This window comes from Klebsiella sp. RCJ4 (genome assembly GCF_009025755.1).
In the GTDB taxonomy this organism is placed as follows: Bacteria; Pseudomonadota; Gammaproteobacteria; order Enterobacterales; family Enterobacteriaceae; genus Klebsiella; species Klebsiella michiganensis.
In genome coordinates, this window is record NZ_WCIN01000046.1 from 57672 (window position 1) to 114592 (window position 56921).

The following is a 56921-nucleotide window of genomic DNA, read 5'->3' on the forward strand; positions in this document are numbered from 1 at the left end:
GTACTAAGGCTTTTACCGCCAACGATCCGCAAGCGAAAAAACGTGCCCACAGCGCGCTGTTTAAACTCTACCAGGCGTGGCTGGCGGAGCCGCTATCGGCGGCGGCAAAAAACCAGTTTCATCCATTACTCTGCGGGATCAGAAGCTACATCGAATCAGAATGGCTCCGGGTGGAAAAAAAACGTTTCAGTTTCCCGATACCCGCGCTTGACGCCGGGAATATCGTTGAGGAACTCCGTCATTTATGTCAGAAACATCCGGCTTCGCACCATCCCCTCTTTGATTTTCTCTCCTCTTCCGCCTCTGCTACGCAAATAGACTATTTCTTCAAAAGCGATAGCGCGCTCAATCTGCTGTTTTTCGATCTGGTCGCGATGGGGCTGGTCGGCTCTCTGCCAGAAACGCGTGCAGAGATTGCCCAGAACCTTTGGGATGAAATAGGCCAGGGCAGCCAGGAGTTTACGCACGTTAATCTGTATAAGGATTTGCTGAAGCGCAGAGATATTGCGCTGCCTGAAAACCATTTCGCCCATCTGTATGACTGGCAGGGGCTCGCCGGGTATAACGCGTTCATGCTGGGCGGCGTTAACCGTCAGCATTACTACAAATCGCTCGGCGTGATGGCGATGACGGAACTGCTGGACCCGCCGCAGTACCAGAAGCTCGTGACCGGGTGCCGTCGCATTGGCCTTACGGATCGCGACGTGCATTATTACGCGGAACATATCGAGGTTGATATCGGTCACGCCGATGGGTGGCTGAATAACGTTATCGTTCCGATCGGCAATAAAAACCCGGCTGCGCTGGAGGAGGTCTACGTTGGCGCAGCGCTGCGTCTTCAGACCTGCTGCGATTACTACGATTGTCTGCTGGAGGCGTTACGTACCGTTGTTGAACGCGAGTCAGAGGGTGCCGCCCTCTGAATAAATAAGCGCTTTTGCCGCGCTCCAGGCCGTTATTCCGGGAGGGATCTCCCGGCATTCCGAGGACTCCGCCTGCTGAGCGGCAATGGCGCCGTCAATCAGCATGAGCATCATCATCGCCACCCGTTCCGCAGGTTCCGGTTTTAACAGCAGGGTAAGAATGTCGCGGAAAAACTGGTAGAGGCGCGATTTAAACCGTGAGCATGTCGCCCGGATAGCGGAAGACGAGGTTCCATATTCAAACAGGGCGCGGGTGAACATGCAGCCGTGGAAATCCTCACAGGTGAACCAGTTATTGTAATATTCGAAGACGGCAAACAGCTTCTCGCGGCCTGAAGGTTTATCGGCGGTAATCTCCTGCAGCGCCTGCATAAACTCACTCTCTTTCTGCTGTAAAATATCAAGAATGAGCGCCTCTTTATCCGCATAGTAGCGGTAGAAGGTCATTTTGGAGATGCCCGCATTCTCCGATATCCGGTCAATACTCGGCGACTGATACCCCTCTTTGTTAAACAGAGACATTGACTGGCGGATAATTTCCGCTTGTTTTGGCTTCATACTGTTTCCCGTGGAATGAAGTAATACAGAGGGTTTCTGGTAGCGAGCAGTCATTCATTTGATATGGCGGGCGGCACGCTGCAACGACGTATGCGCAATGTCATCCCGATGGCCGATATCCCAGCCCCTGCGGTGAGCGGCATCAGTGAACGCGTTGACCCATAAAAATTGTTGTCGATTCTTACATCCGGCTGCAAAAAAAGCAAAAATCCCTCAGGCGATCTTTGCGCTGCGCGAATCAGGGCTGCGCTGGGCCGCCACGTTATGCCCTTAGCCCTCCACGCTGCGCGCGGGGAGGATAAAGAGAGGCCCGGGAGAAGTCAGCATCCCCCCCGAACAGGGGGTGATGTTTTTGTGATGCACATCATAAAATAACGCCTGGTTATTGTGATGTTATTTGCAGTCAATGGATTTGCATTTGAATCAACCCGCGCTATCTCTGCGGGTTTTTTTCGTCCGGCGATGGTCGGCGGGCGGCGACTCCGCCTGCTGTAAATAGTCCTGATACCAGCCGCTGATACGTCGGGTCACCGGATTTTCGTTGAGGTCGAAGCGCCTGCCGTCGAGCCTGTTTACCGGGGTAATACCTGCCAGCGTTCCGGTGACAAAAGCTTCGTCCGCAGTGAAGGCTTCGGCAAGGGTAAAGGATCTTTCCTGCACGCCGAGGCCCTGCTGGCGCGCCAGTGACAAGATCGTGTGGCGGGTAATACCGTTAAAGCAGTACAGGCCGTTTGAGGTCCACAGCTCGCCCTGGCGTACGATAAAAAAGTTGGTGGAATTGCAGCTGGCGACAAACCCATGAGGGTCCAGCATCAGCGCTTCATCTGCGCCGGCGTCCAGCGCCTGCAATAGCGCCTGGATCAAATTCAGGCGGCTGTGGGAATTAAGACGCAAATCGAAAACATCCGGCGCGCTGGTACGATAGGTCGAGGTGAGCAGGGCAAGGCCGCGCCGTTTGGCCTGTTCATCCACAACCTTATATTCCGCCACGCAGACGATAGTGGCGCCGCCGAGGATAAAGCGCGGGTCCTGATTTGGCGTGCGCTTTTTGCCGCGGGTGATCATGAGCCGCAGATGGGCGCCGTCCGTCATACCGTTGATCTTCAGCGTGCTGTACATAATATCGGTTAGCTCCTCACGACTATGGCCGATATTGAGCTGGATAGCGGCCGCCCCGGCAAACAGGCGATCGAGATGCGCCTGAAGGGCGATCAGCTTGCCGTTCACCAGCCGCAGCCCCTCCCAGACCCCGTCGCCGCAGACGTAGCCGGAATCGAAAACGGAAACCGTGGCGCGATCGCGGTGAACGAATTCGCCGTTGACGTACACCTGCACATTGTCGTTGCGCGTATCCTGCAGGTACGCCTGACTGCTTTGAGCGGAGAGAGCTAAACTCATCATGTTTCCTTGCGGTTAAAATGCCCGTTCAGCGAAACGGGAAAGGAAGGCCTGGGTGCGCGGTTGGCGCGGATGGCGCAGCACCTCTTCCGGGGTGCCCATTTCATGAATCACGCCGTTTTCGATAAAAATCACCCGATCGGCGAAATGCCAGGCAAAGCCCAGCTCATGAGTGACCAGCAGCAGCGTCCGCCCCTCATCTGCCAGTTCACGGATGGTATGCAGCACTTCCCCCACGAGTTCAGGGTCGAGGGACGAGGTGGGCTCATCGAACAATATTATCTCTGGCGCCATTGCCAGGGCGCGAGCAATAGCGACGCGCTGCTGTTGACCGCCGGACAGGCTGCCGGGCCAGGCCTGGTGCTTATGGCCGAGCCCCACTTTTTCCAACTGCGCGTGGGCAATGCGCATCGCCTCTTCGCGACGCATCTTTTTCACCGATATCAGGGCTTCGCTGACATTTTGCAGCACCGTGAGATGCGGGAAGAGATTAAATTGCTGAAACACCATCCCCACGCGCTGGCGAACATCGCTCAGCTGTTTTTCGCTATAGCGCCGCTGACCGCGGCTGTCGATTTTACCGAGGGTAACGCCGTCCAGTTCTACGGTGCCAGCGCTGGGTATTTCCATAAAGTTCAGACAGCGCAGCAGGGTGCTCTTACCCGAGCCGCTGCCGCCAATGATGGCGATTTTCTCACCGGCATAGATATCTAAATCGATGCCCTGTAACACGCTTTGCGCACCAAAGCGTTTGTGCAGGGCGCGTATCCGCATGACGACTTTTTTCTCTGACATGGCCTTTCTCATCATATTAAGGATGTGGACGGTAGCGGCGCTCCAGACGTGCCGCCAGGTAACTTCCGGGCCAGATCAGCACAAAATAGAGCAGGGCGACGACGGTGAAAATCTCCACCGGGCGATACCAGGTACTGCTTAGCAGCCTGCCCTGATACATCAGTTCGTTAACCGTGAGAATCGAGGCCAGGGAGGTCACCTTCGCCAGTTCAATCATGCGGTTTGTCAGGGCTGGCAACATACGGCGAAATACCTGCGGCAGGATAATACGCCGCAGCATCACGCCCGGCGGCATGCCTAAGGCTTTTGCCCCTTCCCACTGCCCGCGTTCGATGGACTGTAGCCCGGCGCGAAAAATCTCGGTGCTGTAGGCGGCGGTGTACAGGGTTAACGCCAGCGCGGCGGCGCCAAAAGTGGAAAACTGAATGCCCACCAGCACCGGAAAGGCATAGTAGAACCAGATGAGCTGGATAAGCACCGGCGTATTGCGGAACACCTCGACAAAGGCGCTGGTAAGAGGATAAAAATAGCGCGGCCCGCGGGCACGGACGACGCCAACGGCAAGCCCGATCAGCGTGCCGACAATTCCCGCCAGCAGCCATAGCTCCAGCGTAACGCCCAGTCCCTTTAGCAGTACCGGCAAGTTTTGCCAGACAAGGGAAAAGTCCCACTGATAATGCATGGTTGTTCTCTCGTTAACGTGAGTCGGAGACGGCAAGGCGTCGTTCAAGCAGCTGGCTGCCCTGGCTGATAATCAGCAGCAGAGTGAAGTACATCACCGCAATAAGCGAATACACTTCCAGGGGCCGGTAAGTCTGACTGTTGATTTGCATCGCCTGATACAGCAGCTCGCTGTACGCCAGAGACGAAGCAAGGGCGGTGGATTTGAGCAGTTCGAAAGAACGCTCAAGGAAAGGAGGAATCATTCTGCGCAGCGCCTGAGGGAAAATGACCCGGCGGAGCGCGGTGGCGCGCGACATGCCCAACGCCTTCGCGCCTTCCCATTGTCCGGCGCCGATCGACTGGATGCCGCCGCGGTAAACTTCGGCATAAAACGCGGCCGACTGGGCGGAGAGCGCCAGTACCGCGGCAGCAAACGGCGAGAGCGTCAGCGGGCTGACGACTGGCAGAGCGTAGTAGATCCAGAAGAAGTGGACGATAGCGGGAGTATTACGATAAAAGCCGATCAGTATCAGCGCCGGAAGACGGAAGAGCATTAGCGGCGAGGCCTTCATCAACGCCAGCGCAATGCCGGCCAGCATGCCGAATAAAATACTGGTGACGCCGATCTGAATGGTACCCCACAGCCCCTCCAGCAACAGCATGCGATATGGCCAGATGGCGGCAAAATCCCATTGATACGACATAGTTCTGGAACCCCTGAAAAACGCAAAACGATGGTGATGGTTTTAGAACGACATCATCTTAGCAGTAGCGAAATGTGATAATTAAATAATAAAAACCATTGCTATTATCTCTTTTGGTTATAAATATTTACGCGAGAAAGCAATGCCAGACTCTGATTCCTTAACCGCTACGCTGGCGCGTTTTGCCGGCGAACTCACCCCGGCTGCGATACCGGCGTCGGCGAAAGCCAGGATCGCTCTGCATTTTATCGATAGCCTGGGCTGCGGCGTTGCCGGCTGCGAAGACAGCGTGCTGCGGAAAAGCGCGCGGGTTATTCGTAGCCAGTACGCGACAGGCAAAAGCGCGGTGCTCGACGGTGGAACTCCGCTCTCCGCCAGCGGCGCCGCGTTCCTCAACGCCGCTGCGATAAACGCGCTGGATTATGACGATGGTTTTGAAGTCGCCGGGCGGGGGATGGGGCATCCCGGCGCCACGCTGGTGGCCGGGGCGCTGGCCGCGGTGGGCCAGGGCGGGCCGGTCAGCGGCGGGGCGTTGCTGACCTCTCTGGTGGCGGCCTGGGAAATCAATAGCCGCGTGATTATCTCTCAGCAGCCGAGTCCTGAACGGTTTCAACAAGTGTACGGCGTGTGCCAGCACGAATCGCTGGGGGCGGCGGTGGCGTATGGTTTACTGCGCGGCTGCGATGCCGCGGGGCTGGAAAATAGCCTGGGACTGGCCGCCTCGTTAACCCCTTTGCCCACGTTGCATAAATACAACTGGCAGGCGCGTCCACTGGTTTCGTTTAAGGATTACAACGCGCCGGCGGCAGAGGCCGGCGTACGCGCGGTGGAGCTACACCTCGCGGGGATAGTGGGGCCGCGCGAGATACTCGATGGTGAACAGGGGTTCTGGCGGATGTCAGGCTCCGACCGCTTTCAGCCAGAACGGCTGACGGAGCATCTGGCGACGCACTGGCAGCTCAGGCACGCCAGTTTCAAAGACTATCCGGTATGCCGCTGGATGCATACCGCGCTGGCGTCGTTTGAGCGTCTGCTGGACCGTATTCCGTCGCCAGAGTCGATTGAGCGGATTCGCGTTTACGGTAGTTTTACCCTGGCCCGTTTTTTCGCCGACGCGCGTCCCGTCAGCAATACCGATGCGCAGTTCAGTCTGCCGCTGGCGATAGCCTGCCTGGCGTTTAAAATCGCGCGTCATCAGTGGAGCAGCGATCGGACGCGCGGCGCGGCGCCACTCCTTGCCTTCGCTGACCGGGTTGAAATCATCGCCGATGAGACCTTTGAACAGCTGATGCTGCAGCATCGCCGTCCCGCCGCGCGCGTGGACATTGTGGTAAAGGGAAGGACGATCGCCGGAGAGCGTATCGACTTCCCGCCGGGGTGTGCAGAAAATCCGCTGCCGGAACAGCGGATCGTTGATAAATGTGTGGCCAACCTGTCATCACGCCTCAGCGCGCCGCGGGCAGCGCGGCTGATTGACGCTCTGCTGGATATGGAACGCTGCGCGGACATTGGCGCGGCAATCTCGCCGCTTCTGTCCGCGCCAGGAGAGTAGTCGCTTATTTCCACTCTTCTTTAATCACCGAGGGCACTTTGCTGATATCCACACCGCGTAGCTTAAGGGCGTCTTCATAAAACTGTTTGCTCTGTCCCGACTGGTAAATTTTGGCAAACTCTTCATTCAGAAAGTTGCGGAAGCGGGGATCGCTCTCTTTGCGCAGCGCGCCGCCGGTGCTGATGGCAATAATCGGTTTTGGCAGAATCAGGTTGCCTTTGTGCACTTTTGCCTGCTGCAGAGCCAGCGCCGGGTGAACGTACGAGAGGGCGTCGACGCGTCCGGCGTAGAAGGCTGCGACGCCTTCATCCATATTGGTAAAGCGCACCAGCTGCACTTTGGGTAATTTTTTGGTCAGTATCAGGTCCGGGCTGCTGCCGAGCGTGACGCCAATCTTAATATCCGGGCGATTGAGATCTTCCCAGCTCTCGGCCTTCACGCCGTCGCGGATCAGGACCCCTTGCGCATACCAGAGGAAAGGCTGGTCGGAAAAGTCGGCGGCTTTGCGGCGTTCATCGGTGGGGTCCAGCACCAGCATGGTATCAATCTGCCCAGCCTGCAGCGCGGCGACCGCATTTCCCCAGGTGGTCTCCACCGGCACCAGTTTTACGCCTAAATCTTTTGCCAGTACTTTACCCACGTTATAGCCAATGCCGTTCCACTGACCGGTGGCTGGATCTTTGAAATACCACGGTTCCCCCTGCGCGACGCCGACGCGCAGTTCGCCCGATTGCTTAATATGATCCCAGGTGGACTCTTCGGCATGGCTGAAAAAAGGCGCGGCGGCGATCGCCAGCGACAACAGCAATTTATGAATTTTTGTTGGCATATTTTTACCCTGATGAGAAAGTCATTTCTGAAAAACAACGTATTACGCGAACACGATAACGGAGTTTGTTATCAGTGCATTATTATTTTTTGGTTTAACTCATGCCCGAATGTTATTTGCTGATACCTAACCGGTTTCGCTTAAATTACGGCGCGTTGCACATATTATTCATAACTTAATGCGCTATTGTTCTAAGGTGCTTTATTTCCGTCGCCGAATATAAAAATTCCGATCTGGTGGGAGCCATAGTTTGCCGGGACGTTAAAAATATCACTTCTGACAGCCAGGCTTATAAAAGAGCGACAATAATTGCCAGACGAGCGCGTCCCCGGCCTGAAAATGATATCGCCGCGTCCCTCACGCAGCGTCAGGCGCTAGAGTGCCGAAGATAAAAGCGGCTCTACCGGGTAAATTTCCCTATCCACGGGCTGCTTGTATCCTGTGACCAGAGTTGTAATAGCATCTCCCTGAACTTTTCCGCTGCAGGGCTCAGCGCCGTTTCTCTGCGCAGCACGAGACCGAGCGTGCGGCGAATAACCGGCTCAACGAGCGGACGGCTGACAAGAATGTGATGCTCATCGGTCGGCATGGCCAGACTGGGAACCACCGCCACGCCAAGCCCTGCCTCTACCATACCCAGCGACGTCGACAGATGCCTGACTTCATAGAACCAGTTGGGCTTCCAGTCCATATTCTCCAGCGCTTGATCGATCAGCGAGCGGTTACCGCTTGAACGTCTAACGCCAATAAGCCTGAAGTTGGCCAGGTCTTCCCACAAGATCAGCGATTTCTGCGCCAGTTCGTGGTCTCGTCGGCAGGCTAATACGAAAGGTTCATTGACCAGCGGCGAGAAATCGATATTGGGATGTGTGATGTTTATCATGTTTATGCCGAAATCTGCGTCACCGTTTAAGACGGCTTCAAGACAATCGCTGGCGCTATGCTCGAGGATGCGGATACGGATATTGGGGTAGTGATTGTTATAGTCCCTGATGACCGAAGGGAGGAAATAGAACGCCGCGGTGGGGAGGCAGGACAGGGTGACAACGCCGCTTTGATGGGTGGCCATTTCTTTAATACTCAGGATCGAGCTTTCATAAAAATCTATTAAATTCTTTGCCTTAGGTAAAAACTCTCTGCCTACAGCCGTGAGTTTAATGTTTCTGGTTGTCCGTTCAAATAGCGTAGCTCCCAGCTGCTCTTCAAGTTTTTTAATCCGGCGGGTTAACGCCGGTTGGGATGTGTGAAGAAAATGTGATGCTCTTGTGAAACATCCAATTTCTGCAATTTTAACAAACGCTTGTATACCTTGAAGATCGTGCAGCATGAGATTTCACTCCAGACTTTATCGCGATGCAAACACACTAACCTAACCGCTATTTATACGCAAAGCGTATTAATCGATGGTTTTATTGGCATTAGAATTATGTATTCGTCTGTGGAATCCTGACATTGCTCTTATCAATGCGTGAAACGAGAAACATAATGTTAAAGATTCCTTGTGTACTGATGCGTGGCGGTACTTCGAAAGGCCCGGTGCTTCTGGCCAGTGATTTACCGACAAAAATTGAAGAACGCGATGCTGTGCTGCTGGGCTTAATGGGCGCGGGTCACGAACTTGAAATTGATGGTATTGGCGGCGGCAGCCCCCAAACCAGTAAAGTCGCGATTGTTAGCCCCTCGGACAGTCCGGATGCTGACGTCGACTATTTATTTGTTCAGGTGATGGTCAACGAGCGCCGCGTCGATACCACGCCTAACTGCGGTAATATGCTCTGTGCCGTAGGGCCCTTCGCGATTGAAAAAGGCCTGGTTAAGGCGCAAAGTCCGGTGACGACAGTGCGAATCCGCAACCTGAATACCGGTACGCTGGTTGATGCGGAAGTACAAACGCCGAATTTTTATGTCAACTATGAAGGCGATACGCACATTGATGGCGTTCCCGGCTGCGCTGCGCCGATTGGCCTGACTTTCCTTAACTCCGCCGGATGCAAGACGGGAAAGCTGCTACCAACCGGTAACGTCGTTGATGTGATTGATAGTGTGGAAGTCACCTGTATTGATATGGCGATGCCGATGGTGCTGATTAGGGCAGAGCGGATGGGCAAAACGGGAGACGAATCACCGGCCGACCTCGATGCCGATCGCGCGTTTATGAATAAGCTGGAAACGATCCGGCGCAAGGCAGGTGCGAAAATGGGGCTGGGCGATGTCGCCGATAAAGTGATCCCTAAACCGGTTCTGCTGAGCGCGCCCGGCGCAGGCGGGACCATCAGAGTTCGTTATTTTATGCCTCATACTTGCCATAAATCACTGGCTATTACGGGCTCTATCGGCATATCCACGGCCACGATAATTGAAGGATCGGTGGCCCATCACATTGTGGCCGACCAGCCGAGGACGCCGTATACCAATATTATTAATATTGAACATCCGAGCGGAAAAATTTCCGTATCTTTACTCAAAGAGGGAGATGATATTGAGAAAACGCGTGCCGCAGTGATTAGAACCTCCCGTAAATTATTTGAAGGCACGGTTTGCGTCCCGGAATATGTTTTAGTGGAGGAATTATAAATATTTTATATCATTAATGCGGTGCAATACTGATGTCCTCTCGCGTGTAGTTGCTACATAACTCTGTACCTAAAAAAATAATGTCGAGGATTTTATGGCTATAACCCATACGAAAGATAATCAGCTTAATTCTGCTCCCGTCAAGGTCAGTAATTATATTCGGATCATCCTGGCCCTGGCGCTATCCGGCCTTGCAGAATTAGCCTCACTCTTTTTTATTCAACCTCTGTTACCCGTTCTCGCCGTCGAATATGATGTGCCGGTGAGTCAGGTGAGTATCATTCTCTCCGCAGAAACGGCGCTTCTGGCTATCGGATTATTATTCACCGGGACGCTGTCCGATCATTACGGCAGGAAAAAATTAATTATCGTTTCGCTGCTACTTGGCGGACTGCTGACGATGCTCTGTCCTCTGGTCGAATCATGGGCGATGCTGGTGGCCCTGCGTGCTGTTATTGGCCTGGCGCTCAGCGGTATCGCTGCTGCCGCAACCGCCTATATCAGCGAGGAGGTCGCGCCGGTGGTGGCGGGGGTGGTCACCGGATACTTCGTCTTTGGTAACTCGATGGGAGGGATGTCCGGGCGTATTGTGGCCAGCCAGCTGATCGACCATATCTCAATAAATACCATTTTCTATGGTTTTGCGATCAGCCTGATTTTGGTGGCTTTGTTGGTTTACTTTTTACTCCCGGCGTCTCAGAACTTTAAGCCAACGCAAAGCCTCAACGTTCTTCGCGTGGTGAAAGGCGCGGCATCTCACTTTAAAAATAAAAAGCTGGCGTTAGCCTTCGTGATTAGCTTCATCATCTTTGGGGTATTCACCTCTCTCTATAACTACCTGGCTTTCTTCCTGAAAGGCGAACCCTTTCATATTTCTCCGGCGAATGCGGGCCTGCTCTCCTTTAGCTTTGCCTTAAGCTTTTTTACCGCCCCTCAGGCGGGACGACTTTCCGCAAAATACGGCAGTATGAGAGTCCTGCGCGCGCTATTTGTAATGATGGCGCTGGGAATGCTGCTGACTTTAACGTCTAACGTCGTCACCTTTATTATCGGCGCGGTCATTTTTACCGGTTGTTTCTTTGGTTGTCACTCCATTGGCTTAAGCTGGGTAAGTAAAAATGCAACGCATGCACGTGGCCAGGCCGTCGCGCTGTATCTGTTCTTCTACTACATGGGCGGCTCAGTGATTGGTTTCGTGAACGGCTTTGTTTTCCACTCTATGGGCTGGCAGGGGATGACGGGATTCATTATTGCGCTACTGGCCGTGGGGGCGGTGGTTGCAACGTATTTGTCTTCCAGCGAAACAAAAGTCATGGTTCCGGTTGAGTCTTAAACCCTTCGTGGCGAAGTGAATGACTCACGTCATCTCCAGTGGCGTGAGTAAAGAAATTCAATGTTAGTAAGGTGTCATCATGAAATTAGCAAGCTATGTTCATCATGGTCGTAAGAGTTATGGAATATTGACGGATACAGGCATTATTGACCTGGGTGGCAAGATTGGTCATCAATATCGTACGTTGAAGGACTTACTGCAGTGGGGCGCTATTGAGATCGCCGGCCAATATGTTAATTATCCGGTCGATGTCATGATGGCTGATATTACTTTTTTACCGGTCATTGAAAATCCAGGGAAAATTTTCTGCGTCGGTATGAACTATGCGGAAAAAAGAAAAGAGTTTTCTGAAACCAGCGATGCGCCGACCCTCTTTATTCGTTTTCCTGACTCGCAAACCGGTCATGCAACACCGATATTAAAACCCGCGCTATCCAATGAATTTGATTATGAAGGTGAGCTGGCCGTTATTATTGGCAAACCGGGTATGAATATCGATACTGGCGCTGCCCTGAGCCATGTTGCAGGCTATAGCTGCTATATGGATGGATCGGTGCGCGACTGGCAGCATGCCTGGTTTACCGCCGGGAAAAACTGGCGGCAGACCGGCGCGTTTGGTCCCTGCCTGACAACCGTTGATGAAATACCCGATCCCCACCGCTTGTCTATTCAAACCTATTTGAACGGCATTATGGTTCAGAATGATTCGACGAGCAGTATGATCCATAAAGTTGCCGATCTGATTAGCTATATCAGTACTTTTACGGCGCTCAGCGCCGGCGATGTCATTATTACCGGCTCTCCTGGCGGCGTCGGTAAAAAAAGAACGCCCCCACTCTTTATGCACGAAGGCGATCGGGTCGAGGTGGTAATTGAAAATATTGGGCATCTCATGAATACGATTGTCGAATCAAAACCGCAGCACGAATTGCAGATGTCGACGTCTCCGCGGGCTCAGACAAGATTATTTGACGCTCATTAAGGTATGGGCAGGAGAAACAAGATGTACACCGACCAAACGCTAGAATTCGAGAAAGTGGAAACTAGCAACGGTACCTTCAGAGACGAAATTATTCTCTTTCTGAAGAACAATGGATTAGGCATCGACGGCGACATTGAGCAATTTGTTGTCGCGCGCTGCCAGCGGCAGCTGGTTGCCTGCGCCGGGCTTGCGGGGAATACGTTAAAATGCATTGCGGTTGCCAGAGAGTGGCGCGGGACGGCGTTAGGCCTGAAAATCATTCATGAAGCGGAGCTGCAGGCTGTTCAGAACGGCGAACATCAGCTTTTTCTCCTGACGTGTCCGGACAATGTGCGGTCGTTCCAGGGATGCGGATTTTATCCTTTGGTCACCCTCGATAACAGGGCGACGCTGATGGAGAATTCGCCGGTTGGCATCCATCGCTACTGCCGCCAACTGCGGGGCCAGCATTTGGTGACGGCCGGAAATATCGGCGGGATTGTGATGAATGCAAATCCCTTTACGTTAGGGCACCAGTATCTGATTGAGCAGGCTGCAAAAGCGTGCGACTGGCTGCATGTCTTTGTCGTTGAGGAAGATCTGTCCACGTTTTCCTTTCGGCAACGGTTTGCCATGGTTCAGGAGGGGTCACGGCATCTGCCTAATATTACGGTCCATCCTGGCTCAAAATATATTATTTCTCGAGGAACATTCCCCGGTTACTTTCTCAAAGAAAAACAAATTATTAACGAGGTGTATGCCGCAATCGATTTGCTTATGTTCCGCCGTTACATTGCACCGGCTTTAAATATTAATCAGCGTTTTGTTGGTACTGAACCCTTCTGTAAGGTGACCGCGCAATATAATGACGCAATGCATCACTGGCTGGAGGATGAGATGACAATACCTGCCGCCAGTATCAAGGTGAATGAGATTCAGCGGATGACCGATATGAATAATCTTCCCATCTCCGCCTCTGCGGTCAGGAAATTGTTAAGTCACGAAGATATGCACACCGTTAAAAGTATGGTGCCTGCAACTACGATGCCCTATTTATATAAATGGTTATCAGCGAATCAATCTAAGCAGCCCGATTTAGATATGGTTGATGCTTAATAAATCATTGTTCAGGATATTTATATGAAAATATTACATGCGGCAATCGCCGGGACGCTGGAATCCAGCGACCTGGTTGTCAAAGTCAGCCCCTACGATGATGGGCTCGATATTACTATCAACAGCGAAGTGTACAAACAATTTGGTGAACAGATTACGGCAGTGGTTAATGAAACACTTTCCGCATTAAACGTTACGCAGGGGCAAATTATTGTTGAGGATAAGGGCGCGCTGGACTGCGTTATCCGCGCCAGAATGCAGGCGGCGATTTTACGGGGAACGGCCAGCAACGAAATTGCGTGGGAAAAATTATGATGAAAAAATTACGCCGTAGCATGCTTTTTTTACCGGGTTCAAGCGCCGCTATGCTTTCAACAGCCTTTATTTATAAACCCGATTCAATCATGTTTGACCTGGAAGATGCGGTCTCGTTGAAAGAGAAAGACAGCGCGCGGCTGCTGGTGTTCCATGCGCTACAGCATCCTATGTATAAAGATATTGAAACCGTTGTCAGGATTAATCCGCTGAATACGCCATTTGGCTTAAAAGACCTGGAAGCGGCGGTGCGCGCCGGCGTCGATGTTATCCGTTTACCCAAAACCGATACGCCGGAAGATATTTACCAGCTTGAGCGTGAAATTGTGCGTATTGAAGAGAGCTGCGGCCGCCCGGTGGGCTCTACGCAGCTGATGGCGGCGATTGAATCGGCGGTGGGGGTCATTAATGCCGTCGCTATCGCCAGGTCCTCTCAACGCCTGATGGGGATTGCGCTGGCGGCGTTTGATTACGTCATGGATATGCAAACGGAACGCGGCGACGGTACCGAGCTGTTTTACGCGCGCTGCGCGGTATTACATGCGGCCCGCGGGGCAGGTATTGATGCGTTTGACGTGGTCTATGCCGATATTAATGACGAGGCCGGCTTTTTGAAAGAAGTGGATTTGATTAAACGTATGGGCTTTAACGGTAAGTCGCTTATTAATCCGCGGCAGATAGAGATCTTACATAATGCCTATGCCCCCACTCAGGAAGAAGTTGATTACGCGGAGCGTGTTATTGCCGCGGCCGAAGAAGGGGAGCGTAGCGGACTTGGGGTGATTTCACTGAACGGCAAAATGATTGACGCGCCGATCATCAACCATGCCCGGGTGGTTATTGAACGTAAAAATGCCTCCGGCATCCGGCAATAATCTCCATTCAGTCACCAGCAACAGGATTTAACTATGAATCAATTAACCGAAGCCCTTCATAATATATCCGGCGCCCAGCATCAGTATGAGATATTTTCCGGCGCAAATACCCATACGCCCTATCTTGCTGATACCCGGCAAAAATATCAGCGCAAACTTTTTGACACGCTGGATGAAGTTTTATCGCGCTGCGATTTACGCGATGGGATGACCGTTTCATTTCATCACGCCTTCCGCGAGGGTGATCAAGTGATTAACTACGTTATGGCCAGGCTGGCGGAAAAAGGCCTGCGAGGGCTGACGCTGGCGTCAAGTTCCCTGATGACCTGCAACGCGCCGCTGATCGAGCATATTAAACACGGCGTTATTAGCAAAATCTATACCTCAGGGATGCGCGGTGAATTAGCGGATGCGATTTCACACGGCCTGATGGAGGAGCCGGTACAGATCCACTCGCACGGCGGCAGGGTCAATCTGATTGAAAAGGGTGAAATTAATATTGATGTCGCGTTCCTGGCGGTCTCCTGCTGCGACGAATATGGCAATGCCAGCGGCAGCGGCGGCAAATCCCGATGCGGCTCGCTTGGCTACGCGATGGTCGATGCAAAATATGCCCGCAAGGTGGTTTTGCTGACGGAAAGCATTGAGCCGTTTCCGTATATGCCGGCCAGCATTATTCAGGATCAGGTTGATTATATTGTCAAAATCGACAGCGTAGGCGACCCGGCGAAAATCAGCGTTGGCGCCGCGCGCGTGACCAGCAATCCGCGAGAGCTGATGATCGCGCGGTCTGCTGCGGACGTCATTGAGCATTCCGGTTATTTTCGCGATGGTTTTTCTCTGCAAACGGGATCGGGCGCGGCGTCCACCGCCTGTACGCGATTCCTGGAATCCCGCATGAGGAAACACAATATCGTCGCCAGCTTTGCCTTAGGCGGCATTACCGGCAGCATTGTCGATCTGCATGAAAAGGGGCTGATTACTAAGCTGCTGGATACACAAAGTTTTGATGGCGCGGCGGGGGAGTCGCTGGCGAAAAATCCGCACCACGTTGAAATCTCGACCAGCGTTTACGCCAACCCGGCGGCGAAAGCCGCCTGCTGCGACCGCGTGGATATCGTTATCTTAAGCGCGCTGGAAATTGATACGGATTTTAACGTCAACGTTCTGACCGGCTCCGACGGCGTGATGCGCGGGGCATCGGGCGGACATTGCGATGTCGCGGCGGCGGCAAATTTAACTATCGTGGTCGCGCCCCTGATCCGCAGCCGCATTCCCACCGTCGTCAGGCACGTCACCACCCGCGTAACGCCGGGAGAGAGCATTGACGTGCTCGTCACCGACCTCGGCATTGCCGTGAATCCTGCCCGTCCGGAAGTCAAAGAGAGGCTGACGGCGGCCGGTTTGCCGGTCGTTGACATCGAAGCGCTTTATCAGACATCGCTGGTAATTTCTGGCGAGCCGAAACCTATTGAGTTTACCTCGCGCATTGTCGGCGTCGTGCGTTATCGCGATGGCAGCGTCATTGATGTGGTAAGGCAGGTGAAAGAATGATCGGCGAAACAACAAACGCTTCCTGCGCCCCTCTCACCCTTGAGGAAGTCCTCAAAGCCAGAGAAGCGCGCGCGAGTGTACAACAGGCGTGGCTGCGCCGCTTCGAACAACCAATGGTATCCACCACGCTCGTCTGGCCCGGAGAGGTAAAAGATACGCCGCTTGCCCGGCAGGTTATGGCGGAGGCGACGGACGCGTTCAGCCAGCTGCTGCGGAAACATCGCTGGGGCGTTTCCAGACACGACGTTCGTTTTCAGCCCACCGGGCCCGAAGCGTTCTGGTCCGTAGCGGCGCCAGCCTGGATGATCAAGCACGTGACGGCGCATCTTGAAGATCATCATCCTCTCGGGCGTCTGTGGGATATCGATGTTTTTTGTCCCACATCCGGATTAATTAAGCGCAGCGCGATCCGACAGCCGATGCGCAAATGCTTCATTTGCAATGAGGCTGCCCACGTCTGTTCCCGTATGCGCCGCCATTCTCAGAATGAACTTGCGCAAGTGATTGAGGATTTAGCCTATGACTATTTTCGCGGTCAACGCTGAACGGGCTGAGCAACGGGAAAGCATCGCCTGGCTGGCTGCCGAGGCGATGTATCGGGAAGTGAGATTAACGCCAAAGCCCGGGCTGGTTGATGGCGAGAACAATGGCGCGCATCGTGATATGAACATCGCGCTGTTTATGGCCAGTATTCGCGCCGTCTCGCCCTGGTTTCCGCGCTTTTTTGCGCAGGGAAAGGCGACGGCGGATTTGCCTGCCCCGCAGACGCTATTGGCGATAAGGCCCACAGGACTGGCCTGCGAACAGGCGATGTTTAACGCCACGGGGGGAGTAAACACCCACAAAGGCGGCATTTTTTCCCTCGGCCTGCTGTGCGCCGCCGCTGGGCGCCTTGTTAAGCGCAACCAGATGCTTAGCCAGCGCAATCTGTGCGAGGAAACCCGCGCGATGTGCGCGGGCCTGGTTAGCCAGGAACTGAAAAGAAAGGGCCTCGCCAAAACCAAAGGCGAGCATATTTTTCAGCGCTTTGGGCTTAGCGGCGCGCGGGGTGAGGCTGAGAACGGCTTTTATACCGTCAGGCAGTTCGGGCTGCCGCAGTGGCAGAAAGCGCGGCGGGAGGGGTTATCTGAGCAGGATGCGCTGCTCAGGATGCTGCTGGCCCTGATGGCCTTCAACCCCGATACCAATGTGGTGTCCCGGGGCGGGCTGAGCGGCCTGCAGTATGTGCAGCGCTATGCGCAACGCGTTCTGAATATAGAACACCTGGCGGGTGAAAAGCTCAGAAAAGCGCTGAGACACATGGATAAGGCGTTGATTGACAGAAATATTAGCCCTGGCGGCAGCGCGGATCTCCTTGCCGTTGGCTGGGTACTTTCCCATTACCCGGCCTGACGGGCGGTACTGAACGTGGAGAGGAAGGCTTTATGACTACCCAACGTCTGGAACAGCTCAGCGAGAAGTTGACGATTATTCTGGTGCCGGGCCTGCGAGACAGCGATGAGCATCACTGGCAAAGCTGTTGGAGTCGTCGTTTTCCTTTTTGGAAGCGGATAAGCCAGCGGAACTGGCTGGAGCCGGATATCGATGCCTGGGTATCCGCTATCCGTCGGGAGCTGGCTACCTGTCAGCGGCCGGCCGTGCTGGTCGGCCACAGCTTTGGGGCGCTCGCCGCATGTCGCCTGATTCAGACGCAAAAGGTGAACATCGCGGGTATCGTCATGGTTGCGCCTGCGGAGCCATCGCTCTTCGAACTGGACGAGGCGGTACTTCCCGAGAGGCTGCGGGTGCCCAGCCTCCTGTTTGCCAGCCGAAACGATCCGTTAATGACCTTTAAGCGAGCGCAGTACTGGGCGCAATGCTGGGGAGGGCGGTTAATCGATCTGGGTGACGCCGGGCATATTAATGCTGAGTCCGGATTCGGGGAGTGGAATTATGGTCTGGAGCAGTTAGCAGAATTTTGTGAAGGCTTACCGCAATTTATTAAAAGTTAATTTTACCAACCGAATATCGCTATTACATAAACAACCTTCAGATAAATAACATCTGAAACGGAGAGCATATGTTAGAAGCTTATAATAAGCATGTGGACGAACGTGCTGAAAAAAATATTCCACCGAAGCCGTTAACCGCTGAGCAAACGCAAGAATTAATTACATTACTGACCAGCAAGATCTGCGATGATAAAAATGCCCTTGTACAGCTGTTAGCGCATCGCGTGCCGCCGGGCGTCGATCCGGCGGCGAAGATTAAAGCCGATTTTCTTTATCAGCAGATCAAAGAAGAAAACCCGGCGAGTATTATTGCGCCTCAGCAGGCTATTGAACTGCTGGGTACCATGCAGGGTGGTTATAATGTTCAACCGCTCATTCACTTACTGGACGATCCCCGCTGGGCCAGCAGCGCAGCGGAACAATTAAGCGCCACGCTGCTTATTTTTGAAAAATTTAAGGATGTGGAAGAAAAGGCGAAACAAGGAAATGCCTGGGCGCAAAAAGTGATTCAGTCATGGGCCGACGCCGAATGGTTTTTACGTCGTCCGGCGCTGCCGGAGAAGATCACGCTGAAAGTATTCAAAGTGACGGGGGAAACCAATACTGATGATTTGTCCCCTGCGCCCGAGGCATGGTCACGTCCGGATATTCCTCTGCATGCCTTGTCCATGTTGTGTCATCCGCGCGACGGCGTCAGCCCGGATGAACCGGGAAGCCGCGGGCCGATACGACAGCTAGAGCAGTTAAAGAAAGAGGGCTATCCGCTGGTCTACGTCGGCGATGTCGTCGGCACCGGCTCTTCGCGAAAATCGGCCACTAACTCTATTTTATGGCACCTTGGCAACGATATGCCATGGGTGCCGAATAAACGAAGCGGCGGCTTTGTTTTTGGCGGCAATATTGCGCCCATCTTTTTTAATACCCTGGAAGATTCCGGCGCGCTGCCCCTTGAAATGGATGTTTCCGCGCTATCCACGGGAATGCTGATTGATCTCTATCCGTATCGCGGGGAAATTTGCGAAGCCCACAGCCAGCGTCCTGTCACCTCATTTTCCCTGAAAACGGACGTTCTGCTGGATGAAGTGCGCGCCGGAGGGCGCATTCCGCTGATTATTGGCCGCAGCCTGACGGCCAGAGCGCGGCAATCACTGAACCTTGCGCCCTCCGACGTTTTCCGCCGGCCGAAAGCGCCGGCACCCTCCGCCGCTGGCTTTACGCTGGCGCAGAAAATAGTGGGGAGAGCCTGCGGCGTTGCCGGGATCCGACCAGGACAGTACTGCGAGCCGCGAGTCACCACCGTCGGTTCGCAGGATACCACCGGAGGAATGACGCGCGATGAGCTTACCGATCTGGCCTGCCTGAATTTTTCCGCTGATTTGGTTATGCAGTCTTTCTGCCATACCTCGGCCTATCCCAAGCCGGTTGATGTGAAGCTGCATGAAACGCTGCCCGAGTTTATCAGCCACCGAAACGGCGTGGCGCTGAAGCCGGGTGATGGCATTATCCACTCCTGGCTTAACCGTATGCTGATTCCTGATACCGTGGGGACCGGGGCGGATTCGCACACCCGTTTCCCGCTTGGCATCTCTTTTCCCGGGGGCTCCGGGCTGGTGGCCTTTGCTGCGGCAACGGGCATTATGCCGCTGGATATGCCGGAGTCCGTACTGGTCCGTTTTACGGGAGAGATGCAGCCGGGGATAACCCTGCGCGATCTGGTTCACGCTATTCCGCTCTATGCCCGCAAGCAGGGATTACTGACGGTGGAGAAAAAAAATAAGATCAATATTTTCTCCGGCCGTATCCTGGAAATCGAAGGGCTCGGGATGCTGAAAGCGGAGCAGGCCTTTGAACTGGCCGACGCCTCGGCCGAACGCTCCGCAGCGGCGTGCGTGCTGCGTCTGGAAGAGGAGAACGTGGCGGAATACCTGCGCTCCAATGCCACATTGCTACGCTGGATGATTAATCAGGGTTATGAAAATGCCGACACGCTGGCGCGGCGAATTGCGGAAATTGAGGCGTGGCTGGCGAATCCGTCGCTGCTGGTGGCCGATGAGAACGCCGAATATGCCGCGGTGATTGAGATCGATCTCACGGAAATTACCGAACCCATCGTCTGTGCGCCGAACGATCCGGATGACGCCCGGCTGCTGTCGGAAGTCGCGCGTACGCCGATAGATGAGGTCTTTATTGGCTCCTGCATGACGAATATTGGCCATTTCCGCGCCGCCGGTAAAATTATTGCCGACGCCCGCGAGATACCCGTACGGCTGTGGCTGGCTCCGCCGACGAAAATGGATGCGCGTCAGCTTGCCAGTGAAGGCTACTTTAATCAGTTTATAAAAACGGGCGCCAGAATCGAACCCGCCGGCTGTTCGCTGTGTATGGGGAACCAGGCGCGGGTACGTCAGGGCAGTTCCGTTGTTTCAACATCGACTCGTAACTTCCCGAATCGTCTGGGCACCGATGCGAACGTTTTTTTAGCATCGGCGGAGCTGAGCGCCGTGGCGGCGATGATAGGGAAAATGCCGACCGTTGAACAATATTTCTGGCACATGGATAAAATCAAAGCATCAAGGGACGATATTTATCGTTACCTGAACTTCGATCGGCTGCCAGAGTATCAGTCAACGAATGATGGAAAAAATATTATTAAAACATTCGCTGGCTAATTCTTTACTGCATTAAGCAATAACGGTGAATAGCTCACTTGTTCAGCGGAAGCTTCAGAAGAAAGAGGCTTCTGCTTTTAATGACACGGATTGTAGCCGAGGTGAAGCATGTTGAAGTCAAAGCTAATAAAAATAGCGGTGCTTATTTTTATTATTATATTAGCAATCATCATTCCACCCCCCGAGGGATTAACGAAAGAAGCCTGGATACTGGCCGGTATCTACCTGGCATCCATTATAGGTCTGGTGAGTAAGCCTTATCCTGAGCCGGTTATCATGCTGTCGGCGGTAGGCTTGTCGTGCTTAACGGTGGCACGATTTGATGACTCCCCCGTCAGGTCAATGGATGTACTGAGCGGTTTTTCCTCGGGAACGACATGGCTGGTATTTAGCGCGTTTACTTTGAGCGCCGCTTTTGTCACCACCGGATTAGGGAAACGTCTGGCGTACTGGTTTATTTTAAAGTTCGGTGGGACAACCCTGCGGCTGGGGTATGTCACGGCGCTGTTGGATTTAATGCTGTCACCGGCGACGCCCTCTAACACCGCACGCGCCGGCGGCGTCGTATTCCCGATTATCAATAGCATTGCCCTGGTGTTAGGTTCAACGCCAAAAGAGAGTCCGCGTCAGGCCGGACGTTATCTGATGGTGAATATCTATATGGTGACTAAAACCACCAGCTATATGTTTTTGACCGCGTTTGCCGGAAATGCCTTAGCGTTACAGTTAATTTCCGATATTTTTCATATCCGCATAAGCTGGGTAGGGTGGGCTCTGGCGGGGGTACCGCTTGGGCTATTGATGTTAGCCGTCATTCCTTATATCACCTACAAAATAGTGCGCCCGCAATTAAAAGAAATAGACAATGTAAAAATAGCCACTGCGGGCCTGAATGACCTGGGGCCCATCAGTTCGAAAGAGAAAGGGCTGATCGTGGTCTTTATCTCCGCACTCTCTGGCTGGATATTTTCTCATTATCTGGGGCTGAATGAATCCTCCGTTGCGGTGATTGCCATGGCTGGCGCTTTGCTCACGAATGTCATTTGCTGGAATGATGTGCTGCAAAATAAGGGCGGCTGGAATACGTTAATCTGGTACGGCGGCATTATTGGACTGAGTGCGACCTTAAGCAAAGAGGGATTTTTTAAATGGCTTGCCGCCTTTATGTCCGAGCATCTGGATTTCCTCGGCGCCGGTAACACGACCATTGTGATTATTGTTTTTTTAAGCATCGTCGTGCGCTATTTATTCGCCTCCGGCGGTGCATACGTCGCGGCTATGGTTCCCGTCTTCGCCACCGTCGGACTGGTTACCGGAACGGCGCCTGCGCTGCTGGCGCTCGCCATCCTGTTTTCTAACTCTTACGGGGGCTGTATCACGCACTATGGCGGTGCCGCCGGGCCGATTATCTTTGCCGCCGGTTATAACGATATTAAATCCTGGTGGTTAACCGGGACCATAATCGCTTTATTAACGTTTCTGCTGCATATGGTTGTCGGCATTCCGTGGTGGGGCTTTTTGATTCAGCACGGAATACTCTGAGGCCAGCCTTGTTTTTTATTACCTGACGGCTCGCGATATAACGAAAAAACCCCGACATGATGTCAGGGTTTTTTAACTGGCGTGAGTCCATCATCGGCAGCGAAGCTGAAATCTACCGCCAGCAAATAAAGCGCAGCTTAGATGGCGAAGACGTTACCGGCAGAAGGGCCTTTCTGGCCATCTTCAATGGTGAATTCGACTTTCTGGCCTTCGTTCAGGGTTTTAAAACCGCCGCCCTGGATAGCGGAAAAATGTACAAACACATCTTTGCTACCGTTGTCCGGGGTGATGAAACCAAAGCCTTTCGACTCATTAAACCATTTTACTAAACCAGTCATTTTATTAGACATTGATAATACCTCAACATATCTGAGCCTTACGGCGAAAAGGTTTCGCACAGAATCTAATTAATAACGATAAGGAGACTCAAAAGGAAGAATTATCAATGGATAACACTTAAGATGAGGACTGCTTTACTGAACCGCTTTATTATGTCTGTGTACTTAACCGACCAATCATTAGTCACATACTTCACCGCGGATAGCAAGACTTATTTCAATTGATATTGCCGGGGCGGAGAGTGATACGGGAAGAGAGGGAGTGATTCACCAGCGCCTTGTTGATGACGTAATGATAATAACTTTCAGTATTTCATTGGGTTAACTCGATTTTTGGTTACGGTAACGTGGATGAATCTGCAGAGAATGTTTTTTTATTTTTCCGAACAGGCTCACCCGGCGGTGAAGCCATATCACCGGTCGCAGCGCGATTAATTTAGGCCGTTTCTCATTATTAATCCCCATCGGGGTATCTGGACGGCTAAAATTTCATTTGCTTATTAATGGTATTCATGCCTTAATGAAATTATTAATCCGAAAAAACGCATGCACTTAAAAATTTTACCGGCCCGTTCTCATTACCAGGCGCTATCGCTGATACCCCCTTTCTTTTGAGTCCATACGTTTAATCCGACACGTTTTCTGTCAATTACCTGATGCGCAAGGAGTCAGTATGTCCTCAAGAATTAAAGGTCTGGTCAAGTGGTATAATGAGTCGAAGGGCTTTGGTTTCATTTCACCTCTCGATGGCGGTAAAGATATCTCGGTCCATTGCTCGGCGCTGCGTGGTGATAATTTTAATACCCTGTTTGAAGGCCAGAAAGTTGAATATGCCATACTCCATAGAGATGACAAAGGCCCTGCCGCCACCCATGTCATACTGTGCGATAAATAACGATTTATAGCGTTACGCCCGCGATAGCGAAAGCCGTGCTGGCGATATCACGACGACCTGTCCCAGGATTTTCCTCCCTTATTCCATGTCCTGTCCCTGAGCGCAACGACAGCCGCGTTGCGTACGGTTTTTCTTATCCGGCGATGCGGCAGAAATGCGTTCAACGGATTCTGGAAGCGCGTACAATTCATCGGCTTTCAGTCAGTATTTAAATCCGATGACAGGGGATAGTGATGGTCAGACGCTTTTTGGTGTGTTTCTTCATGCTGTGCGCATGCTCAGCCTATGCCGCTAACGGCGGGAATGGCGGCGACGGCGGGAATGGGAATAACTCGGATGGGGGCAATGGCTCTGATGGCAGCGCGACCGCGTCTGGACGCGATGGTTGCCCCGGCGGCACGCAGCCTGACTCGTCCGGAAAATTTTATCTTCCAGGCACAAAAGAGCCGTGCAATCCGGGCTGGCAGGATACCATGAAAAGCGCGCGCCATTAGCCTTAACAGCCGCTGTTTAGCGGCTGACGACAAGACCGCCGAACGAGTGAGGCAAGCGAGTCTAAAGCGCGGCGACATCCTTTCCCTTAACGCAGCGTAAAACTCGTCTTGTCGTTCCAGCTGCGCTCGTACCAACCTCGTGCTATTTAATATGGCGCGGGGTGTTTTCCCCTTTCCGACGTTGTTTAATGCACCGCGTAATCATGACGAAAAAGACGGGGACAAAGAAGATAGCCAGCACCGTTGCGCTTATCATACCCCCGAAGACGCCCGTTCCCAGGGCATGCTGGGTCGTGTCGCTCGCCCCGCTGGCCAGCATCAGCGGTACGACGCCTAATGTAAATGCCAGCGAGGTCATGAGTATTGGGCGTAAGCGCTGCGTTGAGGCGAGTAATGTTGCATCCACCACGTTCATTCCCTGGCTCATCAGTTGTCTGGCAAATTCCACAATCAGAATCGCATTTTTAGCGGAAAGGCCAATCAGGGTTATCAGGCCCACTTTAAAAAAGACATCGTTGGTCATATTCGCCACCGTCACGGCCACAACCGCGCCGAGCAGGCCGAGAGGAACCACAAGCATTACCGCGAAGGGAATCGACCAGCTTTCATAGAGTGCGGCCAGCACCATGAATACGACCAGCACCGAGAGTATTATCAGCCCCGGCAGCTGTGACGCGGACTGCTTTTCCTGTAACGAACTCCCCGCCCATTCTCCGGCGAAACCCGCCGGCAACTGGTCCGCCAGCTTCTCCATCGCCATTATTGCGCTACCCGTGGACTCGCCCGCGGCGGCGCTTCCGCTAATGCGGATGGCCGGATATCCCTGATAGCGATTGAGCTGCTGCGGGGCAACGTTCCAGGAGAGCGTCACAAACGCCGCCAAAGGAAGCATCCGCCCCGAGCGGTTCTTCACCGACAGGGTCAATAACTGCTCCGGTTGCATACGGTAGGGCGCATCCGCCTGAACGATCACCTGTTGAACCCGGCCATTATTGGTATAGTCATTGACGTAACTGGAGCCCGTTGCGACGGTAATCGTTTGGTTAATCTCATCAAACGATACGCCCATCGCTTCCGCTTTTTCCCTGTCGACGTTAAGCATCAGGCTACTCCCTTCAGGGAGCCCATCGATATAGACATCGTTCAACAGGTGACTCTGGTTCGCACGCTTTACCAGCTCATCCGCTGCCTTTTTCAGGGCCGGATAGCCCTTGCCGCCACGGTCCTGCAAATACCAGGTAAACCCGGATGAGGTCCCCATGTCGGAGATAGCCGGAGGGAGCAGGCTCATCGTGACGGCATCGGGAACGCTTTCCATACTGCTTTGAATATACTCTGCTTCACCCTGGGCGGTCGCGCCCTCGCGATTTTTCCAGTCCTTCAAGGTGGTGAAAGCCATGGCAGAGTTTTGCCCTGAGCCTGAAAACCCAAATCCCAGGATCATGATGTTGCTTTCAACGGCCTGCCGCGCGGCAATTTCATCTTCAAATCGTTGTACCACCTTAAGCGTACGCTGCATCGTGGCGTCGGAAGGGAGCTGGATCGACGACATAAAGTAACCCTGATCTTCATCCGGTAAAAATGACGAAGGTAATGAGGATAGACCGGCATACAGCGCGAGACAGAGCGCGGTATACAGCAGCATCATGCGTCCGGTCCGTTTCAGAACAAACCCGAGCCCGGAGGCGTAAAATGAGGCGAGGCGGTGAAAACGGGCGTTAAACCACGCGGAAAAACAGCCGCCTTTGCTCCGGTCAGGCTGATGCGGCCGAAGTAACGTAGCGCAAAGGGCAGGGGTGAGCGTCAGCGCCAGGAATGCCGATAATAAAATGGATACTGCCATAGAAATGCAGAATTGCCGGTAAATAATCCCTACCGACCCGTCGGCAAAACCCATGGGAATAAATACCGCGGTCAGCACCAGCGTAATACCCATAATGGCCGGGGTGATTTCACTCATCGCTTCCCGCGTGGCCTGCTTCGGGGAGAGCCCCTTTTCTTCCATGAGGCGCTCAACGTTCTCCACAACAACAATAGCGTCATCAACAATGATGCCGATTGCCAGCACCATGCCGAACATGGTCAGGATATTGATGGAATAGCCGCTAAACAGCATCACCGTTAAGGTGCCCAGCAGCGCCACCGGGGCTACGATTGCGGGGATAAACGTGCAGCGGATTTTGTGCAGAAACAGCAGCATAACGAGAAACACCAGCACCATTGCTTCGGCAAAGGTTTCCACCACCTTCAAAATAGAAAGCTTCACAAAGGGGGCGGTATCAAACGGAACCGTGAACGCCATTGCTTCAGGAAGCACGCCTGAAAGCTCCGCCAGCCGCGCGCGGACCCCCGATGCCGTGCCGATCGCATTTGCGCCGGGAGAGAGCTGAATAGCGGCAGCCGTGGCGGGAACGCCGTTTTCTCGTATGCCAAAAGCATAGCTTTGTAACCCGGACTCCACGCGCGCAATATCAGCCAACTTTAGCCGTGCGCCAGTCACCTCAGATTTTAAGGTAATGTTGCGAAACGCCTCAACCGATGAGAGCTGACCTTTAACGGTTATCGGATAAGTAACGGCCTGCTGCGGCGTCGTTGGTTCATCTCCCGTTCTGCCGGGAGAAACAATCACGTTTTGTTGGCCGACAGCGCTCACCACGTCCGTGACGGAAAGCCCGTAACCGTGGAGCTTTATAGGATCCAGCCAGATACGCAGCGCTTTTTCCCCGCCGAAGAGCTGGACTTTGCCAACGCCAGGGACGCGGCGCAGCTCATCGATCACATTGCGAGCAAAATAGTCGCTTAAATCAGCCTCCTGATACTCTCCCGTCGGGGATTTTAACCCCACCATCATCAGAAAGCCGGAATTGGCCGCCTCAACCGTTATGCCATTTTGCCTTACCGCCTGTGGTAAACGCGGCTCGACGATTTTAATCTGGTTTTGCAGATCCATCTGCGCGAGCTTAACGTCCGTTCCCGGTCTGAAGGTTACCGTAATGGAAGCCATGCCGGTGGTATCGCTGGTGGATTCAAAATAAAGCAAATTATCCACGCCAGAAATCTCGCGCTCGATAAGTGAAACAACAGACGTATTCATCACATCCGGGCTGGCCCCCGGATAGCTGAGCGAAATAATAATGCCCGGCGGTGCGACGGCAGGATATTGCGCAACCGGCAGGCGCGGAATGGACAATATTCCCGTCAGCACGATAAACAGCGCGACCACCCAGGCGAAAATAGGACGTTCAATAAAAAAGTGCGGCATCAGATAGACATCCAGTCAACAAACAAAAAGGTCAGTAAATTCAGGATGACCGCTCGGTTTCCCGGGGCCTATCCTCCGGTAAACTCGTGCGATAGCGTCATCCAGGCGGCAACGTTCGAGCAATTGTCTCCTGCGCGAATGGCATATATCGCCATCCGGCCAGAACGAGGCCGAGGAGGAAGAGGCTAAGTCTAAATGCGCGATGTTGACCGCCAATGGCCGATTTATGGAGGGAGTGTGTATGCATATTCCCGGTTAATCTTATGAACGCGGCTGCCGCACTCGGCTAAAGAGGGCTATCTTTCTCATGGCCTAAAATCAAATTATCCGCATCAATAAATACGCCGGAGAACCGCAGAAAACGATCAGCAAAAAGCACTCATAATAAAAGATAATATCATATATGTCGGGTATGATATTCAAAAGTATATTAAATACAACAATGCTATAAATAAATATTAATACCAGCCAGAAGACGATAATCGCTAATTCTCTTAACGCGCCAGGTTTCTTTTGGAATATAAACGCCAGGACTGAGAAGGTGATGCTGGCATGGACCAATGGCGATGACAGCGTCGTGGAAGCTACCTTTTCATCAATGGCATGTACCAGGTATAACCATAAATAAAGTAACGCCCATGCTGTCAGGGAAAATATAAAGGCAGCGAGAACTTTTTCACGACGAATATTACTTAAGCTTTCCATAATGTTTTCTCTGACAGGGGCCCACATCAGTTGCCTGGCGAGCTGAATTCTCAGGCGTGCGTGTCACACTCACGCTTTCACTTTTCTTCCTCGATGAAGGATTGTCGCAGCGGTATGTTGATTGTTTATTTCGTGATTGTGTAGCCAGTATGGAGACGCGTTCCGCGTGCTTTATATCGGCAGGAAAAAATGCGGCGTGTGCACTTTTTAACTCCTGGCTTGTCACATTGCTTTTAACAGGGAAAATATCCACTCGCGGCTGGTGCCTGAGATTAGGTTGTAGAATGTTTAAACAAGTACGGCATAAAATCTTTTTAAGATAAAATAAAATCTATTATCGGTAATGTGGAAACTAAAATGAACAAAAGCAATCTGATAATTATCGCCGAGGATGACGATGAAATTGCCGCTATTCTGACAGGCTATTTACATCGGGCGGGAATGAAAACCTGTCGGGCGGAGGACGGCGAGCAGGCGATAAATCTTACCCGTCTGCATAAACCGGACCTCGTGTTACTGGATATCCATCTACCCGTTTATGATGGCTGGAACGTGCTGACGACCTTACGCAAAGAGACTAACGTGCCGGTTATCATGGTGACCGCGCTTGATCAGGACGTCGATAAACTGATGGGACTGAGGCTCGGCGCAGATGACTACGTGATAAAACCGTTTAATCCCTCCGAGGTGATCGCCAGAGTGGAAGCGGTACTCCGCAGAACCCGGCCGAATGCCGAAGTCGCCAATTCAAGGCCATTAAGATTGCCGTTTCTGACCATTTATCCCGATGAATTTTATGTGGAAATTACCGTCGAGAATAAGATTGTCACCCCGGTGTTGACCACCACCGAATTTAAGCTTTTGACCTACCTGGCGCGCAGTCCGCGAAAGGTGTGCTCACGCGAAGAGTTACTCGATGCCTGCCTGCCCGAGGGGGATTCACTTGATCGAACTGTTGATAGCCATATGAGTAAACTGCGGAAAAAGCTTGAACACGCGGGGCTCAAAGGCATCCCGGAGAGCATCAGAGGAGTGGGCTATCGGTTAGGTGAGAAAAAATGAACAAAGAAACGATTCTGAGCCGTCAGATATTGACCTATATGCTGTCGTTAACCTTCATTATTATCGCTATCGCCGTGGTGGGCTCTTATCTATTTTATAGCTTCTTGATTGACTACCTGCCGGGAGGCGCCGTCTCCGGGAGCGAAGATGATATGACCTTGCTGGACTGGCTGTGGATCATGATAGCTTCAGTCACCAGTCTGGTGGTATCGCTGTTTTTTACCGTGAAACTCTCTGCCAGAATATTGACGCCGCTAAATGCCGTTGCCCAGAGCCTGAAACAAATTTCGCAGGGCAATCTTGGCGCAAGAGCGTCCGGAACCAGCTCTCAGCTGGGCGAGATTAATAATCTTGTTAATGATTTCAATGAAATGGCGGAAAAGCTGCAGACCCTCGACGTTCAGCGAAATCTGTGGAACGCGGCCATCGCTCACGAACTCAGAACTCCCGTCACTATTCTGCGCGGAAGGCTTCAGGGGCTGGTCGAAGGGGTGTTTGAGCCAGAGCCCGCGCTATTCAGAAACCTGCTGAGACAAACGGAAGGCCTGACTAATTTAATCGAGGATCTGCGGGTCGTAAGTTCCTCCGGCGGCGCCGGCTATACGCTGACGCTCAGCGAGGTCGATCTCGAAGCGACGATTACCAGCGCGCTTGACACTTTTTTACCGGAGTTTCGCAGCAAGCGGTTCACCCTTATCACTGAACTCAAGCAGCAGTTGTGCGTTTGCGATCCTTTGCGTATGACGCAGTGCCTGACGGTACTGTTCGATAATGCGTTAAAATATTCCACCTCCCGAACTTTGCTGGTAAAGAATGGAACCTCTGGCAAAGAAAATTATATTCTGGTTCAGGATCGCGGTCCCGGAATTCCTGAAGAACTCCAGCGGCTGTTATTTGAACCTTTTCAGCGCGGAGAATATGCCAGACATATTAATCCTCAAGGCTGCGGATTGGGATTATCGGTCGTCAAAGCGATTATGCTCGCTCACGGCGGCAGCGTGAGCTATCGGTTGTCACGAGAAAATCACTCGATTTTTAAATTATCATGGCCCGTCAACCTGCCCTGACAAAACAGGCTCAATTGAGCCTGTTTCTGGAGACATCAGTGCCACATGTCCCCGAGCTTAGCATCCCATATCGCCGGTGTGATATTAAGTTTACCTCGCTTCGGACTTAATGTTATTTCACTGAAATAGATTTCATTTTCTTTTAGCATCAGATCGACACGGCAGTAGTCAATCTCTTTTGCCAATTCCTGCGCGGCAGTGACGGCGCGATGAAAGGATTCGGGTTCAGGTACCGGCCCCGGCGTGTTTGGATATTCCATCTGAAAAGGCTGCAGCCGCCACGATCTGTCATAGACATTAATATATTCGCGCCCCTGTTTATCGGTGAAATCAGCCTCCACAAAGCAGGCTACCCCATGAAAACAGTGTATTCTTAACATTTCAGGCGTAACGTTCTTATCTCGGTCAGAAAATAAGTCGATAAACATCTCACAGAGAATAACCGGGGCAATATGCTTATATTGCCACTCTCGGGTTGTGTAATACATATTCTTTTTGAGCGCCAGCTTGAGTCGGTTTAAGGTATTGGCCGGATTAAAATTGTCTCTGTCGGTGCATATAACGGTGCTGCCGCAGTCATGATTGCACTTCAACACGAATTTTGCCGGGAGTCTGCTAAAATCAATATCCTCTGCGCGGTGGTAAACGCCAATTAACGGTATCACCTGCACAAGCTGCGTTCGTGTACGGACATATTCTCTGACCGCCAGTTTGTCGGCCAGCAGAGTATAAAGGGCGTTATGATCGAAGACGAGGCGGTGGCATATCTTCTCACTCAGCGTGATAGGTTTTTTGAGATTGGCAAAGGTTTGCGACGCTTTGTTGAGTTTGGCAGTATGAAAGTAAAGATCCGAAGTCATCATTCCCCGGCATTTTCTGAATAAGTATTCGACGTATTTAAGAGAGTAGTTCAGCTTGTTCATGGTTCCTCCTGAGCGTAATGAATATTCTGACGAAGGAGGATTGAGTGATATTGTTCAGATTATGGAGTGGAGATGGAGCAGACTGGCTGTGGCGTGAAATAACAACGCGTCCGCGGCTGGCGCCAGTAAGAACGGGCTTTTAGCGAATCGGTAAAAATACCTTTGATACGGCTACGCTGGGCGGTAACAACAGCATGTCAGAAGGGTTGTCAGTTTTAACTTTAATAAGGATATCGGTATGAGTCAGATGGTACGGAAAAATTACCCTGAACTGGGCGAGGTCAAGGCACCCTACGTTCATTCGGTTAAGCACGGGAACACGCTCTATATTTCAGGGCTCACCGCGTTTGGCACCCGTGCGCAGCAGGCCGGTATTGGCGCACAGGCGGAGGAGGTTTTTACGCAGATACGAACCGTTGCCCGCGCCGAAGGCATCGATTTTTCCTCTCTTATCAAAGTCACGATCTTTATCACTTCTTTTGATGAGATCGACGAGTTGCGCAAAGTGCTTTACCGGAACTACGGCGATCATCTACCCGCCAGCTCGCTCGTAGAAGTCAGCCGCCTGTTTTCTGCGGATCTCAAAATTGAAATTGAGGCAATATTCGGCCTGTGAGCCAGTGTTTATTGCCCGGGCCGCGGTCTGCGCCGCCGGGCAGACTCAATCAATTTATTTGAAGCATTCGGTTAAACAAACGATATTTATTCTCACCGGGTTATGCGTAGAGTAGAGGCATAACGCGGCAGACACGTTTTTCATTATGCGCCACCTGCCAACGACCTCCCTGCAACCCAGGACACCCACGTCATGAAAAAGATTGGCTTTTTGTCATTTGGTCACTGGACGCCGTCGCCGCAGTCCGGGACGCGTTCGGCCGCTGATGCGCTGCTGCAATCCATCGATCTCGCCGTTGCCGCCGAAGAGCTGGGCGCGGATGGCGCCTATTTCAGGGTGCATCATTTCGCCCGCCAGCTTAGCTCGCCGTTTCCCCTGCTGGCAGCGGTCGGGGCGAAAACCAAACGTATTGAAATCGGCACCGGCGTTATCGATATGCGTTATGAAAACCCGCTGTATATGGCCGAGGATGCGGGCGCGGCGGATTTAATCTCCGGCGGCCGTTTACAGCTGGGTATCAGCCGCGGCTCGCCGGAGCAGGTGATCGATGGCTGGCGCTATTTTGGTTATGTTCCCGGCGAGGGCGAAAACGAGTCCGACATGGCGCGCCGCCACACCGAAGTGCTGCTGGACGCGCTGCGCGGAGAGGGGTTTGCGAAACCTAACCCGCAGCCCATGTTCCCCAATCCGCCGGGACTGCTGCGGCTTGAGCCATATTCTGAAGGGCTGCGCGAGCGAATCTGGTGGGGCGCCGGTTCGAATGCGACGGCAAGATGGGCGGCAACGCTGGGGATGAACCTGCAAAGTTCGACGCTGAAAGACGATGAAACCGGCGAGCCGTTCCATATCCAGCAGGCGAAGCAGATCCGCGCCTATCGCGAGGCCTGGGCAGAAGCGGGCCATACGCGCACGCCGCGGGTTTCGGTCAGCCGCAGCATTTTCGCTCTGATGAACGATCGCGACCGGATGTATTTCGGTTCAGGCCGTGACGAGAGCGATTCGATAGGTTTCCTCGACGAGAAGACCCGCGCCATTTTTGGCCGCAGCTACGCCGCAGAGCCGGATAAGCTGGTCGAACAGCTGAAGCAGGACGAGGCGATTGCCGAAGCGGATACGCTGTTGCTGACGGTGCCGAACCAGCTGGGCGTGGAGTATAACGCCCACGTGATTGAGTCCATACTGAAGCACGTTGCGCCGGCAATGGGCTGGCGCGACGCATAAACCCGCGCTGAGCGACGCCCCGCAGGCGCGGGGCGAAAGGGTTTTACGCTGCGACCTTTGGCTGTAGCTGATAGATCCAGGCGGTCACGCGCTGGCCGTCTTCCATGGTAACGTCAACGGCAACGCGGTCGTAGCCCTCTTCAAACGCATCCAGCATTGGCCAGTGGGCGCTAAGATTCGCGGACAGGAACAGATAGCCGTCGACCCGAGGCCCGTTGTTGTCGAGCACGATCCCCGGAAAATCCGCCGCCGCTCCCCAGCCGCGTTCATAAAACAGACCCTGTACATAGCCGGGCAGCCACTCGCCGCCAATGTTGTCCATAATATGGGCATTGGAGTGGCCCGGACGCAGCGTGCCGTAGACAAATAAACGTTCCATTATTCCTCAATCACTCAAGCGTTGAAGGCCCGGACGGGCAGAGCAGGTCTTAAAATACGAGCTCTGGCCGGGGTTGGCAAGGCGCCCCGCGGGACGCCCGCTCTTCATCAGGGCTCAGGTCCGAACATCTCCAGCAGCTGTTTCTTGTCGGGCATGCCGACCACCTGCTGGAGTTCGTTCTGTTCGTTCATGTAATAGATGGCCGGCGTCGCGCTGGCGCCCAAATCATCCATCAGCTTTTGGTTATGCTGAAGAAGATTAAAGGTTTCGCGCGGCGTCACGCCGTCAAAGCGCGGCACTTTTTTGCCGCCGGAGAGCTCATACTCTTGCCAGGCGGCTACCGGATCTTTGGCATTCAGGATTGCCGTGGCGTATCGGCCGCTTTTCGGGTTGAGAAAGGCAACCAGCAGGGTATTCAACTGGACCTTACCGGCTTTTACCCACGGCTGCGCCGCCGACCAGAACGTCTTGCAGTAAGGGCAGAACGGATCGGCGAAGACGATGACTTTTCGGGCCGCCGAATCCGCGCCCTCCTTGAGCGGCCCGGCATCGTTCAGCTTCTTCCACATTTCGCGGCCTAATGGGGTATAGATCGCTTCTTTAAAATACCCCTCGCTGAGGTTTTGCCCTTTATCATCATAAAGATACCCGGAAATGACGTGCTTTCCGTCCGGGGTTAAAAACAGGGTCACCCCCATATCCTGATACTGACCGACCCAGCCTTTTACGCCGCCGGGGGAATCTATCTCCTTGATAATTTTGATCCCTTGCTGTTCACCAAAGTTTTTAACTATCTGGGGAATCGCCCCCTCCGCAAGCGCCAGGCCCGGTATCATCCAGGCCGCCAGCAGGAAAATATATTTCATCATATCGCCTCTCAATGCAGGGGGAACGCTCCCCCTGACGTGGGTTACTGTTTTTTCAGCGCATCGCCGATTGTGGCATCAAATTGCTCCCAGGGGATCCAGCCCGACAGCATCTCATCGCCAATTAGCGTGGCCGGCGTTCCCTGAATGCCGAGCTTTTCGGCGACAGAGAAGCTTTTCTGAATCGTCTCCAGGCTTTGCGCATCCGGCTTAGCCACGATGACGCCCGCCTTTTTTTTCGCCTGCTCAAGGCTGGCGCCGTCGTGATACCCCTTTTTTGCCATCAGGATCGCATTAAATTTGGCGAACTGTTCAGGATGCGTGCGCCACAGGGTGAGCGCATCCCTGGCCGCGGTCATTGAGCTTTCGGAGCGCCAGGGCAGTAACTTAAAAATCACCGCAACATCCGGGTATTTTTCCACAATCTTCTCCAGATAGGGGTCAAACTTTTTACAATACGGACAGTTATGATCCGTAAAGACCACCAGCGTCAGCTTCGGCTTTTGCGCGCCGATTCGCGGTGAGTGGGGGTCGTGAAAGAGAAAATCGCCGTACTGCGACAGCACCTGCTTGAGCGATTCCTGTTCCGCCCGGGCATTCTGCCGATCGAGCTTATCGGCCGCGGCGACCAAAATTTCAGGATGGCTGAGCAGCGTCTCCTGGACCAGTGCCTGCACGCGGGCCTCCTGCGCCGGCGTGAGCGGCGACGAGGCTGACGCCGTCAACGACGCCGAGAGAAGAAGAAAAGTGAGCAGCGTATTTTTCATCGTTAATTAACCTCTGGCATGGGTGAGCGCGTTCAGGACGCTTTGTTGATCGAGCAGCGGCGGGAGCGTTTCTCCTTGCGGCACGCCTGAACCGTAGACCTGATTGAAGGGAATGGCGTAACGGTTTCGGCTTTGCAGGAAACGGGCGATCGGCTCAGAGGGCTTGCTCCAGTCGCCGCGCAGCGCGACGACATCCGGCTCAGCCAACGCGCTGATGATGGCGGGCTGATTTAACACCCGGTGTTCATTGACTTTGCACGTGACGCACCAGTCGGCTGAGATATCGATAAACACCCGTTTGCCATCCGCCAGCGCGCTCTGGATGGCCGCCTCGCTGAGAGGCTGCCAGCGAATTTGCTGAGCGTTAGCCTCCGGCGACGAGACGATAGCACCCTCGGCGAGCAGGCCGCGAACCTGAAAGCCGGCAAACGCCGCCAGCGCGATAATCACCAGCCAGAAGGCTGGCGTCGCTCGCGGACGGGCGGCTAACAAGGCGATCGGGGCCGCCACGGTGAGGGCCAGCGTCAGCATGCCGCCCGCCGTTTCGCCCAGGTGCAGGCCGAGCAGCGTCGTCAGCCAGAGGCTGGAGGCCAGCATCATGACGCCAAGCGCCATTTTCAGGGTGTTCATCCAGCGGCCGGGGCGGGGGAGCAGGGCGGCGGTTTGCGGGAACAGGGCGACGAACAGCCACGGCGCAGCCATCCCCAGCCCGAGCACCAGAAAAATCAGCCACAGCTCCTGAAGCGGAGCGGCAAGCGCGAAAGCGACGGCCGTGCCCAGGAAGGGGGCCGAGCAGGGCGTTGCCAGCAGGGTGGCAAAAACGCCCTCGCAGAAGCTGCCCGCCATCCCGGCGCCGCCGGCGGTCGCCATCCGGCTCACGGCTGCCGAGGGAAGCAGCATCTCGACTACCCCGAAAAGGTTTAGCGAGAAGAGAAAGGTGACGGCAACCATTAAGCCGATAAACCAGGGATTCTGAAACTGGATCCCCCAGCCCAGCGATGCGCCGGTGAGCTTCAGTATCGTCACCATCAGCGCCAGCAGAGCAAACGAGGTCAGAATACCCGCGCTGGTGGCCAGAAAACGCAGCCTGACCATGCCCCGGTCTGAACCGGCCTGCAGCACCGCGCTGAGCTTCATGCCCATCACCGGCAATACGCACGGCATCAGGTTAAGGATTAAGCCGCCGAGCAGCGCGAAAAGCACTATTTTCCCGAGACTAACCGTTGCCGCCGGGGCGATATCCGCGCCAGTCGTAAGGTTTATCTGCTGCGCTTTTTCACCATTTGTCAGCACCAACGACAGCGCTTTTCCTGCCAGCGTGGCGGGTATTTCTCCCCATTCGTCGGTGACCGGTACCGTCACCTTGAGGTGGCTGCCCTCGGCGCGAATGTCCGGATCGCCGGCCACAATTCCCCCGTCCATAGGGTCAAAATAGATCCCGGGGTTTTTCCATTCGCCGGTCGTGGTGGCGGTGATGACCAGCTGGCTCCCGACCCGATGCGCGGCGAGATCGTTGGTTACGCCGGTATCTGCCGGGACAGTGCGCATGGCCCGGGCAAAGGCGTGCCGGAAATCGCCGTCCGCGGGCTGATTGAAATCGAGACGCAGACGGTAGTCGGTCAGCAGACAGACGTTGCTGCAGGTCGATAGCGTAAGCGTGCCTTCCAGCACGTCGCCGGGGGCGGCGGCGATCGTCATCGGGATCGCGACCCGGTCATGGTAGCCCTGGGTCGTCAGGCCGGAAATCTTGAATCTTGACGGGGCAGGCCAGTACCACCGCGCCTGTTCCCCGTTGTTCCAGATGATTTGCGGGGCGACGCCGCCTTCGCCCGGCGAGCGCCAGTAGGTTTTCCAGCCGGAAGCCAGCTCAATAGAGAGCAGTCCGTCGATCCGATCGTTTCCTTTTTCCGCCTGGAAGCGGATCCGGGCATGATCGTTTTGCGGGGATGTCAGCCATCCGGTGTCCGCCCCGTGGGCAACGCCCGCGCAGGCCAGCAACAGGAAGACGAAGCCCCTGAAGATATTCAGCATTTTTTTCTCCGTGAATTTAAAAATTAATCGTCTAAGAACGATTTTTCATTCACGGAAAACGCAGTTTTTAAGGTGTATTCGCAGCGTGGGCGGCCGGACGGGATCGTCCCGGAAAGCCACCGGACGCCCAGCGGTGAGCAGCTGAAGCAGGGCGAGGAAGAGTATGACGGCAGGTAAAGCGCCATCAAAGAATAGCGGCTGCGCGCAGAGCAGGGATTTAGCGCTCAGCTGACAGGGCGAGGGGCCTGGCTCAGCCTCCTCAGAAGACGGCTGCTGGGCCTGCGCGCTGAAGGGTATCGCCTGCGTGCGGGCGCCGACATCGGCCAAAAAATGGTGCAGATAGGCCGCCCGCTGAACAAGGCAGAATGCCATGACCACGCAGGTCAGTATCAAAAACCATTTACCAGGAAGCCGACGATTGTGCATAGGGTACCAGGACAAGACAGAACCCGAGGATCATAAACAATCCTTATCAATGTACAAGAGGCTGGCGTGTAAGGTTTTGTCTGAATGGATAACGTTGCCGGCGTATGCGGCGGAAAGGCGGGCGTTCAGGTATTTAGTACATTTATATTATTTACAGCGTTGATGCATCCGGCTACTATTCGCGTCGCTAAGCGGTACCGGCACGCCGCTGCCGGACGTGACTGCTTAGCGCCTGACCGCCATTAGCTCATCTGGAAGAGCGAACGACGTACGTTGTAGGGAACGGGGTTCGAGGCCTCGATGGCGGCCCAACACTTGCTTAGCGAATCCGCACGGTATCGGTAATAAAGCCTCTCGCTTCTGTTGAATACGCCTCTGAACATCTTTAATCACTCCTTTTAGATCTCTTTCCTGCTATTGCTACATAGCCGTTATTATTGCCTGTGAAATAATTTCTCTTCTCTCGCTATTACTCGCAACGGAATGTGATTGCCTGGTTTTATCGCGACTGCCCTGGCAAAGGAATATCTGAATTTGGAGTGTTTAAGATTTACCTAAGCAAATCTGAATAATTTTAATGTGAATCTACTTATTAGGATTTAGTCGCGTATTTTTCAGAAATTTCATCACTTTTTATATGGTATTCTCCCTTGTTCAAGGAGTGAACGAAGGAAAAAAGAATGCTTTACCGCTATGCCGTTTTCTCCAGAAAACATAATACGTTTCATATTCTTTTACTGTTTACCATTTTGATAATAAGTTTCATACATTTGAGCGTGCTGCTGGAAACCGATAACACATGGCTGCTGGGGCCGATGGTGATTTATCTGCCCATTTTTTTCCTTTGGCGAAAGGTCTCAGTGTTACGAAGCAGAATCGCTGATTAATGTGCTGGTGGAGTTCCCTACATGAGTGAAAATACAACATCTAAAGCAACCTCTGAACCGAAAGTCCGGCAGCCCGTCTTGCGGAAAGTCGATCTTAACCTGTTAACCATTTTTGATACCGTTATGCAGGAGCAAAGCTTAACCAAAGCGGCGCACACGCTGGGCATGTCGCAGCCGGCGGTCAGCAGCGCGGTCTCTCGCCTGAAGGTGCTGTTTAAGGATGAACTGTTCGTCCGCAACGGCCGCGGGATAAAACCGACGGAGCGCGCCTTTCAGCTGTTTAGCTCCGTTCGTCGCGCGCTGTCGCTGGTGCAAAATGAGCTGCCGGATACGCTTTTCGACCCGCTGGACTGCGAACGTAATTACAACCTTTGCGTCTGTAGCCCGCTGGATAACTACCTGACTCCGCTTATTTTTAACAAAATCAGCGAGATTGCTCCCAGGGTCACTCTTTCCTTTAAATCTTCGCTAAGTCAGCAGGTGACAAATCAGCTGCGCTATCAGGAGGTGGAATTTGTACTCGATTACAACAAATTCAATCATCCGGAATTTACCAGCATCCCGCTGTTCCATGACCGAATGGTGCTGGTGGCCAGGCGCAACCATCCGCGTATCGCATCGCCGCTGAGCGAGGAGGATATTTATCGCGAGCAGCATGCTACCGTCGCGCTGGATCGCTACGCCTCCTTCAGCTATCCCTGGTATAGCTCTGAAGAGCAGCAGGCCTGCGTCGCTTTTCACGGTAACGCGATGGTCAGCGTGTTGAGCGTGGTGTCGCAAACCAATATGGTGGCTATCGCGCCGGAATGGCTGGCGAAAGAGTTTGAAGAGCAGTTTGCGCTACAGCTGCTGCCGCTGCCTTTAGAAATGGACAGCCGTACCTGCTATCTTTCGTGGCATGAAACGGCGGGCCAGGAGAGAAGCCATCGCTGGATGGCGGAGCTGCTAATAAAGATTTGCCAGCGCTAAATAGACCTGAAGAAATGCCTGGTAAGACGCCAGGTATTTTATTATTCACGCTCAACTCTCACCCTGAACATTAATTAAGATCCCCGCTTTATTCTTGTTCATCAGGCACTGATGACCGGATAAAATACGCTGTATTAATAAATTTAACCCGCCAGAATTTCATTAAAAAATCTATTTACCTAAAATCGCGCATTTCTCCGGCAGAGCCAACCGGCGGTTTCTGTACCCAATGGATTTCGAGTTGCTTTGAGGCGGCAAAAGAGAGACAAATTCGTCGGGAACGAATTTGACCAGCCGAAGGCTGGCCGCCGGTGAGAGGCAGGAGCCTCTCATTAATCCCCAGGAATTTACTCAAGTAAGTGACTGGGGTGAACGAACGTAGCCAACAAAAAAGCAACTTGAAAGACGACGGGTATATACTCTTATTATCCAGCCGGGCCGACGCCTGAACCAGGGGATGATGTTGATGCGCAGAAAAATGATGAAGCCTGCGGTGGCCGTCGCCGCCCTGATGATGTCATCGGCGGCCCTACAGGCGGATGAAATTAACCTGTATTCGGTTAATACCGGCTCCTGGATTTACCATCTGTCGAACAACCATGGCCAGTACACCGAAGGTTTTGACAACCAGTTTGCCTCCGTTGAGCGCAGGTTCTCCGAAGATTCGCCGTACAGCCTGCTGGCCGGAACGATGAAAAACAGCTTTGACGATCGCTGCATTGCGCTGGGGGTTCGCCGCGACTGGGTCTCGTTGGGCAACGGCTGGGTGTTTAAGGGAATTTATGGCTACGTTGGCGAGTTTTTTTTCTCGGCCTTCGAGCACTGCGGCGATCATGGTTCTTATAAGGATTTTAAAGACGCCACCGGCATCGGCTTTTCTCCCTATATTTATCATGGTTTCCAATACAACTTTACCGATTATTTCGGCGTTGAAAGCGGAATTATTCTTCCCGCCGTCTTTGTGGTGAGCATACAGTGGAGTTTTCGCTAATACAGTGGCGAAAACCCGCCCGCTGTGGGGCTTTGAAAGAACCGTAATAAAAAATGAAGCTATCTTAAGGTTATTTTAATCTTCACCGCGGCGGTTATTTTTTTATAGCATTTTTCTCGCCCTTATCCGCCCGCGCTCAGTACATTTCACTTTTTTCATTAGATGGTAATTGTTTGCATTATCATTCACATTCCTCTGTGATTTAATCCTTGCCGGCCGGCGGCCAGTGACTCTTCGCCCACCTCTATTAAGGATTAGTTTATGCGTTTTCGTCTGGTGTCTTATTGCTCCGCTGCATTGATGGCTTCTTCCGCGTTTATTGTCCCGCAGGCGCTGGCGGCGGCCAGCAGCGACGGGATTGTGGTCTACAACGCGCAGCATGAAAATCTGGTGAAGTCCTGGGTTGACGGCTTTACCAAAGAGACGGGAATTAAAGTGACGCTGCGTAACGGCGGCGACAGCGAGCTGGGTAATCAGCTGGTGCAGGAGGGGACGGCATCCCCGGCGGATGTCTTTCTGACCGAAAACTCCCCGGCGATGGTGCTGGTGGATAACGCGAAGCTGTTTGCGCCGCTGGCGGCCGAGACCCTTCAGCAGGTCGCCCCGCAGTACCGCCCTGAGCACGGTCGCTGGATAGGCATTGCCGCCCGCAGCACCGTATTCGTCTATAACCCGGCGAAAATCAGCGAAGCGCAGCTGCCGACATCCCTGATGGATCTGGCGCAGCCGCAGTGGAAAGGGCGCTGGGCCGCTTCGCCATCCGGCGCGGATTTTCAGGCCATCGTCAGCGCCATGCTGGCGCTGAAAGGCGAGCAGGAAACCCTGGCATGGCTTAAAGCGATGAAAACCAATTTTGTGGCCTACAAGGGCAACAGCACGGTGATGAAAGCGGTGAATGCCGGTCAGATTGATGGCGGCGTTATCTATCATTACTACCGCTTTGTCGATCAGGCGAAAACCGGCGAGAACAGCAAAAATACCCGTCTCCACTACTTTAAAAACCAGGATCCGGGCGCCTTTGTCAGCATTTCCGGCGGCGGCGTGCTGGCCTCCAGCAAACATCAGGAACAGGCTCAGGCCTTTATCAAGTGGATCACCGGCAAGCAGGGACAGGATGAACTGCGCACCAATAACGCCTTTGAATACGCCGTTGGCGTCAACGCCGCGTCCAACCCGAAGCTTACGCCGCTGAAAGCGTTAGAGGCCCCGAAGGTTGAGCCGTCTTCGCTGAACAGCAAAAAAGTGGTTGATTTGATGACCCAGGCTGGCCTGCTGTAATCGTCCGTTAAAGTGAACACGCTATGTCTTCTCTGAGTTTCGCGCTCGGAAAAAAAGCCCAACGCCTGCCCGAGCGCAGGCGTCCTGCTTTTCCGATGATCGCGTTAGCCGTTCTGTTTTCTCTGCTGGCGCTTTTGCCGCCGGGTTTTGTTATTGCCGTAGGGGTCGATACCGGCTGGGAGACAATCCAGGCGCTGGTCTTTCGCCCGCGCGTCGCTGAGCTGTTGAGCAATACCCTGTGGCTTATCGCGCTGACGGTACCCCTGTGCATTGCGCTGGGCGTTGGCCTGGCCTGGCTGACGGAGCGCACGCTGCTGGCGGGGCGGCGGCTCTGGTCGGTGCTGGCGGTTGCGCCGCTGGCGATCCCGGCCTTTGTGCAAAGCTACGCCTGGGTCAGCGCGGTGCCGGCAATGCACGGCCTCTCTGCCGGGGTGTTTCTTTCGCTGCTGGCCTACTACCCGTTTATCTATATGCCGGTTGCCGCCGTTCTGCGGCGGCTGGACCCGACGCTGGAAGATGTTGCCGCCTCATTAGGTACGCCGCCGTGGCGGATCTTTTTCCGCGTGGTTTTGCCCCAGCTCAGGCTGGCGATATGCGGCGGCGCGCTGCTGGTGGCGCTGCATCTGCTGGCGGAGTTTGGCCTGTTCGCGATGGTGCGTTTTGATACCTTTACCACCGCCATCTATGACCAGTTCCAGTCAACCTTCAGCGGCCCGGCGGCGAACATGCTGGCCGGGGTGCTGGCGCTCTGCTGTCTGGCTATTTTGCTGCTGGAAGGGGCGTCGCGGGGGAAAGCGCGCTATGCCCGCATCGGTTCGGGCGCCGCGCGCGAACAGCAGCGGCAGCCGCTGGGCCGGCTGGCGGCGATCCCTCTCCAGCTCGCGCTGCTGACGCTGGTGATGCTGGCGCTGGGCGTTCCGCTGATGGTGCTCTGCCGCTGGCTATGGCTGGGCGGCGTGGAGAACTGGTTAAACGCCGACCTCTGGCTCTCCCTGCGGCAAACGCTGCTGCTCGGCGCGGTGGGCGCTCTCCTCACCACCGCCTGCGCTATTCCCATTGCCTGGCTGGGCGTTCGCTATCCGCAGCGCCTTATTCGACTGCTGGAGGGGTGTAACTACATGACCAGCTCTCTGCCCGGCATCGTGACGGCTCTGGCGCTGGTGACGGTCACCATTCACTACGCGCGCCCCATCTATCAGACCGAGTTCACGCTGCTGCTCGCCTGGCTGCTGATGTTTATGCCCCGGGCGCTGGTCAACCTGCGCGCCGGCATCGCGCAGGCCCCCGTGGAGCTGGAAAACGTCGCCCGCAGTTTGGGCCGCAGCCCCGGCCGGGCGCTGTGGAGCGTGACCATGCGGCTGGCGGCGCCGGGCGCGGCGGCAGCGGCGGCGCTGGTGTTTCTCGGCATCACCAATGAGTTGACCGCCACGCTGCTGCTCTCTCCGCTCGGCACCCGCACGCTGTCGACCGGCTTCTGGGCGCTAACCAGCGAAATTGATTACGTCGCCGCCGCGCCTTACGCGATGCTGATGATTCTGCTTTCGCTGCCGCTGACCGGCATTCTCTATATCCAGTCGAAAAAAATCGCAGGCCTGTAAATGCTTGAACTCTCCTCAATCTCAAAATCTTTTGCCGGTACGCGGGTGCTCGAAAACCTGAATCTGACGGTGGCCGCAGGCAGCCGGACGGCGATCGTTGGCCCCTCCGGCTCCGGTAAAACCACGCTGCTGCGGATCCTCGCGGGTTTCGAAACGCCGGATAGCGGACGCATTGTTATGCAGGGGCGCACGCTGTTTGCGCAGGGGACATTTATTCCCGCCCACCTGCGCGGGGTGGGCTACGTGCCGCAGGAGGGCGCGCTGTTCCCCCATCTGAACGTCGCGGACAATATCGCCTGGGGCCTCGACGGCAGCCGGCAGGAGAAATATCAGCAGGTGGCGGCGCTGATGGAGAGGGTGTCGCTGGACCGTCAACTGGCGAACCACTGGCCGCACGAAATCTCCGGCGGTCAGCAGCAGCGCGTAGCCCTGGCGCGCGCGCTGGCGCAGCGGCCCGCGCTGATGCTGCTGGATGAGCCTTTTTCCGCTCTCGATACCGGGCTGCGCGCGGCCACGCGCAAAGCCACCGCCGATTTACTGGCGCAGGCCGGGGTCGCGTCGATTCTGGTGACTCACGATCAGAATGAAGCGCTCTCCTTTGCCAGCCAGGTCGCGGTGATGCGCCAGGGACGTTTTGCCCAGGTCGGCACGCCGTATGAGGTCTACAGCCGTCCCGTCGATGAAGAGACCGCGCTATTTCTCGGCGATGCGCTGGTGCTGCCCGCCGAGCTTCGCGGCGGGCGGGCGCGCTGTGCGATTGGCGAAATTTCAACCGATGATCCGCATGCCGTCGGCCAGGGAAGGGTCATGCTGCGCCCCGAGCAGCTGGTTATCTCTCCCTCTCCGGCGGATGGACAGTCGCTCACCGTACGCGATGTGGACTTTAGCGGCCACCTGTCAACGTTAACCCTGGCGATGCCCGGCCAGGGCGAGCCGCTGATCGTCAAAACCGTCAGCCGGCAGTTATGGCGGCCGGGGGCGGCGGTACGCATTGAGGTGGTGGGCGAGGCGCGGGTCTTTGCCCGCTAGCGCCGACGGGCTATAAATCAATGCACAGATTCGCCGACCGGCTGCGGGAGCAGCACAGGGCGATCTGCTGCGCGCCGGCGGATTTCTCCGCCTCCGACTGCACGGTGTCGCGGTGGTCGACAACCCCCTCGATAACCGGCGTCAGGCAGGCGCCGCAAATCCCCATCTCGCAGGAGAGGGGGACGGCGACGCCGTTCTCCTGGAGCACCTGGGCGATGGTCTTATGCGGGGGCACCGGCCACCGCTCTCCCGAGGACGCAAGCGTCACGCTAAACGTTTCTCCCTCCTCAGCGCCGGCGGGCATCGCGACAGGCTGAAAGGCTTCGCTATGGATCAGCGTTTCCGCCCAGCCTTGTTCCATGGCGACCCGGCGCGCGGCGGCCATAAATCCCTCTGGCCCGCAGAGATAAATCGGATATCCGGTATGCGTCTTGTTCAGCGCGGCGGCTAAATGCTGCCGGGCGCTGTCTCCTTCGCAAGAGCTGTGAATCACCACGCTTTCGGCGCGGAATCGCCGCTGCAGTTCGCGGACAAACGCCCCCTGGGCGCGATTTTTCAGGTAATAGTGCAGCGTAAACGGCACGCCCTCCGCCTCCAGCCTTAGCGCCATCGCGTACAGCGGCGTAATGCCGATACCGGCGGCCAGCAGCGTCACCCGCTCCGCCGCCCGTAAGGGAAACAGATTGCGCGGGGGAGAAATCAACAGCGTCTGGCCGGGACGCAGCTGCTGATGGATATAGCGCGAACCGCCGCGTGACGCTTTCTCCAGCGCCACGCAGATCAGGTAGCCGTCGTCTGCGTCCTCCGGGCCGGTCAGCGAATACTGGCGGATAATGCCGCACGGCAGATGAAGGTCAATATGCGCGCCGGGCTGCCAGGCGGGGAGCGGTCGCCCGTCCCGCGCCACCAGCCTGACGGCGAGGTTCTGGCTGCCCTGGCGCCAGAGGCCGTCAACGGTAACCTCTACTACATCGCTCATGATGGCTCTCCACTTAAACGAGGAAAAAGTCGCCGAAGCCCATTTTTTTCAGTCCGCGGCGATAGGCGATGGAGCTGCGATCGGCGGGGATATGCGCTTCGAGCGTTAAATCCAGCGGCAGTCTCTCCGGGCGCTGGGTCTCCACCATCAGGCGATCTTCCTCAAAGACGCGCAGGTTAAAGGCGTGAACATCCTCTACCGGTACGTGCAGATCGAAATTACGCGCGATGGGCGCGAACATCCGGGTTATCCGCGAGGAAACCGGCGAGGCGGCGTTCATGATCACCAGCCTGGCCTCACCGGGAAAATGAATCGTCAGGGTGGCGGTAAACGGCAGATGCATCTCGAAATGGCGCAGCCACTGGAAGCCCTCCGGCGCGCGAAACTCGGAGCTGGCGGGATAGTTGCCGACCGAACTCCAGTAATCGGCGATAAAACCAAACGACGTCTCCTGCGGGTTATAGTTCGGCACCACCTGGTTATCCGGGTCGGCGAAAGTATCGGTATGGATCCAGGCGAAATGGGCGACATCCAGAAAGCCCTCTACCTGGCGCCCCGCAAAGCCGTTGACCTCAAAGGCCGGGCAGTTGATTTGCTGAAAGCCGTCGTCGTGCCAGTGCGGCATCACCGGCAGCGGCATCGGGTTCTCCGGGTCGAAGGCCAGGCAGGTCCAGATCAGGCCATAGCGCTCCTCAACCGCAAAGCTGGTGAGGTTGAGCTTCGCCGGTGCCGGCTGGTCGGGGCTGGACGGGATACGGTTACAGCGGCCATCTTCGCCGAAGCGCAGGCCGTGGTACGGGCAGACGATCCCTTCTTCATCGTGAAAGCCGAGCGTCAGCGGCACGCCGCGGTGGGGGCAGACGTCGCGAGCGACCACCACCTGGCCCTTAATACGATAGATCACCAGCTGCTCATCAAGCAGGGTGGCTTTTACCGGCGCGGGGCCGATATCGCAGGCGCGGGCGACCGGGTGCCAGCATTTCGCCAGGCGCAGCCAGTCCTCAGGCTCAAAGGTGCAATGGGCGGGTGGGGTGGGCTGTGGTCTGTTCATGGCTTCTCTTCCTGCTCACAAAAACATTTGTTTAATTGTTGTGAGTTTATTGTTGTCATATTAGGGTGTTGACATCCATCAGCAAGAATTCATCCAGCCGTTGCAAAAAAGAGAACAGGTCACCGATGAGCCCATTTTCACGTTTCGCCCTCTATTTTGCCGAAGTCGCCCGCAGCGGTAGCCTGCGGCGGGCGGCAGAAAAGCTGCATATTTCCGCCTCGGCCATCAACCGGCAAATCTTGCAGGCGGAAGAGGCCTTCGGCACGCCGCTGTTCGAACGCCTGCCGGAAGGGCTGCGCATGACCACCGCCGGAGAGCTGCTGTACGACAATCTGCTGCGCTGGCAAAAGGAGTTTCATCTGACGCGGCAAAAGTTTGATGAGCTGCAGGGGCTAAAGCGCGGCACCGTTAGCCTTGGCATGGTGCAGGCGCTGGCGGAAGGGAGCTTTGCCGCCGCGCTGGCGGATATTATCGGCAGCTGGCAGTGGCTCGAGCTGAATTTGCAGGTCGCGGATAGCCATACCGTCAGCCAGAAGGTGCGGCAGGCGGATCTTGATTTCGGCCTGATTCTGGATCCTGAAGGCCAGGCCGGACTGAGCGTACTGGCCTTTGCTGAACTGGAGATGGGCGCGGTGATGCGTCCGGATCACCCCCAGGCGCAGGCTGCGATGCTGTCGCTAGGCGAGCTCAGCGAGGAGCGGCATATTGTTCCCGGCGCGCCGCTGATCGTCCACGATCGGGTCGCGATGCTCTATCGCCATTATGATTTTTTCCCGGCGAACAGTATCAGCTGCAACGATATCCGGCTGATTAAATCGCTGGTGCTTAAAGGCGGCGGCGTGACTATTCTCAGCCGTCTGGACGTGCTGGAAGAGGTGAAGCTCGGGCAGCTGGCGTTTGTCCCGCTGCGCAACAAGCTGCTGCGCCCGCTCACCCTGGCCCTGTGCACCGCGCCATCGCGCCAGCTCTCCCGCCCGGCGCAGATGGCGATCCAGAAGCTGACCGCCGTGATGGAGGAGATGCAGGCCGGGACAGCGGCTTCCCCCCCCGTCTGCGTAATATGCCCGGCCTGAAATACTCTGCGGCCTGTTTCCCCGGTGGCGCTGCGCTGACCGGGCTACGGGTTCCTCTGCGTCTGCGATCCGGTAGCCCGGACAGGCGCGCAGCGCCGCCTCCGGGACGGTGTCGGGGTGATGCATCGGCGTGGCTTCTTCCCGGCTCGCGCTGCGCTTAGCCGGGCTACGAGCTGACCGGGGCTACGGGTTCCCTCGCATCTGCGATCCGGTAGCCCGGCGAAGGCGTTTACGCCGCGAGCCGGGAAGGGGGCTGATGCCAGCATCTTTACCCCAGCGGGCCGCCCTGAATGGTTTCGCACAGACCGTTGATAATCCGCTCTCCGGTTTCGGATTTCAGCTCCTGATACCAGGCTTCCGTCAGCGCCATATCTTTACCGTGGGTCACATCGCAGCGCTTACGCGCCTTCAGCACCAGGTCGCGCACCCGGTCGCAGCGCTGCGCTTCGTACTGGCGCAATACCTCGGTGATATCGCGGCTCTGGCGGAACAGATCCCCCAGCACCACCGCATCCTCCAGCGCCGCGCAGCCGCCCTGGCCGATATCCGGCGTGGTGCTGTGCCCGGCATCGCCCAGCAGCGCCACCTTGCCGCGAACCAGCCGTTCAAACGGCTCGATATCATGGATTTCAATGCGGTTAGTGGTCTGCGGGTCGAGGGCGGCAATCAGCTTCTGCACCTGCGGCGACCAGCCGCTGAAGTAGCGGCTGAGATCCGCGCGCAGGGTGCTGCGATCCTCGGCCAGCCCCGCCGGGAGCGGAACATCAAAGAAAAAGTAAAACCGTCCATCGGAGACCGGCATCAGCGACACCCGTTTCCCCTCGCCAACGAAGGTGGTCCACTGGTTGCCCGGCGCAATCGCCTCATCAATTTCCACCAGACCGTTCCAGTTAACGTAGCCCGCGTAGCGGCGCTCAGGGGTATAGCCGAGCACGTACGGGCGCAGCGCCGAATGGCTACCGTCGGCGGCAATCAGAAAATCGCCTTCAGCCATCGACCCGTCGGTAAACCAGACGCGAACCCCGTCGGCATTTTCTTCGCAGCGGGTGACGCGTTTACCAAACTGCACGGCGTCGCGCCCCCAGAAGTCGAGCATCTCGCGCTGCAGCTCGGCGCGGGAAACCGGACAGGGACGGCCGCCGGTGCGCGCCACCAGCGGCGCGAGGCTGAACTGCGTCAGAGTCTCCCCGCGCAGATAATCCTTGTAAGCCAGAAAATACATGGGGCCGCCGTAACTCTCGATAATATCCCCCATGCCTAAATGCTTCATGCACTTAACGCCGTTAGGCCAGATGGAGATGGCCGCGCCCACCGGCTTGATTTCTTTCACCGCTTCAAAGACTTCGCAGTGGATACCGGCATTTTTTAATGCCACCGCCGCGCTCAGGCCGCCGATTCCGCCGCCGATAACTAATGCTTTCATTTGCTTCTCCTTTACATACGTCGTTATTGGCTTGAGCAATTTGCGTACCACTTTGGCGCAGGCGCTGATTTCGCCGATTCGGGCTCCCCGCGACCGTGCGGTTGCACAACGCTGGTGCGCAGAGCGGGTTTTATTGCCTTTTTATGAATCAATAATTTCTAAATTTGCAATGGAGAATCTAATGTTTCATTGTCGCGCCGAGGTCAGACGCCAGGGGGCTGGCAAAACTGATGGTTTATCTGCTTGAAAAAACGGAATAAAATTAAATGTTGCGCAAATGTGAGCGAGTTTGGCCTGTTTTGTGCACCCGTTCCCGCACGCTTATTCGCAACGGGATGAAACGACCATGTCAGATGAAAAAAACGGCGGCTTACTGTACGGCCTTGAGCAGCGGATCCCGCCGCTCCCGGCTTTTTTTAGCGCCTTACAGCACGTACTCGCCGGGCTGGTAGGCATTATTACGCCGCCGCTGATTATCGGCGCGGCGCTGGGGCTGGGGGAGTGGCTGCCCTATTTGATCAGCATGTCCCTGCTGGCTTCCGGCATCGGGACCTTCCTGCAATCCAACCGCCTGTGGGGGATCGGCGCGGGCATGATCTGTATGCAGGGGACCAGCTTTGCGTTCCTCGGCGTCGCCATTGCCGGCGGTATGTGGGTAAAAGGGCAGGGCGGCACGCCGCAGGATATTATGGCCATGCTGTTTGGCGTCAACGTTGTCGCCGCGCTGGTGCCTTGTCTCGTCAGCCGCTTTATTGAACCGCTGAAGCGCATTTTTACTCCGGTGATTACCGGCAGCGTGATTGCGCTGATCGGCATTAGCCTGATTAAAGTCAGCGTCATTAACTGGTGCGGCGGCGAGCAGGCTAAAGCGTTTGCCAGCATGAGCAATATCGCCCTCGGCGCGGGCACGCTGGGGACCATCGTCCTGCTGAGCTGTGCGAAAAACCGCTGGCTGCGTCTCTCTTCGGTGGTGGTGGGGATTGCCGTCGGCTGCGCGGCGGCGGCGCTGAGCGGATCGTTCCAGCTTAAAGGCGTCGGCGATGTCTGGTTCCGCTTACCGCAGCTGTTCCCGTTTGGTTTTCAGTTTAACAGCGCGATTTTTCTGCCGATTGCGCTGGTGTCGCTGGTCTGCATTCTTGAGGCGGTGGGGGATCTGACGGCCAATTGCCTGATCTCTCAGCAGTCGATAGATGACGAGGCCTTTCGTTCGCGGCTGAAAGGCGGCATTCTTGCCGATGGCATAAGCTGCATGGTGGCGGCGATGCTGTGCGCGTTCCCCAATACCACCTTTGCGCAAAACAACGGCGTGATTCAGATGACCGGCGTCGCCAGCCGCTACGTTGGCCGCTACATCGGGGTGATTTTGATTCTGCTGGGCCTGTTTCCGCCGTTCGGCGAGATACTGCGCCAGATCCCGGCGCCGGTGCTGGGCGGCGCGACGATGGTGATGTTTGGCTGCGTTGTGGCGGCGGGGATCCGCATTATCACCCAGAAACCGCTGACCCGCCGCGATATGCTGATCGTTGGCCTGGCCTTCGGTTTTGGTCTCGGCATTGAAGCGGTTCCGGCGTTTCTGACCCACTTCCCGCCGATCGTGGGTAACCTGTTCGGTTCCGCGGCGACCAGCGGCGGGCTGGTGGCGATTGTCCTGAATCTGATTATTCCGGAAGAGAAACCGGCCGCGGCGGCGGCCACAAGGAGCACCGATGATCGCGCTGAATCACTTTAATCAGCTGAGCGGCGAACATGCCGTCGCCGTGCTGGAACCCTGCGTGGCCGTCTCCGGCTGGGCGGCGGCGCTGGCCGCCGGCCGGCCCTGGCGCAGCCGCGCTGATTTACTCAGCGCCGCCCGGCGGCTGATGGCGGCGTGGGGCGAAGCGGAGCTGACCGAGGCGCTAAGCGCCCATCCGCGTATCGGCGAAAAGCCCGCCGGGTCTCAGGCGCACGCGGCGCTCTCGCGTCAGGAACAGGGAAGCGTTGATGACCGCGATGCTGCGCTGGCGCAGGCGCTGAAAGAGGGCAACGCCCGCTACGAAGCGCGGTTTGGCCGGGTCTTTTTGATTCGCGCGAAAGGGCGCAGCGGGGATGAAATCCTGGCGGCGCTGTCGCGTCGCCTGCAAAACAGCGAGCGCGCAGAAGTCGAAGACGCGTTAGCGCAGCTGCGCGAAATCACCCTATTAAGACTGGAAGGAGCGATTGGCGAATGAGTACCTTAAGCACCCATATTCTGGATATTTCCACCGGCCGACCGGCGCAGGGCGTAAAGATTGCGCTGGAGCGCGAAGGCGCGCTGGTTGCCCGCGGCGTCACCGATGATAACGGCCGCATTGGCGAACTCGGCGCCGGGACGCTGGCACCGGGGCGTTACCGGTTGTGCGCGGAAATCGGCGAGTGGTTTGCCGCCAGCGGGCGCGAGACGCTCTACCTGAGCGCGCAGATTGATTTCGTCATCCGCGAAGCGGCTGGCGAGCACTATCATTTACCGTTTTTAATTTCCCCCGGCGGCTGGTCTACCTATCGCGGCAGCTAAATTTCCCCGGAGGCGGCGCTGCGCGCCTGTCCGGGCTATGAGTTCGGCGCTGTCTGTGGTCTGGTAGCCCGGACAGGCACAGCGTGCCGCCTCCGGGAAAGGGACTACTGCGCAGCCGCATCCCCCCACACGCGCTCGCCGTTTACCCACGTCTCGCTGATATTACGTTCATCGCCCAGGGTCATCAGCACGAACAGCTGTTCATAGATATCTTTGCAGCGCCCGCTGCGTAACTTTTGCAGCGGCGTGACCGCCGGGTCGATAACCACGAAATCGGCCTCTTTGCCGGGCTGGAAATTGCCAATCTTCTCGTCAAGGCGCAGCGCGCGCGCGCCGCCAAGGGTCGCATGGTAGAAGGCTTCGCTGGCGCGCAGGCGATAGCTTTGCAGCTGGCTGACCTTATACGCCTCGCCGAGGGTGCGCAGCATACTGAACGTGGTGCCCGCGCCAACATCGCTACCGATGCCCATGCGCACTTTGTTCTGCCAGCAGGTCGGTAAACGAAACAGCCCGCTGCCGAGAAACAGGTTTGACGTCGGGCAGAAGGCCAGCGCTGAGCCGGTCTCGTGCAGGCACTGCCATTCGGCGTCCGCAAGGTGAATGCCGTGGGCAAACACGCTACGCTCGCCGGTCAGCCGATAGTGATGGTAGACGTCAAGATAGTGCTCATGCTCCGGCCACAGGCTTTTTACCCACGCCACTTCGTTGAGGTTTTCGCTCAAATGGGTATGCAGCCAGGTATCGGGAAACTCTTCCCGCAGCTGCCGCACCGCGGCCAGCAGCTCCGGCGTTGAGGTCGGCGCGAAGCGCGGCGTAATGGCATAGCCGAGGCGGCCGCGCCGGTGCCAGCGTTCAATCAGTTCGCGAGTTTGCCGGTAGCTCTGCTCCGCGCTTTCGCTCAGGTAGTCCGGCGCGTGGCGATCCATCATCACTTTGCCGGCGAGCAGGCGCATATTCAGGCGCAGCGCTTCGTTAAACAGGGCATCCACCGATTGCGGATGCAGCGTACAAAAAACCAGCGCGGTGGTGGTGCCGTGGCTCAGCAGCTGGTTGACAAAAAACTGCGCGATCTCCGCGGCGTAGTCGGCATCGGCAAACTGGCTCTCCACGGGAAAGGTATAAGTGGTGAGCCACTCCAGCAGCTGCTCGCCAAATGCGCCGATCATCTCGGTTTGCGGATAGTGGACGTGGGCATCGACAAACCCCGGCAGCAATAGCTTACCGTGCAGGTCGCGATAGCCCTTCTGCGGGTGCAGAAAGCGTTCGCCCTCCTGCCACGGCAGCAGCGCCTGAATGCGTCCGTCGCGAAGAAACAGCACGCCATCCTCGAGATAGCGCGCCTGGCGGTCGATATCGTCGGCGCTCTCGGCAACCCCGGCGATATCGAAAAATGCGCCGCGAACTGCGGCATGGTAGTCCATCATCATAGCTGCCCTGTGGGTTAGCGAAAGGATAGGTTGATTGAGCAAGATTAATGCCAGTTTGCGCAGGCGGAGAGCCGCCGCGACGTGACGCCGCGGCGGGAAGGCCGGGTTACTCTTTCTGGGCGAGGGCGCTGAAGCCGGCGGTGGCGCCGACGCGCTCGTCGCGGGCGATCCAGCGGTAGGCCGCGCCGCTCAGGAAGACGCCGATAAACCAGCTAAAGTTAGCCACTTCGTGCAGGGCCGGAATAAAGCTGATGACCAGACCAATCGCGACGGAGGGCACCAGGGCGGCGATCGCTTTCGGGTTAAAGCCGTTGCGGTACCAGTACTGGCCTTTTGGCGTGTCGTCGAACAGATCGTTAACGGAAACCTTGCCGCGCTTAATGATGTAAAAGTCCACGATCAGGATACCGAACAGCGGGCCGATAAACGCCCCCAGCACGTCGAGGGTGTAGTGGATCAGCTCCGGCGAGTTAAACAGGTTCCACGGCGTCAGCAAAATCGATCCCACGGCGGCAATCATCCCGCCGGTGCGGAAGCTGATTTTCTGCGGCGAGCAGTTAGAGAAATCGAACGCCGGGGAGACAAAGTTGGCCACGATATTAATCCCGATGGTGGCGGTGATCATGGTCAGCAGGCCAATGGCGACCGCCAGGTCGTTGCCCACGCGGCTCACGGTCTCAATCGGGTCGGTGATCATGCGGCCAAACAGCGACTGCGTGCCGGAGACAATCACCACGGTCACGATGGAGAACAGCAGGAAGTTAAACGGCAGGCCCCAGCGGTTGCCGCGGCGGATCTCACCCATGCTTTTGCCGTAGCGCGAGAAATCGCCAAAGTTGAGCAGCGGGCCGGAGAAGTAGGAGACCACCAGCGCGGTGGCGGTGATCATCTGCCAGGTCTGCTCCCCGGCGCTCAGCGATTTGCTGGCGAGGGTAAAGGAGATCCCGTCAAAACCGGTCTTGTATACAATCCATCCCGCCAGCGCCAGCATTACCACGTAGACCGCCGGGCCGGCGATATCGATAAAGCGCTTGATGGCGTTCATCCCGTGCCAGAACACCATCGCCTGCAGCAGCCACATGGTGGCGAAGCAGAGCCAGCCCAGATGCGACAGGCCAAGGAAGCTGGAAGCGGTGAGCGTCGACAGCGAGGGCCAGAACTTCAGCAGCACCAGCATCAGCGCGTTGGCGGCGAGATAGGTCTGAATGCCGTACCACGCGAAGGCGATAAGCCCGCGGATCACCGCCGGAATATTGGCCCCAAAGACGCCAAACGCCTGACGACAAATGACCGCGTAGGGCACCCCCGCCATCTGGCTGGGCTTCGCCACCAGGTTGGCGCACAGCTGAACGATGCAAATCCCCACCAGCAGGCACAGCAGCACCTGCCAGCTCGCAAGACCAAGGGTAAAGAAGCTCGCCGCCACCACGTAGCCTCCCATGCTGTGCACGTCCGACATCCAGAAAGAAAAGATGTTGTACCAGCTCCAGTTCTGGTCGCGCGTCGGCGCCAGATCCTCATTGCAAAGCCGTGGGCTGTATCCAGCGTGGGGATCAGCGGCCTTAACCTGATGCGTATTTTGTTGATTTGGCATGAAACCTGCTCCTGTAAATGAACACCCGTTTAAATGGATTGCCGAGGCTGTTGCAGGAATCAGGCCAAAACAGTTAATTTTGTATGCAAGAATTAAATTTTATGTATACGATTCGATATCAAAAAGTGAAAGTCGGAGTGGTTAATGAGCAACCAACATCGTCTGCAGGCCGCGCCAGAGCTGCAGGATAAAGACGAATCCATCTATCAGGCGCTGATGACCGCGATCGTCGAGCATCAGCTGCCGCCGGGGAGCAAACTGCCGGAGGAGGCGCTGGCGGAGGTGTTTGGCGTAAGCCGCACCGGGATCAGAAAAGTGCTGCAACGACTCGCGACTGTGCAAATGGTCGCCCTGACGCCCAAACGTGGTGCACAGGTCGCCAGCCCAACGGTCGAAGAGGCGCAGGCGATCTTTCGTACCCGCGCGCTGCTGGAGGTGGCCAACCTGCCGGATGTGCTGACCCGCTGCCAGCCGCCGCACCTGGCGGCGCTGGAGGCCATTATCCGTCAGGAGCAGCAGGCGCATGAACGCTATGACGGCCCGGCGGCGATCCGCTATTCGGCCGAGTTTCATATTCAGCTGCAGGCGATCTCCGGCAATCAGGTGCTCACCGAGATGGTGACCCGCCTGAGCCAGCGTTCATCCTTGGTTATCGCGGCGTGGGGATCGCCGTGGCGTCAGGGCTGCCGCTGCGACGATCACGAACAGCTTGTCCAGCTGCTGCGCGACAAGGCGCTCCAGCCCCTGAGCGACGCCTTAAGCCACCATTTTGAACATATTGTCGCCAGCCTCTGTTTTGAGCGCTCTGGCGTGACTCTGCCCGATTTTGCCCGGCTGTTTGCCGGCTATAAGGAGCCGTAATGGCCGCTGTTTGTATACAAGTCATCAACCCCAACACCAGCCTGGCTATGACGGAAACCATCGGTGCCGCCGCGCGGGCGGCTGCCGCGCCGGGAACCGAGATTCTGGCGGTCTGCCCACGCGAGGGCGTGCCGTCGATAGAGGGCCACTTTGATGAAGCCATCGCCGCCGTGGGCGTGCTGGAGCAGATCAAAGCCGGTCGTCAACAGGGGGTAGACGGGCACGTGATCGCCTGTTTTGGCGACCCCGGGCTGCTGGCGGCGCGCGAGCTGGCGCAGGGGCCGGTGGTGGGGATTGCCGAAGCGGCGATGCATATGGCGACGCTGGTGGCCACCCGTTTTTCCATCGTGACCACGCTGCCGCGCACCCTGATCATCGCCCGTCATCTGCTGCACCAGTATGGTTTTCATGACCACTGCGCCGCCCTGCACGCCATTGATTTACCGGTGCTGGCGCTGGAGGACGGCAGCGGTCTGGCGCAGGAGAAAGTACGAGCGCGCTGTATCCAGGCGCTAAAAGAGGACGGCTGCGGGGCTATCGTGCTGGGCTGCGGCGGGATGGCGACGCTGGCCCAGGAGCTGACCCGCGAACTGCGCGTGCCGGTGATCGATGGCGTCAGCGCGGCGGTCAAAATGGTTGAGTCGCTGGTGGCGTTAGGCCTGTCGACCAGCAAGCAGGGCGATTTAGGGTTTCCGGAAGCCAAGGCGTTGAGCGGCAAATTTCAGGCATTAAATCCCTTTTAATATGAAGAGGTAGCAGATGGCATTTTTGGCAGACGATTACCCGCGCGATCTGCGCGGCTACGGCGGACAGCCGCCGCACGCGCGGTGGCCGAACAATGCGCGCATCGCCGTGCAGTTTGTTCTGAACTACGAAGAGGGCTCGGAAAACCACGTGCTGCACGGCGATGCCGGTTCTGAGCAGTTTCTGTCCGATATTATCGGCGCCGCCAGCTATCCTGACCGGCATATGTCGATGGATTCGCTGTATGAGTACGGCAGCCGCGCCGGTTTCTGGCGCATCCATAATGAGTTCAGCCAGCGGGGACTGCCGCTGACCGTGTTTGGCGTCGCCATGGCGCTGGCGCGTCATCCCGAGGTGGTCGAGGCGATTAAGTCGGCGAACTATGACGTGGCCAGCCACGGCTGGCGCTGGATCCACTACCAGAATATGCCTATCGAGCAGGAGCGGGAGCATCTTCATAAAGCCGTGCAGGTGTTAACCGATCTGTTTGGCAAACCGCCCACCGGCTGGTATACCGGGCGCGATAGTCCCCATACCCGCCAGTTGGTGGTGGAGCACGGCGGTTTTGATTACGACAGCGACTATTATGGCGACGATCTGCCGTTCTGGAGCGAGGTGGCCTGCGGCGACGGGACGCGTAAGCCGCACCTGATCGTACCTTATACCCTCGACGCCAACGATATGCGCTTTGCCACCGCCCAGGGGTTCAATACCGCCGAGCAGTTTTACACCTATTTGAAAGACAGCTTCGATGTGCTGTACGCCGAGGGGGCCAGCGCGCCGAAGATGATGTCCATCGGGATGCACTGCCGCCTGCTGGGGCGCCCGGGCCGCTTCCGCGCGCTGCAGCGTTTCCTTGATTATGTGCAGCAGCACGACCAGGTTTGGGTCTGCACTCGTCAGCAGATTGCCGACCACTGGCGCGACGTTCATCCGTTCCGGGGGTAAAGGCGTTCCCCGGGTCGCGCCGCAAGCGGCTTACCCGGGCTACAGCTCTGCAAACGGCCGCAATCCGGTAGCCCGGACAGATGCGCAGCATCGCCTCCGGGAAATGACGCCATCCTGCGCTATGTCCCCGGGGGC

The 56921-nt window shown here is 55.8% G+C and carries 51 protein-coding genes and 1 pseudogene (1 of these 52 only partly in view); 31 read left to right on the plus strand and 21 right to left on the minus strand.

The annotated features are described in order from the left end of the window. On the plus strand, positions 1 to 923 hold the 3' portion of the coding sequence (locus F8562_RS26110) for an iron-containing redox enzyme family protein (RefSeq protein ID WP_014228717.1). Its footprint begins 169 nt before the window's first position; 923 of the gene's 1092 nt are visible here — the last part of the coding sequence; its start codon lies off the left edge, out of view; the stop codon is at positions 921 to 923. On the opposite strand, the gene F8562_RS26115 is transcribed toward F8562_RS26110, so the two are convergent. The 5 genes from F8562_RS26115 to F8562_RS26135 form a co-directional block, all read right to left on the minus strand. Continuing rightward, positions 903 to 1481, minus strand: a complete 579-nt coding sequence (locus tag F8562_RS26115; protein WP_004849617.1) for a TetR/AcrR family transcriptional regulator — start codon at positions 1479 to 1481, stop codon at positions 903 to 905. The two genes, F8562_RS26110 and F8562_RS26115, sit on opposite strands and share 21 nt — an antisense overlap. Positions 1482 to 1904: 423 nt before the next feature. Continuing rightward, on the minus strand, positions 1905 to 2879 hold the full coding sequence (locus tag F8562_RS26120; RefSeq protein ID WP_014838018.1) for an aminotransferase class IV: 975 nt from the start codon (positions 2877 to 2879) through the stop codon (positions 1905 to 1907). 15 nt (positions 2880 to 2894) lie between these two features. Then, positions 2895 to 3674 carry an amino acid ABC transporter ATP-binding protein gene (locus tag F8562_RS26125; protein ID WP_014228719.1) on the minus strand — a complete coding sequence of 260 codons (780 nt, stop codon included), beginning with the start codon at positions 3672 to 3674 and terminating at the stop codon, positions 2895 to 2897. Positions 3675 to 3690: 16 nt separating this feature from the next. Beyond that, the gene (locus F8562_RS26130; protein WP_014228720.1) at positions 3691 to 4356 is read right to left on the minus strand and encodes an amino acid ABC transporter permease; all 666 of its coding nucleotides are present in this window, start codon (positions 4354 to 4356) and stop codon (positions 3691 to 3693) included. 13 nt (positions 4357 to 4369) lie between these two features. Beyond that, positions 4370 to 5041: an amino acid ABC transporter permease gene (locus tag F8562_RS26135; RefSeq protein ID WP_014838019.1), complete on the minus strand. Its 672-nt coding sequence runs from the start codon at positions 5039 to 5041 to the stop codon at positions 4370 to 4372. Positions 5042 to 5183: 142 nt separating this feature from the next. On the opposite strand from F8562_RS26135, the gene F8562_RS26140 reads away from it, so the two are divergent. Continuing rightward, positions 5184 to 6593, plus strand: coding sequence for an MmgE/PrpD family protein (locus F8562_RS26140; protein WP_151891954.1), 1410 nt, complete (start codon positions 5184 to 5186; stop codon positions 6591 to 6593). A gap of 4 nt (positions 6594 to 6597) precedes the next feature. On the opposite strand, the gene F8562_RS26145 is transcribed toward F8562_RS26140, so the two are convergent. Further along, on the minus strand, positions 6598 to 7422 hold the full coding sequence (locus tag F8562_RS26145) for a transporter substrate-binding domain-containing protein (protein WP_014228723.1): 825 nt from the start codon (positions 7420 to 7422) through the stop codon (positions 6598 to 6600). A gap of 400 nt (positions 7423 to 7822) precedes the next feature. After that, positions 7823 to 8749, minus strand: a complete 927-nt coding sequence (locus F8562_RS26150; protein ID WP_004131117.1) for a LysR family transcriptional regulator — start codon at positions 8747 to 8749, stop codon at positions 7823 to 7825. Between the two features lie 158 nt (positions 8750 to 8907). On the opposite strand from F8562_RS26150, the gene F8562_RS26155 reads away from it, so the two are divergent. From F8562_RS26155 to F8562_RS26210, 12 genes are all read left to right on the plus strand, one after another. Next, entirely contained in the window at positions 8908 to 9996 is a 1089-nt protein-coding gene (locus tag F8562_RS26155) for a 4-oxalomesaconate tautomerase (RefSeq protein ID WP_038423240.1), read from the plus strand. 94 nt (positions 9997 to 10090) lie between these two features. Then, entirely contained in the window at positions 10091 to 11329 is a 1239-nt protein-coding gene (locus tag F8562_RS26160) for an MFS transporter (protein ID WP_014838022.1), read from the plus strand. 79 nt (positions 11330 to 11408) lie between these two features. Beyond that, positions 11409 to 12311, plus strand: a complete 903-nt coding sequence (locus F8562_RS26165) for a fumarylacetoacetate hydrolase family protein (RefSeq protein ID WP_014838023.1) — start codon at positions 11409 to 11411, stop codon at positions 12309 to 12311. Between the two features lie 21 nt (positions 12312 to 12332). Further along, the gene (citC, locus tag F8562_RS26170; RefSeq protein ID WP_014228728.1) at positions 12333 to 13406 is read left to right on the plus strand and encodes a [citrate (pro-3S)-lyase] ligase; all 1074 of its coding nucleotides are present in this window, start codon (positions 12333 to 12335) and stop codon (positions 13404 to 13406) included. A 24-nt stretch (positions 13407 to 13430) separates the two neighbouring features. Then, a complete protein-coding gene (gene citD / locus F8562_RS26175; protein WP_004849626.1) occupies positions 13431 to 13721 on the plus strand; it encodes a citrate lyase acyl carrier protein in 291 nt (96 codons plus the stop codon). Then, positions 13721 to 14596, plus strand: a complete 876-nt coding sequence (gene citE / locus F8562_RS26180; protein WP_014228729.1) for a citrate (pro-3S)-lyase subunit beta — start codon at positions 13721 to 13723, stop codon at positions 14594 to 14596. Before citD ends, citE begins: the two co-directional genes overlap by 1 nt. A 33-nt stretch (positions 14597 to 14629) precedes the next feature. Further along, positions 14630 to 16150 carry a citrate lyase subunit alpha gene (gene citF, locus F8562_RS26185; RefSeq protein WP_014838024.1) on the plus strand — a complete coding sequence of 507 codons (1521 nt, stop codon included), beginning with the start codon at positions 14630 to 14632 and terminating at the stop codon, positions 16148 to 16150. Continuing rightward, complete coding sequence (gene citX / locus F8562_RS26190) at positions 16147 to 16695, plus strand: citrate lyase holo-[acyl-carrier protein] synthase (RefSeq protein WP_014228731.1); 549 nt, start codon at positions 16147 to 16149, stop codon at positions 16693 to 16695. Before citF ends, citX begins: the two co-directional genes overlap by 4 nt. After that, positions 16670 to 17542: a triphosphoribosyl-dephospho-CoA synthase CitG gene (gene citG, locus F8562_RS26195; RefSeq protein WP_038424290.1), complete on the plus strand. Its 873-nt coding sequence runs from the start codon at positions 16670 to 16672 to the stop codon at positions 17540 to 17542. Before citX ends, citG begins: the two co-directional genes overlap by 26 nt. A gap of 32 nt (positions 17543 to 17574) precedes the next feature. After that, positions 17575 to 18141 carry an RBBP9/YdeN family alpha/beta hydrolase gene (locus F8562_RS26200; protein WP_014838027.1) on the plus strand — a complete coding sequence of 189 codons (567 nt, stop codon included), beginning with the start codon at positions 17575 to 17577 and terminating at the stop codon, positions 18139 to 18141. Between the two features lie 68 nt (positions 18142 to 18209). After that, positions 18210 to 20810 carry a bifunctional aconitate hydratase 2/2-methylisocitrate dehydratase gene (gene acnB / locus F8562_RS26205; RefSeq protein WP_094909509.1) on the plus strand — a complete coding sequence of 867 codons (2601 nt, stop codon included), beginning with the start codon at positions 18210 to 18212 and terminating at the stop codon, positions 20808 to 20810. A 108-nt stretch (positions 20811 to 20918) separates the two neighbouring features. Next, positions 20919 to 22352: an anion permease gene (locus F8562_RS26210; RefSeq protein WP_014838029.1), complete on the plus strand. Its 1434-nt coding sequence runs from the start codon at positions 20919 to 20921 to the stop codon at positions 22350 to 22352. Positions 22353 to 22489: 137 nt separating this feature from the next. Here the strand turns inward: F8562_RS26210 and cspA are convergent, their stop codons facing one another. After that, on the minus strand, positions 22490 to 22702 hold the full coding sequence (cspA, locus tag F8562_RS26215) for an RNA chaperone/antiterminator CspA (protein ID WP_004849644.1): 213 nt from the start codon (positions 22700 to 22702) through the stop codon (positions 22490 to 22492). 661 nt (positions 22703 to 23363) lie between these two features. On the opposite strand from cspA, the gene F8562_RS26220 reads away from it, so the two are divergent. Next, the gene (locus F8562_RS26220) at positions 23364 to 23585 is read left to right on the plus strand and encodes a cold shock domain-containing protein (protein WP_004849645.1); all 222 of its coding nucleotides are present in this window, start codon (positions 23364 to 23366) and stop codon (positions 23583 to 23585) included. 636 nt (positions 23586 to 24221) lie between these two features. Here F8562_RS26220 and F8562_RS26230 read toward each other — a convergent pair. Both F8562_RS26230 and F8562_RS26235 read right to left on the minus strand, forming a co-directional pair. Continuing rightward, the gene (locus F8562_RS26230) at positions 24222 to 27341 is read right to left on the minus strand and encodes a multidrug efflux RND transporter permease subunit (protein WP_014228737.1); all 3120 of its coding nucleotides are present in this window, start codon (positions 27339 to 27341) and stop codon (positions 24222 to 24224) included. 318 nt (positions 27342 to 27659) lie between these two features. Next, positions 27660 to 28046 (minus strand): hypothetical protein, encoded by a 387-nt coding sequence (locus F8562_RS26235; protein WP_014838032.1) that lies wholly within the window; start codon positions 28044 to 28046, stop codon positions 27660 to 27662. A gap of 357 nt (positions 28047 to 28403) precedes the next feature. Between F8562_RS26235 and F8562_RS26240 the strand changes: the two genes are divergently transcribed. After that, complete coding sequence (locus F8562_RS26240) at positions 28404 to 29108, plus strand: response regulator (RefSeq protein WP_004131145.1); 705 nt, start codon at positions 28404 to 28406, stop codon at positions 29106 to 29108. Then, entirely contained in the window at positions 29105 to 30175 is a 1071-nt protein-coding gene (locus F8562_RS26245; protein ID WP_014228739.1) for an ATP-binding protein, read from the plus strand. The genes F8562_RS26240 and F8562_RS26245 overlap by 4 nt, the downstream gene beginning before the upstream one ends. Positions 30176 to 30210: 35 nt before the next feature. On the opposite strand, the gene F8562_RS26250 is transcribed toward F8562_RS26245, so the two are convergent. Next, positions 30211 to 31098, minus strand: a complete 888-nt coding sequence (locus F8562_RS26250; protein WP_014228740.1) for an ATP-grasp fold amidoligase family protein — start codon at positions 31096 to 31098, stop codon at positions 30211 to 30213. A 238-nt stretch (positions 31099 to 31336) separates the two neighbouring features. On the opposite strand from F8562_RS26250, the gene F8562_RS26255 reads away from it, so the two are divergent. Then, positions 31337 to 31714: a RidA family protein gene (locus F8562_RS26255; RefSeq protein WP_014228741.1), complete on the plus strand. Its 378-nt coding sequence runs from the start codon at positions 31337 to 31339 to the stop codon at positions 31712 to 31714. A 192-nt stretch (positions 31715 to 31906) separates the two neighbouring features. Then, entirely contained in the window at positions 31907 to 32935 is a 1029-nt protein-coding gene (locus F8562_RS26260; RefSeq protein ID WP_014228742.1) for an LLM class flavin-dependent oxidoreductase, read from the plus strand. Between the two features lie 43 nt (positions 32936 to 32978). On the opposite strand, the gene F8562_RS26265 is transcribed toward F8562_RS26260, so the two are convergent. From F8562_RS26265 to F8562_RS26285, 5 genes are all read right to left on the minus strand, one after another. After that, positions 32979 to 33314 (minus strand): gamma-glutamylcyclotransferase family protein, encoded by a 336-nt coding sequence (locus F8562_RS26265; protein WP_014228743.1) that lies wholly within the window; start codon positions 33312 to 33314, stop codon positions 32979 to 32981. A 107-nt stretch (positions 33315 to 33421) separates the two neighbouring features. Beyond that, the gene (dsbG, locus tag F8562_RS26270; RefSeq protein ID WP_014228744.1) at positions 33422 to 34180 is read right to left on the minus strand and encodes a thiol:disulfide interchange protein DsbG; all 759 of its coding nucleotides are present in this window, start codon (positions 34178 to 34180) and stop codon (positions 33422 to 33424) included. Between the two features lie 44 nt (positions 34181 to 34224). Beyond that, positions 34225 to 34947, minus strand: a complete 723-nt coding sequence (locus tag F8562_RS26275; RefSeq protein WP_014838033.1) for a DsbA family protein — start codon at positions 34945 to 34947, stop codon at positions 34225 to 34227. 6 nt (positions 34948 to 34953) lie between these two features. Continuing rightward, complete coding sequence (locus F8562_RS26280; RefSeq protein WP_014838034.1) at positions 34954 to 36978, minus strand: protein-disulfide reductase DsbD family protein; 2025 nt, start codon at positions 36976 to 36978, stop codon at positions 34954 to 34956. Positions 36979 to 37023: 45 nt separating this feature from the next. After that, a complete protein-coding gene (locus F8562_RS26285) occupies positions 37024 to 37404 on the minus strand; it encodes a hypothetical protein (RefSeq protein ID WP_014838035.1) in 381 nt (126 codons plus the stop codon). Positions 37405 to 38312: 908 nt separating this feature from the next. Here F8562_RS26285 and leuO point away from each other — a divergent pair. The 5 genes from leuO (at position 38313) to F8562_RS26320 (ending at position 44156) form a co-directional block, all read left to right on the plus strand. Beyond that, on the plus strand, positions 38313 to 39260 hold the full coding sequence (gene leuO / locus F8562_RS26295) for a transcriptional regulator LeuO (protein ID WP_014228748.1): 948 nt from the start codon (positions 38313 to 38315) through the stop codon (positions 39258 to 39260). A 511-nt stretch (positions 39261 to 39771) separates the two neighbouring features. Then, positions 39772 to 40251, plus strand: coding sequence for a hypothetical protein (locus F8562_RS26305; RefSeq protein ID WP_373271578.1), 480 nt, complete (start codon positions 39772 to 39774; stop codon positions 40249 to 40251). Positions 40252 to 40512: 261 nt separating this feature from the next. After that, positions 40513 to 41529, plus strand: coding sequence for an iron ABC transporter substrate-binding protein (locus F8562_RS26310; RefSeq protein ID WP_014228750.1), 1017 nt, complete (start codon positions 40513 to 40515; stop codon positions 41527 to 41529). A 23-nt stretch (positions 41530 to 41552) separates the two neighbouring features. Further along, positions 41553 to 43127 carry an ABC transporter permease gene (locus F8562_RS26315; RefSeq protein ID WP_014228751.1) on the plus strand — a complete coding sequence of 525 codons (1575 nt, stop codon included), beginning with the start codon at positions 41553 to 41555 and terminating at the stop codon, positions 43125 to 43127. Then, the gene (locus F8562_RS26320) at positions 43128 to 44156 is read left to right on the plus strand and encodes an ABC transporter ATP-binding protein (protein ID WP_014228752.1); all 1029 of its coding nucleotides are present in this window, start codon (positions 43128 to 43130) and stop codon (positions 44154 to 44156) included. 10 nt (positions 44157 to 44166) lie between these two features. On the opposite strand, the gene F8562_RS26325 is transcribed toward F8562_RS26320, so the two are convergent. Both F8562_RS26325 and hpxD read right to left on the minus strand, forming a co-directional pair. Further along, positions 44167 to 45135 carry a PDR/VanB family oxidoreductase gene (locus F8562_RS26325; protein WP_014228753.1) on the minus strand — a complete coding sequence of 323 codons (969 nt, stop codon included), beginning with the start codon at positions 45133 to 45135 and terminating at the stop codon, positions 44167 to 44169. Between the two features lie 13 nt (positions 45136 to 45148). Beyond that, positions 45149 to 46186, minus strand: coding sequence for a molybdenum cofactor-independent xanthine hydroxylase subunit HpxD (gene hpxD, locus F8562_RS26330; RefSeq protein WP_094909511.1), 1038 nt, complete (start codon positions 46184 to 46186; stop codon positions 45149 to 45151). Between the two features lie 125 nt (positions 46187 to 46311). Here hpxD and hpxR point away from each other — a divergent pair, with 125 nt between their 5' ends. Next, complete coding sequence (gene hpxR / locus F8562_RS26335) at positions 46312 to 47259, plus strand: LysR family hpxDE operon transcriptional regulator HpxR (RefSeq protein ID WP_014228755.1); 948 nt, start codon at positions 46312 to 46314, stop codon at positions 47257 to 47259. A 268-nt stretch (positions 47260 to 47527) separates the two neighbouring features. On the opposite strand, the gene hpxO is transcribed toward hpxR, so the two are convergent. Continuing rightward, positions 47528 to 48682, minus strand: a complete 1155-nt coding sequence (hpxO, locus tag F8562_RS26340; protein WP_014228756.1) for an FAD-dependent urate hydroxylase HpxO — start codon at positions 48680 to 48682, stop codon at positions 47528 to 47530. A 346-nt stretch (positions 48683 to 49028) separates the two neighbouring features. Here hpxO and F8562_RS26345 point away from each other — a divergent pair, with 346 nt between their 5' ends. The 3 genes from F8562_RS26345 to uraH are packed head-to-tail and all read left to right on the plus strand — an operon-like array spanning position 49029 to position 51212. Beyond that, on the plus strand, positions 49029 to 50411 hold the full coding sequence (locus F8562_RS26345; RefSeq protein WP_014228757.1) for a nucleobase:cation symporter-2 family protein: 1383 nt from the start codon (positions 49029 to 49031) through the stop codon (positions 50409 to 50411). Beyond that, a complete protein-coding gene (gene uraD, locus F8562_RS26350) occupies positions 50389 to 50889 on the plus strand; it encodes a 2-oxo-4-hydroxy-4-carboxy-5-ureidoimidazoline decarboxylase (RefSeq protein WP_014228758.1) in 501 nt (166 codons plus the stop codon). Before F8562_RS26345 ends, uraD begins: the two co-directional genes overlap by 23 nt. Continuing rightward, positions 50886 to 51212: a hydroxyisourate hydrolase gene (gene uraH, locus F8562_RS26355; RefSeq protein WP_014228759.1), complete on the plus strand. Its 327-nt coding sequence runs from the start codon at positions 50886 to 50888 to the stop codon at positions 51210 to 51212. Before uraD ends, uraH begins: the two co-directional genes overlap by 4 nt. A 104-nt stretch (positions 51213 to 51316) precedes the next feature. Here the strand turns inward: uraH and guaD are convergent, their stop codons facing one another. Together guaD and F8562_RS26365 are read right to left on the minus strand one after the other, a co-directional pair. Further along, positions 51317 to 52636, minus strand: a complete 1320-nt coding sequence (gene guaD, locus F8562_RS26360) for a guanine deaminase (protein ID WP_014228760.1) — start codon at positions 52634 to 52636, stop codon at positions 51317 to 51319. Between the two features lie 109 nt (positions 52637 to 52745). Next, positions 52746 to 54233 carry an NCS1 family nucleobase:cation symporter-1 gene (locus F8562_RS26365; RefSeq protein ID WP_014228761.1) on the minus strand — a complete coding sequence of 496 codons (1488 nt, stop codon included), beginning with the start codon at positions 54231 to 54233 and terminating at the stop codon, positions 52746 to 52748. A gap of 144 nt (positions 54234 to 54377) precedes the next feature. Between F8562_RS26365 and F8562_RS26370 the strand changes: the two genes are divergently transcribed. From F8562_RS26370 to puuE, 3 genes and pseudogenes are all read left to right on the plus strand, one after another. Further along, entirely contained in the window at positions 54378 to 55094 is a 717-nt protein-coding gene (locus F8562_RS26370; RefSeq protein ID WP_014228762.1) for a GntR family transcriptional regulator, read from the plus strand. Further along, a pseudogene (locus F8562_RS26375) lies at positions 55094 to 55966 on the plus strand (aspartate/glutamate racemase family protein); the annotation flags it as partial. The gene F8562_RS26370 and the pseudogene F8562_RS26375, both read left to right, overlap by 1 nt. Beyond that, positions 55854 to 56786: an allantoinase PuuE gene (puuE, locus tag F8562_RS26380; protein WP_014228764.1), complete on the plus strand. Its 933-nt coding sequence runs from the start codon at positions 55854 to 55856 to the stop codon at positions 56784 to 56786. The pseudogene F8562_RS26375 and the gene puuE, both read left to right, overlap by 113 nt. The last annotated feature ends 135 nt before the right edge of the window (positions 56787 to 56921 follow it).

Excerpts from the sequence above, each read along its gene's own strand:
- F8562_RS26140 (WP_151891954.1), top strand. The coding sequence starts at position 5,184 with ATGCCAGACTCTGATTCCTTAACCGCTACGCTGGCGCGTTTTGCCGGC.
- dsbG (WP_014228744.1), bottom strand. The coding sequence starts at position 34,180 with ATGAAATATATTTTCCTGCTGGCGGCCTGGATGATACCGGGCCTGGCG.
- F8562_RS26160 (WP_014838022.1), top strand. The coding sequence starts at position 10,091 with ATGGCTATAACCCATACGAAAGATAATCAGCTTAATTCTGCTCCCGTC.
- F8562_RS26145 (WP_014228723.1), bottom strand. The coding sequence starts at position 7,422 with ATGCCAACAAAAATTCATAAATTGCTGTTGTCGCTGGCGATCGCCGCC.
- acnB (WP_094909509.1), top strand. The coding sequence starts at position 18,210 with ATGTTAGAAGCTTATAATAAGCATGTGGACGAACGTGCTGAAAAAAAT.
- uraH (WP_014228759.1), top strand. The coding sequence starts at position 50,886 with ATGAGTACCTTAAGCACCCATATTCTGGATATTTCCACCGGCCGACCG.
- F8562_RS26280 (WP_014838034.1), bottom strand. The coding sequence starts at position 36,978 with ATGCTGAATATCTTCAGGGGCTTCGTCTTCCTGTTGCTGGCCTGCGCG.
- F8562_RS26235 (WP_014838032.1), bottom strand. The coding sequence starts at position 28,046 with ATGGAAAGCTTAAGTAATATTCGTCGTGAAAAAGTTCTCGCTGCCTTT.
- citD (WP_004849626.1), top strand. The coding sequence starts at position 13,431 with ATGAAAATATTACATGCGGCAATCGCCGGGACGCTGGAATCCAGCGAC.
- uraD (WP_014228758.1), top strand. The coding sequence starts at position 50,389 with ATGATCGCGCTGAATCACTTTAATCAGCTGAGCGGCGAACATGCCGTC.
- F8562_RS26210 (WP_014838029.1), top strand. The coding sequence starts at position 20,919 with ATGTTGAAGTCAAAGCTAATAAAAATAGCGGTGCTTATTTTTATTATT.
- F8562_RS26260 (WP_014228742.1), top strand. The coding sequence starts at position 31,907 with ATGAAAAAGATTGGCTTTTTGTCATTTGGTCACTGGACGCCGTCGCCG.
- F8562_RS26365 (WP_014228761.1), bottom strand. The coding sequence starts at position 54,233 with ATGCCAAATCAACAAAATACGCATCAGGTTAAGGCCGCTGATCCCCAC.
- F8562_RS26115 (WP_004849617.1), bottom strand. The coding sequence starts at position 1,481 with ATGAAGCCAAAACAAGCGGAAATTATCCGCCAGTCAATGTCTCTGTTT.
- F8562_RS26240 (WP_004131145.1), top strand. The coding sequence starts at position 28,404 with ATGAACAAAAGCAATCTGATAATTATCGCCGAGGATGACGATGAAATT.
- citE (WP_014228729.1), top strand. The coding sequence starts at position 13,721 with ATGAAAAAATTACGCCGTAGCATGCTTTTTTTACCGGGTTCAAGCGCC.
- citF (WP_014838024.1), top strand. The coding sequence starts at position 14,630 with ATGAATCAATTAACCGAAGCCCTTCATAATATATCCGGCGCCCAGCAT.
- F8562_RS26155 (WP_038423240.1), top strand. The coding sequence starts at position 8,908 with ATGTTAAAGATTCCTTGTGTACTGATGCGTGGCGGTACTTCGAAAGGC.
- F8562_RS26285 (WP_014838035.1), bottom strand. The coding sequence starts at position 37,404 with ATGCACAATCGTCGGCTTCCTGGTAAATGGTTTTTGATACTGACCTGC.
- F8562_RS26120 (WP_014838018.1), bottom strand. The coding sequence starts at position 2,879 with ATGAGTTTAGCTCTCTCCGCTCAAAGCAGTCAGGCGTACCTGCAGGAT.
- F8562_RS26275 (WP_014838033.1), bottom strand. The coding sequence starts at position 34,947 with ATGAAAAATACGCTGCTCACTTTTCTTCTTCTCTCGGCGTCGTTGACG.
- F8562_RS26265 (WP_014228743.1), bottom strand. The coding sequence starts at position 33,314 with ATGGAACGTTTATTTGTCTACGGCACGCTGCGTCCGGGCCACTCCAAT.
- F8562_RS26230 (WP_014228737.1), bottom strand. The coding sequence starts at position 27,341 with ATGCCGCACTTTTTTATTGAACGTCCTATTTTCGCCTGGGTGGTCGCG.
- citC (WP_014228728.1), top strand. The coding sequence starts at position 12,333 with ATGTACACCGACCAAACGCTAGAATTCGAGAAAGTGGAAACTAGCAAC.
- hpxR (WP_014228755.1), top strand. The coding sequence starts at position 46,312 with ATGAGCCCATTTTCACGTTTCGCCCTCTATTTTGCCGAAGTCGCCCGC.
- F8562_RS26310 (WP_014228750.1), top strand. The coding sequence starts at position 40,513 with ATGCGTTTTCGTCTGGTGTCTTATTGCTCCGCTGCATTGATGGCTTCT.
- guaD (WP_014228760.1), bottom strand. The coding sequence starts at position 52,636 with ATGATGGACTACCATGCCGCAGTTCGCGGCGCATTTTTCGATATCGCC.
- F8562_RS26250 (WP_014228740.1), bottom strand. The coding sequence starts at position 31,098 with ATGAACAAGCTGAACTACTCTCTTAAATACGTCGAATACTTATTCAGA.
- puuE (WP_014228764.1), top strand. The coding sequence starts at position 55,854 with ATGGCATTTTTGGCAGACGATTACCCGCGCGATCTGCGCGGCTACGGC.
- F8562_RS26305 (WP_373271578.1), top strand. The coding sequence starts at position 39,772 with ATGATGTCATCGGCGGCCCTACAGGCGGATGAAATTAACCTGTATTCG.
- hpxD (WP_094909511.1), bottom strand. The coding sequence starts at position 46,186 with ATGAACAGACCACAGCCCACCCCACCCGCCCATTGCACCTTTGAGCCT.
- F8562_RS26370 (WP_014228762.1), top strand. The coding sequence starts at position 54,378 with ATGAGCAACCAACATCGTCTGCAGGCCGCGCCAGAGCTGCAGGATAAA.
- citG (WP_038424290.1), top strand. The coding sequence starts at position 16,670 with ATGACTATTTTCGCGGTCAACGCTGAACGGGCTGAGCAACGGGAAAGC.
- F8562_RS26325 (WP_014228753.1), bottom strand. The coding sequence starts at position 45,135 with ATGAGCGATGTAGTAGAGGTTACCGTTGACGGCCTCTGGCGCCAGGGC.
- citX (WP_014228731.1), top strand. The coding sequence starts at position 16,147 with ATGATCGGCGAAACAACAAACGCTTCCTGCGCCCCTCTCACCCTTGAG.
- F8562_RS26125 (WP_014228719.1), bottom strand. The coding sequence starts at position 3,674 with ATGTCAGAGAAAAAAGTCGTCATGCGGATACGCGCCCTGCACAAACGC.
- F8562_RS26200 (WP_014838027.1), top strand. The coding sequence starts at position 17,575 with ATGACTACCCAACGTCTGGAACAGCTCAGCGAGAAGTTGACGATTATT.
- cspA (WP_004849644.1), bottom strand. The coding sequence starts at position 22,702 with ATGTCTAATAAAATGACTGGTTTAGTAAAATGGTTTAATGAGTCGAAA.
- F8562_RS26165 (WP_014838023.1), top strand. The coding sequence starts at position 11,409 with ATGAAATTAGCAAGCTATGTTCATCATGGTCGTAAGAGTTATGGAATA.
- hpxO (WP_014228756.1), bottom strand. The coding sequence starts at position 48,682 with ATGAAAGCATTAGTTATCGGCGGCGGAATCGGCGGCCTGAGCGCGGCG.
- leuO (WP_014228748.1), top strand. The coding sequence starts at position 38,313 with ATGAGTGAAAATACAACATCTAAAGCAACCTCTGAACCGAAAGTCCGG.
- F8562_RS26255 (WP_014228741.1), top strand. The coding sequence starts at position 31,337 with ATGAGTCAGATGGTACGGAAAAATTACCCTGAACTGGGCGAGGTCAAG.
- F8562_RS26315 (WP_014228751.1), top strand. The coding sequence starts at position 41,553 with ATGTCTTCTCTGAGTTTCGCGCTCGGAAAAAAAGCCCAACGCCTGCCC.
- F8562_RS26130 (WP_014228720.1), bottom strand. The coding sequence starts at position 4,356 with ATGCATTATCAGTGGGACTTTTCCCTTGTCTGGCAAAACTTGCCGGTA.
- F8562_RS26135 (WP_014838019.1), bottom strand. The coding sequence starts at position 5,041 with ATGTCGTATCAATGGGATTTTGCCGCCATCTGGCCATATCGCATGCTG.
- F8562_RS26220 (WP_004849645.1), top strand. The coding sequence starts at position 23,364 with ATGTCCTCAAGAATTAAAGGTCTGGTCAAGTGGTATAATGAGTCGAAG.
- F8562_RS26150 (WP_004131117.1), bottom strand. The coding sequence starts at position 8,749 with ATGCTGCACGATCTTCAAGGTATACAAGCGTTTGTTAAAATTGCAGAA.
- F8562_RS26320 (WP_014228752.1), top strand. The coding sequence starts at position 43,128 with ATGCTTGAACTCTCCTCAATCTCAAAATCTTTTGCCGGTACGCGGGTG.
- F8562_RS26345 (WP_014228757.1), top strand. The coding sequence starts at position 49,029 with ATGTCAGATGAAAAAAACGGCGGCTTACTGTACGGCCTTGAGCAGCGG.
- F8562_RS26245 (WP_014228739.1), top strand. The coding sequence starts at position 29,105 with ATGAACAAAGAAACGATTCTGAGCCGTCAGATATTGACCTATATGCTG.